A 57,671-nucleotide genomic window follows, 5' to 3' on the forward strand; every position below is an offset into this window, starting at 1 on the left:
GCAAGCCAATCAGGCTGCCTGACTGACGGCCCCGCGGTCCTCACCGGATGCTTACCCCATGTGTGGGGTCAATCGAGGAAGGGTAAGAATGTCGTCCGACATACGACGGCAAAAGAGCGTTATGCTCGCGCGCTGGCTTCCGTGATGGAATGGTGTCGGGTCAACCTGCATCGTCCATTCCGGGAACAGCACGCCCACTTGTCGCGGGTGATCCGGGGGCACTGCGCCTACTACGGCATCTCCGGAAACGGCCGACGGATCAGATGGTATCACCACCAGCTCATGCGGATATGGAAGAAATGGCTCGCACGGCGTGGCCGTCACAGCAATCTGCCGTGGTCGCGCTTCCGGGCCATGCTCGCGCGATACCCGCTGCCGTCAGCCAAGATCGTCCACCAATATGCCGTACCCTTAGTGAAGCTTACGCGTGAAAAACCGGATGCGGGAAATCCGCTCGTCCGGGTCTGCGAGGGGCGGGGATGGCGACATCCCCGCCTACTCGGCACGCCGCCTCGATGATCGGGCCGTCCTTGCGAGTGGCCTCGTAGAGCCTGCCAAAGCCGGCGTAAGCGTCGGCCTGCATCAGTCCGGCATAGCCCGCCAGATGCTGCTCCGGATGAGCACCGCCACGATCGGCGCGGCGGATCGATTGAGATCGAAGCCGTTGGACTTGGGCACTGCGCCTATCACTGTCCATAAGGACAGTACTCAACAACATGCCTCATTCGGCAAGGCGGCCTTCTCAGGCAGAAAATCCGTTTATGCCGCTGTCTGATCTTACGGAGCCTGCTTTAGATACGCAAGTCGTTCGGCGAACGATCAAAATAACTGGCTCAATGGTGCTTTCGAGCGGAGCCTCTTCAACCGTGCCTGCCGCGCTTTAGCAGAAACCCCCGCCAATTCGCCTATCGCAGATGAATGTTTTGGACGATCTCAGGGATGCGGCGTCTGTATTGCGATAGCCTTGAGGTGGATTGCGACGCCGAATGCCGGTGCCATGCAGGAAATCGTCCCAAGGGCGGTGGATACGACGCAAATGCATTCGCGAGACTCAGTATCTTGGATTCATAGGCATTCGAGCAATGACTGACTTTCAAATAGTCTTTCGAGTATTCGGCAGCCGGCGCGTCTACCTTGGTCAAGCAGAGAGCCAGCTCAGAGAAAGCTCATAAGGGCCGCGATGCAAGAAGATTTCAAGAATGATGGCCGAGGTATTGCGGTCATTCATTCCCTTTATCGAACGCTGTCCAATTCTGGTCGCCGCATACAAGCGCAAGGTGATTGGGCCGCTCACTATGATCGTAAAGCCGCAGAATTAAAATTCGCACACGAGGATCCAACTGGACTGACGGCGATCTCGAGTACGGGGCCCGATCTGTTGCTCTGAATCTTGCCAAGCGCAACTTAAACTTGACCATTAGTAAACCGGATAACTTGCCAACGGCAGAAAGGCGACCGACACATGTCCGAGAGCATAAGCTACAAACTTTTTATAAACGGAGCTTGGCGGTCGGGCGGTCACGGTACTGATCTGGCTCTTATCAATCCCGCTACCGCACAGGAATTCGGGCGCGTCGCCGTTGCCTCTGCATCGGACCTCGACGATGCTTTAACGTTTGCACAGGCCAGTCTGCATCGCTGGTCCAATACGCCGGCTCGTGAACGGGGAGCAGTTCTCGTTCGCGCCGCCCAAATTCTAAAAGGAAAGGTCGACGCTGCGGCAACCTCTCTTTCCAGAGAGCAAGGCAAGACCTTGGCCGAAGCGAAGGGGGAGTACGCGCGCGCGATCGAAACTCTCGAGTGGAATGGTCAACACGCAGAGGAATTGTCCGCACCGTTTCCGATAGATCAGAATAGGATGATTGTACCGGAAGCCATTGGTGTAGTTGCTGCGTTCACCCCTTGGAACTACCCAGCCGTGCTCAACGCGCGGAAACTTACCCCAGCTATCGCAGCTGGTTGCCCCGTAATCCTGAAAGCGGCTGAGGAGACTCCGAGCGCCGGCGTCTACATAGTTGAAGCCTTTGAGGAGGCCGGGATTCCATCTGGCGTTGTGAGCCTGGTTTTTGGGAATCCTTCAATGATCTCCGAGCATCTGCTCGGTTCGCCTATTGTCCGAGTGCTGTCCTTCACCGGTTCCACGCCGGTTGGCAAGCAGCTTGCGAGGCTTGCAGCAAGTAATCTACAGCGCTGTGTTCTAGAACTCGGCGGCCACTCTCCCGTCGTTGTCTTTGAAGACACAGACGTGTCCAAGGCTGTTTCTGCAATCTCCGAGTACAAGTTTAGATTCGCGGGTCAGAGCTGCAATGCTCCGAGCCGCATTCTAGTCGCGCGATCCATTTATCCGAATTTCCTGGCAAGACTCGTTCAGACCGCAGAAAAGATCAGGGTCGGTATGCCCGACGAGCCAGAGACGAACATGGGTCCAATGGCAAATGCCAGGCGTATTGAAGCCATGGCGCGTCTGACGAAAGATGCGGTCGCTCGCGGAGCAAGGGTCGAAACAGGTGGTAAACGCCTTGACCGACCAGGCTTCTATTGGCCGCCTACAATTTTGAGCAACGTTCACCCTGAATCGCGGGTGCTTCACGAAGAGCCGTTCGGACCGATCCTGACTGTTGCCCCCTTCGATACGATTGAACAGGCCATAGAGGCAGCCAATGCGACCGAATACGGACTGGCATCCTATGTTTTCAGCGATTCCCCCGAAATTCAGCAAAGAATGATCCGGAGCCTTTCGACGGGCGCTGTCAGCGTGAACTTGCTCAAAGGCGTGTCGGTGGATGCGCCACTCGGTGGTATCAAGCAGAGCGGGTATGGCTACGAGGGCGGCGTGGAGGGGCTGAGGACCTTCCAAAACATGAAGCTCGTTAACTCGACGGATGTTCTGAAGATCGAATAGACGCCTCAATCCGGCCTCGACGGCGAGCCCAAGCTTGTCTCTCTCGGTTCGCCGTAGGCGCAAGCGCAATCCACTGAAAATCGAGTTTGAGATCAATCGAGATGGTCCGGGATCTAAGATGATTCTCGATTGAGCGTGTAATGGGAAAGATTAAAGGACGTAATTCTGGCGCGGGGAACGGAAGTTTCTTCTATGACGATCAAACGGCAATTGGGGCTGGCGCTGCTCATGACGAGTTTCTCTATGTAGGCAGTCCTCTGTCGCCTGATTTTGTAGGCATCCGCATGCCGTCGCGCTAGCTAAGTATCGGACTTGTATTGTCGGACGACGTCGTCGTGTGGCTGACGTGATGAGCGGACAGTATTCAGCCGCAGGCGGGCGTGATCCAGTGTTTCACGTCGACGCAATCGAAGCCATTACCAGATCTATTGTCATACCGCGGCTTCTCGCTGCCGACGTGTCACATTTCTAGCGTACCTGTGAAGATGTCCTCGCGTATCATGGCAACCAGCGGGCACCCCTCTCGATCGAATATGGGGTGAGCCAGGCATCGCTTCGCGATGCAGCGCATCTTTCTCGAACTACGCTTGCAGAAGTGATCTGATCAGAATTCTCTTTGCCGCTGCCGGATAAGCCGGTCCCAACGTTACACCCAGAGTAGAGATTCAAGAGAAATCAAAGTCGACAAAATAATTCTCAAGTTCGTCGATGTGCTCCCACATGGGTTGATCAACTCGCACGAAAAGTTCGACGCTTCGGGCGAGACATTTTCGCAGGTTCGTGAAGTGGGTCGCCAAGCGCACGAGAGAAATCGGAAAGCTCGGTTATCACCCCGTCCTGCACTTCGACCTTTACGGTTGGATTGGTCTCGAGATTGCATGCAGGCGGAAAAGACTGTCGATCTTATCACGCGGATTGCAGATGACGTCTCGGGTTACCAGCTTCACATCGAATCCCCAGCAGATTTTGGCTTACGGAAGCTCAGCTTAACGCGTACGCCGAGATCGTTGCACTTCTGGACGAGCGTGGCAAAGCAGCCAGGATCGTGGTCGAGGAGCAATCTAATACGCTTGAACACATTCGGCACTTCGCCGAAGCAAAAGCGGCTCATCTCGCGTGAATCAAGATGCCCGACGATCGGCTCGATCGCCGACGGGCCAGAACCATCTTGACCGGGCCATTTGGGTCACCAGGGTTCGCATGCGTCGGGAAGACCGATTCTCCATCGTCGTGTCATCCTCTCGCAGACCTCGGCGGTTAAGGGTGTTGTTACGTCATCGATAGCTCCTCACTTCGCGCTCGCGTCCCTTAGCCATTAACGCATTGCGGGTGGGGCATCGCCGCAGCCGACGGATGCTTAGCTATTCAATCGTCCTCGCGACCGGGTGAATGCATAGCAATCGCGTCAGTTCGCTTGTCGGGTCAACGTCGACCAGAGCCGGTGATCCGATTTACCAATACTAGCCATCAGCGCGATGCAGTCAGCCATCACGACTGCAGCACCGAGTCGGATATCAGCCGGTTTTCGTTGGGGGGCGGGCGGGTCGCTGCGATCGATGCCCGCATCAATGCCCTCAGCTTAGCGCATCACTCAGGGGCTGGGCTTCGCGCGTGCTGGGCCGTACCATGTCACCCGTAGGCAACTGTGCGATGGAAGTGAGGCCAACCTGACATTGCTAACGTGGACTGAAGGCAATCAAGACGGGAACCGGCTTAGAAAGGTCGGGTCGGCCGGTTAGGAGCCGGTGTCCTCAGTTGCTGCTGTAGCTCTTTGCGAAATCGCGATATCGGCAGGCACGTCGATAGGCATGTCCAGCAAATGATAGCTAAGGGTTTTCCCATGAGAGTCGAGATTGAGTGCTTGTGTGACGCCTCCGTCCAGGATGTCGTCGATCACGAAGTTTAGCGCGTTGAGTTTAGGTAATTCGTAGCGTTTCACCTCGCTTGGCCTGCGGTGAGCGAACCAGGCAGCGACGGCCTCTTCCGTGACCCTGTCTTTGAGCAGAGGGTATACCTCAGACGAATAGGCGATCAGTGAGATGTTGAGACGATTGCCTTTATCGCCAGCGCGAGCATGCGCAAGAGCATGCAGCTTCATCTTTGCCATGAGCGTGGTTCTCTGATCTCGACCTTGGGACGGACGGCTCCGCGGGGTACGAAGCAGGAGAGGGCAGAAATGCGCGGACGTAATGCCACCCTGATGCCGCCACCGGCGGCCGGACCCGCGCAGTACAGGGCCTCGACTTCGGCCAACCCACGTTCGACCGAATCTCTGTCGGGCCCGGCGAATGCGACCCGGAGCCGCAAGTCCTGGCCAGGAGGGTTGCTGACCGAATCCCAGGCTCGACCTGAATCATCGGCTAAAACGCTTAACACGCCGATTACATCGCAGCGGATGCGGAGGGAATGTGGACTCCGGCGCTTTACGATCTCGCCAGCTAATCGCGCTCGCGCCAATGCATTGGGGCCGTAGTATGATATTTGCCCCTCGCCAAGCCAGCCGCCGTCGTAGCAGACTGTGACCTTCAGCGTCTGCGGCCGGGGGCGGCCAGTTACACCACCGACGTGCACCCTGTCGTCCGGCAATTCGGTGAGGTCGGCATTGGAGATGTCCGCGATAACGTCGGGCGTAAGATATTCGGCCGGGTCGTGGAGCTCGTAGAGCAGCTGTTCAGTGACGGTGCGTCGGTCCACCAGCCCGCCGCCGGTAGCTTTTCCGATGAAGAAATTGCCATCGCCGTCGATTTCCGCAATTGGGTAGCCGATAGAATCCGGACGAGGAACGTCCTTGAAACCAGGATCCGCGAAATAGCCGCCGCTTACCTGTGCGCCGCACTCAAGCAAATGGCCGGCCATGGTAGCGCGGCCAAGCCGCGGCCAGTCATGGAAAGACCATCCGAAAGCGTGAATGACGGGACCGAGCGTCAGGGATGGGTCCGCAACACGTCCGGTGACCACCACCTGTGCGCCCTCGTTCAGCGCCTCCACGATTGGTTCAGCGCCTAGGTAGACATTGGCGGAGACCAGCAATTTGGAATCGGGCAGGTTGTCGCAACAGGCGCGCAACACCTCCAGCCCTTCCGGAGACAGCACGTCGTCGCCCGTAACGACGCCAATCCGTGGGCGGACGCCGACCTCCATCCCAACTTCAGCAATGACATCGCTCGCCGCGATTGGATTGGCTGCGCCGAAGTTGCCCAGGACGGTAATTCCGCTGTCAACGCATTCCTTCAATACAGGCGTGAGCAGTTCCTTCAGTTTCGGCTCGTACCCCAGGCGTGGGTTTTGTTGTCGGCGAAGCTGCGCGAGCGCGAGCGTTCGCTCCCCTAGCGTTTCGAAGATGATCGCAGCACGTTCGCCCGATGCACGCAGGTCGCGGACCACCGCAATCGAAGCATCGAGCCGATCTCCAGAATAGCCCGCCCCAGCACCAACTAGAATGCGTTCCGACATCTCGCCTCTCAGATCCTTGATCCTATCTATCAGCCAACAAAAATAGGTGTCAAGAATAGATGCGGGATGATATATAGATATCAGTTATGAATGTTACCTTGAGACAGCTGCAGGTTTTTGTTGCTGCCAGCCGCGCGCAGTCGTTCAGCGAGGCCGCCAGCAAGCTCGGTATTTCGCAACCGAGCTTGAGCGCCACTATCGCCAAAATCGAAGAACAGTTTGGCTTTCGCCTTTTCGACCGCACCACACGCTCGCTGCTATTGACGGCGGATGGTCGTGATCTGGCGGCGGTGGCTGAAGATCTTGTTCGCGATTTCGAAGCGGCATTGGGAGGAATGGCGGCGCGATCGGCAGGCAAGCGAGGGCGTGTTTCGATCGCCGTCTTGCCTTCGATTGCAGCTGCCGTTTTGCCACGAGCATTAAGCGCATTCGCTCGTGAGTTCGCCGAAATTGATCTGACGGTCCATGATGTCTTGCAAGATCGGGCTGTCGGTATGCTGCGCAACGGCATCGTTGATTTCGCGGTCACTACGCAGACGGCAACGTATCCTGAACTGGAATTTAAAGAGCTCGCCGCCGATCCGTTTATCTTGGTCTGCAGACGCAATCATCCACTCGCGCAACACAAGATCGTGCGATGGCGCGCCGCCGCGGAGTACCCATTCATTGCGTTATCGCCCAATACTTCCGTTCGCCGCTTTGCTGACGGGGCGATGGCGCAGGCCCACGCGACAGTGCGAGCGCGCTACGAGGTGGAGCTGATCGCTTCCGCCGTAAATCTGGTTTCTGCGGGTCTCGGGATAACGGCCTTGCCCGGACTGACCCTGGCGATGTTCAATGCAGGCAAACTTGTCGTGCGACCGTTGGAAGAGCCGACCGTCCATCGCAAGCTCGGCATACTAACGTTGAAAGAGCGAAGTTTGTCTGCGCCGGCACGTTTCCTCCACGAGCGCGTCGCTGCTAGTCTTATAGACGCGTCGCGGGTCATGCTCCAAGTTAATCGCAAGCCGAGGAAATCCAGTTAGTCTTGCCCGGTTCGTCGTCCCGCTCTACGAACAAAGAGCTTTCGCTGGTCTGATGAGGTAACTGTTGAATTCGCCGAGGGCTTTCGGGGTAGCAAGGCATCTAGCTAGTATATCATCTCGCTGAACGCATCAGTTGGACTCGATATTTGGGGTCTGTCGTTGCAGCCATGAGCGGCTCAACCACTGTCCCTTGCAGTAAAGCCGCTCTAACGAGGCGGCTGCGCCGAAAACAGGTAATCAATCCAAAAGATCGTTGAAATCCTGCGTCGATCGGAGGTTATCTAATTCGGCGTGTTTCTATGAGCGGGGTGCAGGGGAGTAGGCACTCGGACTAGCCTGATCTGAGAAGCATGTAGCTGTCACTGTCACAGAGAAATAAAGAGGAGGGGGGGAATGCAAAGAAGGACGTTTTTGAAGGCCGCGAGTGCCACCGCAGTTGGTGCCGCATGTGCACCCTACGTCCATGCGCAAGCAAAAAAGTTCGCAGGCATCACACTGCGTGTGAATGGATTTGGCGGGGTGTTTGACGAAACGCTCAAAAAGTGTGTGGCTGAGCCCCTCAAAGAACAATATGACCTCAATGTGCAATTTACCGCGGGTCCAGAACAGGATGACGTCATTAAACTGATTGCGAACAAGAACAATCCTCCATTCGATATGTTTCTGGGCGATAGCCCTTACATGGTCCTGCTTGTCAATGCTGGTACCATTGAAGAGATCAGAGCATCAGATGTTCCGAACATCAAAAGGATCCTTCCGGGATTTCGCGAATTCGGCGATTACGGTGCGCCATTCAGTTTCGCTTCGTCCGTGCCCGTGTATAATTCGAAATACATCAAGGAGCCATTGACCTCCTATTCTGACATTGCCCGACCAGACCTGAAGGCTCGGGCTGTCATGCAGGCTCCAAGTACATTCGGTATGCTGCTTGCTGCCGTCGCGATCGCAGAGGAAAATGGCGGTTCTGTCTCGAATATGGAGCCGGCGTTCAAAGTGATGGAGGCCGCAAAACCAAACATTGTGGCACTCGCTGACACCACCGTTGCTGAACTTCAGATGCTTCAGAACGAAGAGGCCTGCGCGGGAATATTCTGGGATGGTCGTGCGCACGAATTGCGCACCAAGGGTGTTCCCATTGTCGCGGTTGCGCCCCCTAAGGGCATTTACTCGCTAACAACCTATATCAATGTCGTTAAGGGAACGAAATATCCGGAGGCCGCACGCGCCTGCGTTGACCAATTTCTTTCTGATCAGGGCGTGCTTGGTTTGACTCAGGCGCTTCGGTTTGGCGCGACGACGGATATCAATTTGCCGGAAGGGCTTCGGAAAGATCTTCTGTTCAATACTCCAGAGCGGAATGCCTCGAAAAGGACGGTCGACTGGCAAGCAATGATGGCAAATCGTAGTGCGTGGATTGAGAGGCTCAATAAGATTTTTCGAAGCTAGGTGGAGTGTGGTCGGATCCAATTAGCGTCTGTGTGGTCCACGAGAAACGTGAGATTGGCTGCACATTGGTGGTGAACGGACAATCGCTTGTGCCATATTGTCCCCACGCGATCCACTAGAAGGAGGTGGTTGTGAGCGTTGATTCAATTGTGCAGGACTTGCTCGGTCGGCACGACGAAATATTGGAGCGGCTTTGCGAGTTCCTCCGAATACCAAGCGTGAGCACCGATCCCGCATTCGCTGAAGGCATGCGGGATGCTCAGCAGTTTCTGCTGAGCTGGCTTAAGTCTATGGGTCTCAGTGACGTCCAGCTATTGGACGGAGGCGGCCATCCCGCTGTTTACGGTGCTTGGCATGGCGCGCCGGGAAAGCCTACGGTGCTCATTTACGGTCACTATGACGTTATGCCGCCGGACCCGGTCGAGGCTTGGCTGACTCCGCCCTTCGAACCTGCGATACGGGACGGGCGACTGTACGCGCGCGGCGCATCTGACGTAAAAGGCTCAACGGTCATTGCGCTCGAAGTCGTCGCGGCCTTTCTGAAAAAACAAGGCGGCTGCCCGGTCAACATCAAAATCTTTCTGGAAGGCGAGGAAGAAACCAGCAGCCCAAGCTTGCGCACAATCGTCGACCGTTTCGGGACATTGCTTCAGGCGGACGCAATGATCTCGGCAGATGGTGGACGGGCCAGTCCGGTCATCCCCACAATCAACATGGGTTCGCGCGGATTGGTGGAACTCGAGTTCTCGCTCCGAACTGCGGATAAGGATGTTCATTCCGGTCGTTACGGTGGTGCTATCCGCAACGCAACGCACGAGATGGCGCGTATTATCGCATCTCTGCACGACGAGCACGGTGCGATCACGATTCCGGCGCTAATGGCCGGGGTCCCACAGCCGTCGCACGAAATGCGAGCCCAGGCCAATGGTCTCCCGTTCGATGGGGCCCGTTTCATAAGCGAAGTCGGCGCGCAAGCCCATGGTGAGCCCGGCTTCTCCGTGCGCGAGCAACTAACCTTGCGCCCATCGTTGGACGTGAACGGAATTTGGGGTGGGTATACTGGTCCCGGAACTAAAACGATCGTCCCGAACAGCGCGTACGCTAAGCTCTCACTGCGGATTGCTCCGGGCCAGGATCCACGTCAGGCGAGTGAGGCGATTAAGGCGCATCTGCGCGCCAACTGTCCTCCAGGCGTGGATTTGTCGATCGTTGATCCGGAAACCGGTAGCTCGGCCTTCAGCCTCCCGACGAGACATCCTTTGGTCGTCTCGGCGCGGAAGGTTCTCCGTGAGGCAACTGGGCAGGAGCCGGTGTTAGTTCGGCTTGGCCCTACCGTTCCGATCACCGCCATATTCCGCGAAATGCTCGGAGTGGAGACCCTCATGTTCGGTTTCAATCTTCCCGACGAGGATATTCATGCGCCCAATGAATTCTTCCATATCGCCTCCATCGCACAGGGCCTCTCTGCATGGGCGCGGCTTCTTGGAGAGCTGGGGCAGTGCGATCGCGACAGCTTTCGTTCCGCAGCAAACGAGGCCGAGGAAGCTTCCCTGGCAGCTCAAAGTCTGACCGCTTGAGGGCCGGCAGGACAGAACTGTCGCTGCATTCGGTCAGCGCGAGTTTGAGGCGGTTCGTCAAGAGACCTCGCATTAGGCGCGTCTAGCGTCAGTGAAAAGTACGAGGATATGGCAATAACTATCACTCAGTCATTTGCCGTCACCGAGAGCGGGCACGTGCCCTTGCGCCGACAGCTCGCAAGCTGTTCATCAAATACTCGAACAGCATCTGCCAGGCAAAAATATGCATGCTGGAGCAGGCGCGTATGGGTGCTCCACAACCGAGGTTCGATCTCTCGGAGTACGAAGACCGCCTCAATTCGGAAGGCGATGGAGTGCTCACAGATCGATGTGCTTATTGCGACCGATCCAGGCAACATGGGTTGGCCGACGGGTTACGATGGATGGTCTTTCACTCAACACCAATGTGTGGTCGTGCGGCTCGAGGCGCCTCCGATCTGGTTCGGTCGGCAGGTCGACGCGAATGGCGCTCGAAGAACCGTCTGCATGACTGAGGACTGTATATGATTGTTTGCAGATCATTATGTCCAATCTGACCACCATCCGATTTCTGTGCTTGGAGGGATCCTTTTTCAATGAGGGTTTGGGTCTGCGACAATAGGCTTCGAAAAGGACAGCTAATACGTTACGCAATCCGCATTTGAGGCGCGCTCTCAGCGGCCGTGCCGAACGCGAACTACAAGGAAGTGGTGTGGCTGGTAAAGTGGCGGCGGATCGTCAAGTCGCCACGAGAAATGGGATATATGCGGGGGACTGGCAACATCCTTACGAAAATGTATCAGCGGCTTGCCAAGGTTCTTCGTCCGAGCGTCAAGCGGTGTGTACCGTTCTCGGCGCATCGCGCGACCGGGGTGCGGAAAATATTCCGATTTCTGCCATGTGTGGCATGAATTCTGCAGCTTGCGGGAGGTTCGCAGGAATGCTGCTAATACGGCAACTAAACGGGGTGTTGCTCAAGCGCCGCTCTTGACGGACGAAAAGCGGAGAGGAGGGTAGCTCTGGAATAGCAACGGCCATTCGGGAGTTAGTCTGCCGAGAAAGAGCTTTCCCTCCGTTCCTGTGCAGGGCTGTCCGCACCTCAAAGAAGGTAACCGGGAGACGCATCGGTATGATCCGATCGGACGCAAAACCACCAAGCCGGCTAATGGTGCGCCAGAGCCGCGCCACGACTGAGAGGTGAGTCACTAGAGAATTCTAATGCATGGATCGGGCGCTCAAACAGAGAGTCGAACGAAACAACTATCTTGTAAAGGGTGCCGCCAACTCTGTATTTTTCGCCGTAACGCACTAAGTAGAGTCGAGCCGCTTATGACAGGTCAACCGTGAAGCAGTCACTACTCAACCGCCGAGGCGCAAATGTAGCCATCCTACTGGCTCCAATGGTCTTGCTTCTAACTTGTTTTTTAGTCGTTCCGGTGCTCGGCCTGCTGAGATCGAGTTTCCTTCCTGGTAGCGATTTTCTCGAGGATAATGGATTCAGTCTGACGCAGTACGTGCGCTTCTTTTCCGATTCATTCTACTCGACGGTGCTAGTGGAAACGCTTGTCGACGGTTTTGTCGTTAGCCTCATCTGTTTGCTAGTCGGATTTCCAACCGGATATTCGCTTGCTCGCCTCCCGCCTTCAGCGCGTCGGTGGCGAACGATCATCGTCATTATGCCGCTGACGCTTAGTCTTGTCGTTGTCGTCTTTGGCTGGCTGATCATTCTTGGTCGCAATGGGCTCCTTAATTCGCTCTTCGTAAGGATGGGAGTTTTCTCCTCCCCGAAAACTCTGCTCTTCAATCGCGTCGCGGTAACAATTGTCCTGGTTCAGCAGTTCCTTCCGTTCATGATCCTGTCCGTCATGAGCGTCGTCACGCAGATCCAGCCGGTGCTCGAGCAGGCGGCCGCAAACCTCCGCGCCAATCGTTTCGTTACATTTCGTCGGGTCATCATTCCGCTAGCGATTCCTGGCATCTTGCTTGGTTTCAACCTTGTATTCGTTCTGTCTATCTCTGCGTTCATTACGCCCCGTCTGATCGGGGGGGCTCGGGTTGCGATGCTCGGAAGCCTTATCTATGAGCGCATCATGTCGGAACTAAACTGGCCCTCTGGCGCTGCCATGGCGTTTATTCTTTTCGTGAGCGGGCTCGGGTTCACAGCGGCGCTCAACGCTCTGGCGGGATCGCGCCTGATCACGAAAGGACGAGGCAATGCGCTCTGATCTCGTTGATCATGTTATGGCTGCGCTAAGTGCGGTCATTCGTGTCGTGGTTTACTCGATGCTCGCACTACCGGCGATTTTGGTCATTGTGTCATCGTTCGCCAGCGGCAACACCATGACCTTTCCTCCGGCGGGTTTTTCTCTCCGCTGGTACAAAACGGCGTTTGACAGCGAAGTGTTCATGAGCGCGCTTTGGACCAGCACATACCTCGCCGTGCTGGTCGCTAGCATCGCCCTCGTGATCGGCTTTGCCGCCGCATTCGCGATCAATCGGTTTTCCTTCCCGGGAAAGACGTTTTTGCAAGGCCTTGCCTTTTCGCCGCTAATTGTCCCGGCCGTCGTCCTGGGCATCGGACTATTGCAGCTCTTCGCGTGGTTCGATCTTACACAGACGATCTGCCCCTTGATCCTAGGTCATCTCGTTCTTGCGATCCCGTACGTCGTGCGCACGGTACTCGCGAGCCTTAGCCTGCACGATCAGCAGCTCGAGCAGGCGGCCATGAACCTGCGCGCGACACCCTTGCAAGTCGTTAGACGCATTACACTGCCGCTCATTCTGCCAGGCTTGCTGTCCGCCGCGATCTTCGCTTTTGTGACTTCGTTCGGAAACGTGACGGTTTCCGCATTTCTGACTTACGGCGGGCACGTGACTCTGCCGGTGCAGATCTTTACGTATGTCAATACGAGCTATGATCCACTTGCTGCCGCCGTATCGAGCCTAATGATCGCAGTAACGTTGGCAGTCATTCTGACAATTGAGCGCCTCATCGGGGCAGAAAGACTCGTGTAGGATAGGAGGATGTTGGCTTTGGTGCAGGAACGCGAAAGCATGCGAGAAGCTGGTCATTTCGTCGTCGAATTGAACTCGCTATCGAAATATTACGACGAGGTGCCCGCTGTGGCCAACGTGTCTCTCGGAGTGCGCCGCGGCGAATTGCTGTGCCTGCTGGGGCCATCCGGCTGTGGCAAGACAACAACGCTTCGTATGATTGCCGGATTCGTAGAGCCGACCTCAGGTACGGTAAGTATCAACGGTTCCGACATGACGCATCAACCGCCTTATCGGCGGGATACGGGAATGGTCTTTCAAAGCTACGCTTTGTTTCCGCACATGACCGTCGCCGAAAACATCGCGTTTGGCTTGGAAAATCTAAAGTGGCCACGTGAGAAGCGCGAGACGCGGGTTGAGGAAATGCTCAAGCTTGTCGAGTTGCCTCATTTGACTCAGCGTTTTCCAAGTCAGCTATCTGGTGGGCAACAACAGCGCATTGCGCTTGCACGGGCCTTGGCAATGCGGCCGGCAGTACTGCTTCTCGATGAACCATTCTCAAATTTGGACGCGCTGTTACGAGTGCGCATGCGCGAGGAATTGAGACAAGTCGTGCGTAGCGTGAATGTTACGACGCTGTTTGTCACGCATGACCAGGAAGAAGCGCTCACAATGTCGGATCGCATTGTCGTGATGAACGCTGGTCATGTCGAACAGGTCGGCACGCCGGGCGACATTTACGAGGCTCCTTTGACACCTTTCGTCGCAAAATTTATCGGCTGGTGTTCTCTGCTGAAAGGAACGGTGGGTCCTGACGGCGCTTTCACGTCATCCGCTGGGTTACGACTCGGAGGCAATTGGAGCGTTGGGCCGAGCACTGCGGTGATCCGGCCGGAACAAATCAAGCTGGCGGCCGATAGCGCTGCTGGACCTTGCCACCAAGCACGTGTTCTTCAGGCACATTATTATGGAGGGGCGACACGGCTCTTGCTCGACCTCAATGGGGAACAACTGACCATGCAGGAGCGGTTTCCATTTGGCTGCCACCCGAAGCCAGGTGACGTTGTCAATGTTAGGATCAATATGCACGAGATCCGCGTCATTCAAGCGGATGAACGCCCCTGATGGTCCACTCCGCCCTGTGGAAATCATAGTCGACGTTCTGTAACTTTCAGGTTGCTGTGCCCTGACAAGCAGGGCCGAGCTGTTATCCTCAGATCCAAGCGTATCCATTGGACCTCATCCATGCACAGCGTGGGATGAGTACCCGGCGAAACCGCGATGCGGGGGCAGTCTGGCGGAGGTAGTAGCCATCTTTGGCAGGTCCTCGCGCTTTCAATCTCAGAAGCTCGTCAATGTGCGTTGCGGCGCCGCCAGGACGTCGGCAACGGAATGGAAATGTGCGTGCGTGCGGATCGGTGCGTACATGGTACAGCCGACTTTTCTGGGAGCTCGTGAACGTCGTATTGTGGCGATCCACCGATGCTACATCTAACCATGGGGGTGCCTGGCTCGCATTTCCGACTGTTCTATCGGTGCACCGTAGTCGATCAATGCTTGCGCCCATCCGTCATAGCTTTGCGCGATATCAGCCACATTATCTCACATGATCTGCAGGATTTTTGACCCAGTCGACCACCACGCGCCAATATTGGTTTGATTTTGTCGAGGCTCACAGAAATGGCACGACACATTGCCGCCGACACCAACTACCTCAGGAAGTACGGATGGCGCTAAATCAGGGAAAAGTCTAGCATCAAGACTTCGAAAAGCAGCCAACCTTAGGACTACCGGGCGCTTCGATGCATGCCCGATGGCATTCGTAACATGAGCTCAATGCGAAAGATCGCCGCACACTTGAGTGCAACTCCCAGCTGAGGCTTTCTCGCCCACTAAGGCATTCAAGCTCGCTATCGCGTCACTGAAGGAAGCAAATGGGCAGGGTATTTGGCAGCGATTGTCAAATTGCCATATTGAGCGGCCTAAACTGATGGTTTGATGCAGAAGCGATGCTGTAACGGCTTCACACGCCTGAAATCCGCAAGCAACCCAAAAAAAACGTTGAAATCCTGCGCCGACCAGAAGGTATCTAGTTCGCTGTGCTTCTAAGAGCGGATATGCAGAACGATCGAAAAGGAGGACGTTTTTGAAGCTCGCGAGTGCAACCGCGTAATGCATTGCTAGGTGCAATGTGGCCGCATCCGCTCAGCCTCTAAGTGTTGAGGGACTTGAAGTTGTCTGGAGACTGAGTTCGAGGATTAGAGCGCTGCGACGGTCACGCGTCGAAGGACAATGAATTCGTGCAGTCCGCAATGGCCGGTCTTAGCAAGCGCCAACAGACAGAAAGTCAGGAGATCGGGTTCGAGCCGAAGCAAGCAAAATACGGCAGACGCGTCTCATCATGAGAACGGTCGAAAGAAGATGGCTGCGCAAGATAACATGTTAGAAATCCAATCAACAGGATGTCAAGACTATGAGTCTGAAAAAGCAACTTCATTTTGAGCGCGCTGAATTCGCGGCCCGCTTATCTGCAGTGAAGCAGGAAATGTCCAAGCGCGGGATTGATGTCCTGCTTGTGTCGGAGCCGGCCAACCAGAACTATCTCACGGGGTACTCAGCGTATTCCTTTTACACTCCTGGCATGGTGATCGTGGGCATAGACCGCGAGCAACCTATCTGGGTCGGACGCTCCATGGATAGCGTTTCTGCATCCATGACGACATATCTCGCGGAAGACAACATTAGGGCTTATCCAGATTATTACGTGGCCTCGCCAAAATTGTCGGCATATGACTTCATGGCGGACATCGTAAAAGAAGTAGCCGGCGAAAAGGCGAATGTCGGGGTAGAGTTTGGCGGCTTTTACTATTCCGCTCGCACACATGCCGATCTCATGCGCGCCCTGCCCCAAGCCAAGATCGTGGACGCAGACTTGATCATCAATTGGCTTCGAATCGTTAAGAGCCCAGCTGAGATCGAAATCATGCGGCAGGCTGGTCGCATTGCCGATGCTGTGATGTATCGCGCCATCGAGGTCATCGAGCCTGGCGTCCGAGAATGTGATGTTGCTGCCGCTGTTTATCACCAGCAAATTTCGGGCACACCTGAGTTCGGCGGTGCCTACGCTTGCACCCCCCCGTTTCTCTGCATAGGCGAGCGTCAAATCGCGCCGCATGCCGACTGGACTGATGACCCACTTCCAGCTTCCACCACGGTCAACCTTGAACTGTTCGCGAATCGACACCGCTATCAAGTCAATCTAGCTCGGACGGTCTCGGTCGGCAAACCCACGCGGGAATACCAGAAGCTCTCAGAGATCGTAGTAGAGGCTCTAAACGCAGGCTTGGAGGCCTGTCGGCCCGGTATCACTGCTGAGGAAGTCAGCGGGGCATTCTGCAAAAAACTGGCTCAACACGGAATTGAGAAAGAAGCCCGAGTTGGCTATCCGATCGGTGTAGGTTTCCCACCCTCGTTGCAAGACCGTACTGCTAGCCTCCGCAAGGGGGACACCACGATCCTGAAGCCAGGGATGTGCTTTCACATGATGTCCGGCCTTTGGTTAAAAGATACCGGAATAACGATCACGCAATCGTTCGTTGTGACTGAGACCGGATATGAGCCGCTTACGCAGATACCGCGTCAGCTTTACGTTAAGTAGGCGCGACACGGACTCGTTGGCCGAAGCAGGCTTCTCGGTGTGCGCATTTTCCAGGATGAAACTTTGCCCATGGGATTAAAAAAATGACATTGGCTTCTCCTTGCTCGCTTGGCATTCTGTTGCTTGACCGCGGACAGCAGTCGGATGCCGCACAGAAAACGCCCACCCCTCCGGCGCCCACGCTCCGAGGCGAAGCGCGAGGACCTTTGAGTTCCCAGTGATCTGGGAAACAGTCCCGGAGCGTGGGCAGGGGAAGTCCTTCGGGGCGAACAGTCACTTGAGCTAGTATACGTCGTCGGCTGCCAAGCGCCTAGTGGAGAGGGGGCAGTAGCTATCGGTTCGAAATGCGGGCTCACGATTCACTATCAGACGATTCTGCCGTACGAGCCCCGTTGCGATTTCGAGTTTGCTTCTCGTGCCAACTTTACTTCGCCAACTACCCGCATCTGAAAAATACCAATCGTCACGGCTGACTCAAGAAAACTCCCCCAAGACTGCTAAGCCTGGACGAGCCGGACGGGCTGTCGCGAATGGGGATAGGTGGAATCGAAGGCGGAACGCTATGGCGAAATGAGATGATGCGCCCACCCATTATTACGTACGCATCCGGCGTAGGCCGCAGGCTGGTTGGATCATTCCCGTTGCGCGTGAGCAGCTTGGGGTTTTCTTTGTAGAACCTGACGAGCTCGATCAGGTTTTCGATGCCAAAGTCGGTGAAGGCCTGAATACCACCTTCGCCGACGCCATAGACCCAGATCAGGCCGTCCTCGATCTCCATTTCAATGGCAATGTCGCGCAGCCAGCCTTCGTCTTCACCGAGGTCCTTTGCGACCTGGGTGATGGTGGTGACGTGATGAAACTTGTTGACGTGCGTGGTCATGCCGCTCGAGCGGAGAACTCTGATGCCGGCGTCCAATTCCAAGGCAGCACTCGCGCAGCCGATGCGCTGGATGCCCGGCGATCCGGGCGAGGACATCCGTAAGCCACGCCTGCGGGTCGACGCCGTTCATTTTCGCCGTTTATGCCGCCCGCCAAACTATGCCGAACGGGTCCGGTATGGCGCGTCGTCGTCACGGTGGCGATCGTTGATCGCGTGCACGGCAGCCCCATTCCATTCGGCATAGTTTGGTCGTTCAGAGCGCCTCCAGAAAGGCCAGCAGGCGGTCGTTCGGCTGGAAGCGGGTTCGCTTGCCTCGCTCGTACGGCTTGAGCTTCGCCAGGGCAGCTTCCTTGTCCCGATTCCGAGATGATGGTGCGCAGCGTACCGAGTTGATGGCGCGCAGGGTTCCGAAATGATCGCGCGCAGCATTCCGAGCATTGTCCGCGCAGCATTCCGATTTGATCGCGCGCAGTTTCGGATGGTGTGAGGCCCGATCGTTGGGCCATTTCTCCGGCTGGAAGCAGCTGGGAGGATTGGATGCCGACGAGGAGGGTTATCATGCGCCAGGTGCGCGAGATTATGAGGCTGAGCCTTGAGGCTGGGCTCTCGACGCGCGTGGTTGGCGAGCGCGTCGGCATCGGGCCGACGACGGTACGTGACACACTGAAGCGGTTTGCGCGCGCGGGCCTGGCATGGCCGGTCCCGGAAGCGATAAGCGACGCCGAGCTGGAGCAACTGCTGTACGGGGTTCCTGGCGTGAAGCCGGGTCGCCGCAAGGTGGCAGAGCCTGACTGGTCCGTTATTGCCCGCGAGCTCAAGCGCAAGCATGTGACCTTGCAGGTGCTGTGGGACGAGTACATTGCAGAGCATCCGGACGGGTACCGGTACAGCCGTTTCTGTGACTTGTTCCGCAACTGGGAAGGCCGGCTGCCGCTGGTGATGCGCCAGCACCACGGCGGCGGCGAGAAACTGTTCGTCGACTATGCCGGCGACACGGTGCCGGTGGTTGACCGTAAAACTGGCGAGGTGCGTGACGCGCACATCTTCGTGGCGGTCATGGGCGCATCCAGCTTGTCGTTCGCGCTGGCGACCTGGACCGAGCAGCTCGGCGACTGGATCGCGGGACATAACGCGGCCTTCAGCTTTTTTGGCGGCGCGACGCAACTGCTGGTGCCCGACAACGCCAAGGTCGCGGTGATCAAGGCCTGTCTCTATGACCCTATGGTCAACCGCAGCTACAGCGATATGGCGCAGCATTACGGCACGGCGATTTTGCCGGCACGGCCGCGTCGGCCGAGAGATAAGGCGAAAGTTGAGGCCTGCGTCGGAATCATCGAGCGCTGGCTGCTGGGGCGCCTGCGCAACCGAACCTTTTACAGCCTGGCTGAACTCAACGGTGCGATCGCTGAGTGGCTGGCCAAGCTCAATGACGGACGGGTGCTGCGCCAGTATGGTCGCACACGGCGCCAGGTGTTCGAGGAAATTGACGCGCCGAATCTTAAACCGCTTCCCGGCGAGCCGTGGGTCCATGCCGAATGGCGCCGATGCCGGGTCGGGCTCGACTATCATGTCGAGATCGAACGACACTACTACTCGGTGCCCTACCGCTTCGCCCGTCGCGAGGTAGAAGCGCGGATCTGTGCGCGAACGGTTGAGATCTTCCTGGGGGGCGAGCGTATCGCCGCGCACATGCGCGGCAGCGGCAACGGGCGGCACACGACGATCAGCGCCCACATGCCTTCGAGCCATCGGCGCTATGGCGAGTGGACGCCGGCAAAGATCCGCAGCGAGGCAAGCCGGATCGGCCCGATGCTGCGCCTGCTGATTGACCGGATCATCGAGGATCGGCCGCATCCCGAACAGGGCTATCGTTCGTGCCTGGGGATCATCCGGCTTGAGAAGCGCCTTGGCGCCGAGCGCCTCGAGGCGGCCGCGCTGCGCGCGATTGAGATCCAGGCTCGCAACTACCCGAGCGTCAAATCGATCCTCGAGAAGGGGCTCGATCGCGTTGCAACGCCCACGTCCCCCGAGCGCGAGCCGATCCTACACACCAACATCAGAGGCTCGGACTATTACCACTAATAGGGAAGAAAATGCTGACACACCCCACGCTCCACTTGCTTACCCAGCTCGGCCTTACCGGCATGGCCGAGGCCTTTAAGAGCCTCGCCGACAACGAGGAGGTCCATGGCCTCGCTCACGCCGAATGGTTGGCGTTGCTGCTGGACCAAGAAGCGACCTGGCGTAACAACCGGCGCCTGGCACTTCGCCTTCGTAAGGCAAAGCTGCGTCATCATGCCGTGCCCGAGGATATCGACTACCGCGCACCCCGTGGGCTCGACCGCCGCTTGTTCGACATGCTGCTCAAGGGAGACTGGATCAAGAACCACGAGAATTGCACCATTGTCGGGCCGACCGGCGTCGGGAAAAGCTGGCTTGGCTGTGCGCTTGGTCACAAGGCCTGCCGGGACAACCACTCTGTACTTTACACCCGGCTGCCGCGGTTGTTTGAAGAATTGGACCTTGCCCGGGGCGACGGACGACTCACCTCGCGGATGAAGAGCATCACCGCGGTCGAGCTTCTGATTTTGGACGATTGGGGCCTCCAGGCCATCGACGCCAATGCCCGGCATCATCTGCTCGAAATCCTTGAGGACCGCTACGGCCGTCGATCAACACTCGTCACCAGCCAGCTTCCAATTGCCAAATGGCATGAGCTCGTAAATGAACCGATGACTTCATGATGCCTCCTTCTTCGAACGCTTGGTGCGTCGTACCCGGTTGCGAAGCTGACCGATTTGTTTGTCTGAGAGCTCGATCTGCCATGGCTGCCCCTTGGCCAACTGATGACCTGCCAGCAATCCGCGCGCGAGATAATCGAACACCGTCTGCGGGGTTACTCCAAGCTCAGCCGCTGCGCCCTGAATCGAGAAGCTCCCGTCGGGCCAGCGCGTCGGGTTCTTGTCCACGCCGTTGATCTTGACGGTGGGAATGCCCCAGCGGGTGCGCAACAGCCAGACGTTCTCGCCTTTGAAGGCGCAGCCGCGGGCCGCGACGAAGCCTTCTTGATTGAGTATTGCCGCGATCTCGCGATCCATTTTGTGTTCAGCATTCAACTCGACGATCCGTTGCCGCAACCGATCAATGTCGATGTAATTGCGGTAGGTGTGAACGCGCCGTTGCACGTGATGCTCGCTAGTTGCGCCGGTCTGCCAAACGATCTTAAGCCACACCTGACCTCGGGTCCGCTTCTGATCAAGAACGACTTCGCGGATGACAAATCGCAGAATGCGCTTGCGATCGGCTGCCGACGTGGTGGCCGCGTTCCAAATCCGCGGCAGGTTCTCGCCGACCGCTTGTAGCGCTGCGCGTTCCGCCGGGCCAATCAGAAGCGGCTCTTGTGCGCGCCAACGCGCATGCTGCTGCTCGACCGCCTCGACGACACGCAGCTTCTCTTCCCAGGCCCGCTCAAGTGAGCGCGCCACAAGACGGTTCTCGGGTTCTACGGCGTCATACTGACGCCGAGCGCGCTCGGCCTCGTAGCGGGCGCGCTCCACGCGAAGCGCCCACTGGCGCTCGAGCTGACGGCTCTCCTGCTCCAGTTGGCCCGCCGCCGCGAGTGCGATCTCAATCTGATCCGGCATCAGGGCATCGAGGACCACCCGCTCGACCAGCGCGTCAACCGCCAAGGCCCGGACTTCCTGACACAGGGCACTGCCTTGCTGGTCCCGATCCGAGCGGCAGCAATAGACCGGATAGTCGGCATTCGGGCCCGTGTAGCGCATGCTCATGCGCCGTCCGCAGCGGCCGCAGATCGCAATTCCTTGTAACAGGGCTAACCCCTTGCGCGGTACGCCAGAATGTCCTGCTTCATAGCGGAAGACGTTATCTGCCAGTCGCCCCTGGTTGGCCATGAACTCCTCCCAGCTGATATAGCCTGGGTGAGCGGCGTGGAGGCAAACCGCCCAATCCCCGACCCTTGACCGTTCCCGTCAGCGATCGCGGCCGGCATCGGCTCGGATCCTTTTGCCGGCGGCCATAAACATACGCCCCAGCATAGGCCGGATTTTGAAGGACACTAAGGACGCGCGCACTATCTGGCGCACGCCAGACGATCTCGTGTGGAGATGGTCCAAGCAGCGGCCGAACCGGCAAGGACAGACCGTTCCTGTCCAGGTAACGCATCACACGGCGAGCGCTTTGCAGTTCCCGGAATTTGGCGAACACGAGATGAAGACGGGCCTGCACCTCCTCATCGGGATTGAGAATAATTGTGCCCGCTCGATCATAGGCGAGCCCGGCCGGCAGGGGCAGCCGCAGCTCGCCCCGCGCCGCCTTCTGGCGTTCCCCTTGGTGAAGGCGCATCCGAAGCTGATGCAGCTCCGCCTCGCTCACGATGCCGGACAAACCCAACAGCAGGCGGTCGTGGTAGGCGCGCGGATCGTAAAGCCGCTCACCATCCGCAATGAGCACGCCGAACACCGAGCACAGTTCGAGAAGCTGATGCCAGTCCCGGTTATTGCGGGCCAAGCGAGAAGCGTCGAGGCTCACCACAAGACCGGCGTTGCCAAGGCCGATCTCGGCAATGAGCTTCTGGAAACCATGACGATCCACACCGCCAGCACCGGATTTGCCCAGATCCTCGTCAATGACCTGGACGCGCTCCGGCGGCCAGCCCAGTCCGATGGCGCGATCGACGAGGCGGTACTGTAGCTCCGTGCTCTCCTGGTGCTGGCGCACCTGGTTCACGGATGACTGCCGCACGTAGACATAGGCCAACTTGGCTCGGTGCGCAGTCGTGAGCCGCTCGTCAGCGACGTTCAAGCTGATCAGCACGACCCAGTCCCCTTCCGGGCGTGCCGGGAACCGCTTGCATTCGCCGCAGCAGCGTGGCGAGGATTTGAGCGATCTGGGTTTGCGTCGCGGTCGACAGATTCGGCCACAGGCGCGGAATGTCGGCGCGTCGGACGGCCAGATGGATTTGCCAACGTCGGCAGGGGTCGATACGCAACGCGACCTGGAAGCGGTCGGTGGGTCATCGCGAATCACCTTCTCGTCGAGAAGGCTCAGACTCGCGCTCAAATGTTGCATCAATGGGATCAGCGTACGTGCACTGATGCGCGGTAGATCGGCGGCGTTCGGGCGGGAAGTGATCGGCTCGGCAAGATCCGTCGACGCGATCCGAACCGGCAGCGCGACAACGACGTAGGCGGGACCGCGCCCCGACCGCTCCTTCAGCACCTCAAGCCGGTGCCCAAACAGAAAATGATGCGGGTCCGTGATCGTGACGTGAGACACGACCCGCTCAAGAATAGGGGTACTCTGCCGTGTTCGGCGATCCCACACTTGGCGATGCGATATTGGACCGCATCATTCACAATGCGCACCGCCTCGAGCTCAAAGGCGACAGTCTACGGCGTCAGGCTGGCGAAAAGAAAAAACCATGAGCACCTCGCGCACGATCGCCCCGCCGGCCCACAGGCCCCTCCCGCGCGCGTCGCTACGTCGCTCGTGGGGACACTCCGCGCCGCGCACGGGGCCCCCCATGGACCGCCGGAACGATCTCCGAACCAACCCGCCAGCCTTGAGCAGGAGACCATTTCCAGCACACATAAACCCGTCAGTCGTGTTCGCCTCCGCACCTGATCACGATCGCTGGAATCCGTGATCACCATCGCCTGGAACACCTGATCACCATCCCTGGAATGCGCACCAGAGGATTCGACGCAAGCCGGAAGCGTGTCTTGCATGGGTGGCGGTACGTCACTCGTGAAGCCTAGCGGGTGCTGCCGCGTTGCATCACCTGATCGACCATGAATGGATGCTCGAAGCCTATCGCCTGACGCGCAAGGAGGAGGGCCCGGCGTCGTCGGCATGACGGCGACGGACTGGAGCGCCCGCTTGCGGCCACCACGGCGACGACCCCGAGCTTCTCTTCCCAATAGAGCCGAACAGCTTCTTCTGGTTGACCAGCGCTTGCGCAGAACACGGAGGCACCGATAGCCGAAGCGACGGCGCACCTCAGCGATTGCTCTCATGCGTTGGCTTAGGGTTCCGTAGCCGCGCAGCGGCCGACTTTTTTTGAAGCTCGTGAAGGTCCTGTGGTAGCGACCCACGATTTGCTTCTGGAGCAGCATTTAGAGGAAGCGCGTGGCGCTGCCAAGGGCGGACAGCGTTCGTTGCTCGCGCCAAGCGGGCTCCCTGCTGCAGAAGAATCGTTGATCTCAAGCTCGAACGACCAGCTCATCGATAACATTCGACTGTCTTGATAGCGAAACGTGGCGAGGGGGGCCGAGATAGAAGTGGGTTGCGACCAGACCCAAGTTATCGGTACCCGATGAGAGGTATTGAAGCGGGAGTCTCATCACCACCAAACGATCATGCCGTACCATTGATTTTCATTCGTGACTGATCCTGCGAAGGAAAAAACTTGCCGAACTGCCGCGCCTGAATCGCCGGGACGGCTTACCGGCTGTATTATGTACATTGGCTGCCTATGCCCCAGCATCAAAGCGTCGACGAGCGAGATTGTCTTTCTATCGCGGAAGAGATCAACTGACTTCCTTATAGTGACCGCGGAAATCCGCGCCAAGCTATCGGCGGCTGCGCGCCGCCACGAAATGCGACAGGCTCCTCCTGTAGGAGAGACGAAATTGGTTTGATTTCTGCAGGTCGCACAGCATTCCCTCGCGCCACACTGCACGCCGCGGATGCTTTCAACTTGATCAGCGCAGCATCAACATACGTCTCCATCTCCTGTGCGCCGCCGTACATAGAGTGATGACTAGTTTTGCCAAGGCAAACGAAATGTGACCCAAGCCGCAGTGTCCAAAATCCAAGAAGTCGCTCCACCGCAACTGTCGATCTGGAACCGACAACGTGGCCACACGTCAAGGCAAACACAGCCCCGCGATTAGCGTAGAAAAACCCGCCGAGTGTCCCCTGCATGTTTTGTGTTCGCGAGGCACCTTGAATTCTGGCTCCAGACTTCAAGGTACCAGTTGCTAGTCCGGATCTGCGATAGAGGACAGGAGTTTCGTTATATGAGCGGCGGTTTAGGTATTTTTCCGACCAGTGGCGAGGATCAATATCAACAACAATTTCAAGGCGGGGAGTTCATAGCTCCACATAAAGCCGCGTCGGCGTTCGCTCACCCATTCGAAAATGGTCCCTTGTGAGGCCATCCACGACGCTCGCGACGCCAATCCTTTCTTTTAATTCCTCGAAATCAGATCTCGAGCGTGTAGATCCCGGTTCAGGTCTCTGACGATTGTTTGACCGCGCCAACCTAAGCGCTCTTCGATATACTCAGGGGCAAAGCGCAAATGTTGTCCGGTGGTCGCCTCTGGCTCGACGTAGTCGAAGAGATCTCGATCGAAGAAGTCGCGCAAATGCCCGGCAACAGCGACATATCTGAGGTAATCAACTATCATGGCGAATCGGCCGATGAGAATTCAGCTCAAGCAAGCCCGCGGAAATGGTCAGGCGACGACACGAAGTGCCGGCTTGGAGTGCTCGTCCCTGACCGAAGAATCGCAGAGCATAGGAGCAAAACAGCGACGGTTGCCTCGAGCTCCATTTTTAGGTTATTTGACACGTTTACAGTACCTGCGAAACAACCAGGAGTTGAATCGGACACGGAGCTTCGACCGCTTGTCCTTTACCGCGGTGAAATAACCGCACGATATGCCAGCTTTACCCGTTCAGTGCTTTTCTGATCTCCGCGGCTTGTGTAGCGGATTTGGTGACGCCTGCTCGTCAATGGAGGACTGGCTCAATGGGAACAAGCTTTGCGTGACGCGGTATCAGAACACGTCGATGGCACACTGCCCGAAAAATGCGGCCATATCTGCCCAATGCGGTTCGAGACATCGTCATTCGACATTGCGGGGGTCTTTCATCGGGCAAAGAGGAGAGTTGGGCGAGTCCGATAGATCTCTCCAAAAACGGTTACGACTCGTTCGATCGAAGAGGCGTCGACATGACGGTGCGTAACGAATCGCAATGCGTTTTTTGAGACGGGCGCTGTCAGCACACCATAATCGGACAGGATCTTAATCCACTGCCGGACGTCATCAGTCCCAACATGGACCACGACAATGTTAGTCACAATGTCAGTGGGATTGACCAAGTGCGGATCAATTCGGTGCAGGCCATCCGCCAATCTCCGAGCGTTAAGATGATCGTCAGCCAGGCGCTCGATCGATTGCTCGAGCGCGACGAGACCACAGGCTGCCAGCAAACCGGCCTGACGCAAGTTACCGCCCAACATCTTGCGGAAGCCGCGAGCACGTTCGACGAATGGGCGCGGGCCTGTCAATACAGATCCAACCGGCGCGCTCAGTCCTTTGGACAGGCAGAACGTGACCGAATCCGCGAAGGCAGCTATGGCGGAAGCGGCGACACCGAGCGCAATGGCGGCATTGAAAATGCGAGCGCCGTCCAAGTGTACTGGAACGCCGAGCTGCCAGCTTTTTGCGCAGACGGCATGCATATGGTCAAGCGAAAGAACGGCTCCTCCCACACTGTGCGTCGTTTCCATACATACGACCGCCGTCCCAAGCGCGTGCGCGGTCATACCGGGTGTCCGCAGGCAGTCATCGAGCGCGCCAAGATCCATTGCTCCCGCTCGTCCGGGCAGGGGTCTCGAATAGAGACCGGCGAGCAAGGACAGCCCGCCCATTTCCGAACGAAAGATATGCGATGACGCTTCGCCGACCACCTCCCCTTTAAAAGAGGCATGCGACAAGATAGCTACAAGATTGCTCATCGTGCCGGACGGCAGAAACAAACCGGCTTCCTTGCCGAGCCGGGCCGCCGCTACACGTTCGAGCTCCTTAACCGTGGGTTCGTCGCCACGACCGTCATCGCCAAGCTCAGCAGTAACCATGCGGTCAAGCATGGCCGGCGTCGGCTTGGTTACGGTGTCGCTGCGCAAGTCGATCGTCGATGTCAGTGGTTGCATTGGCATTCCAGCGGCTCAGGCATTGTATCCGAGCTGCGCCCGTGACTAGCCGCCATTACTCTGGCTCCGTGTGAGCGTGTGGGGTTGTGTGCCGTGAAGTCGTCGTCAAATCCGGCCTTTTGTTTTTCTTCATGTTTGCGCGCCACTAGTAGTCTCGCCTTTGGCGGCGGCGCGCATGCCCGCACCGTTGATCTCATCTCGGGAAATTATGAGGCGCCTACTTGCTTCGTCTCAACGTACGTTGTTGCAGTTAGCTCGGCAAAAGCCTCAGGCAGCGGACGCGAACGCCATCCGGCAGAGCGTGTTGACGTCGTAGATCGGCAGCCCTGTGAGACTGCGCATTTCCGTGGCCACCGCTGGAAACCCCGTGCATTCGAACAGGAGCGACGCGATCTCCGGATGTGCAGCGCGGAGTCTCAAGATGCACTCCCTGACATCTTCCTCAATTTCGGCGGTCGTGGTCGGTACCGGCGGACGGCGCATCTCGTTTCGCCACAACGCGCCGCCTTCAATACCGCCGATCACAACTCTCGCCCTATCTTCCGGATTTTCGATCTCGAGCAGATCTTCGCCCAGGTGGGTCGAATCGGCTGTGAGGACCGCGAGTTTAGCAGGCCTCGGAAACTGGCGAAGCAATGTTGGCAGCAGCAGCAGGCTTGAAAGCACTACCGGAACTGTTACTGCCGCAGCTACGGCCGCTTGATGCCGCATAAAGAAGCCGCAGTTGGCGCTGATTGCGACAGCGCCTCGTTCAACCAATCGCTTGGCGGCTGCGATACAGGCGGGCTCGAGCGCTGCATTGCCGCGAACAACGGCATCCGCCCAGCCCCCTTCAACCGTTTCCTCGATCACCGGAAAGTCGAAAGTAGCAGGGTTCAGCATGTTGCCGAGCCTCGGCTTCGGAGGCGAAGGCCCTCGTTCGAGATTCATGATTCCGAGAGAGCGCGCCAATTGCGTTTTCATTTCTGGCTCCGAAAAGAGGTGTAATTTGATGCGGTGTGCAAGTCGCACGCCGCCCCGGGATTGTTTGGCTCAGGACTTCCGTCGTTTCAAGCGATACCCAACGCCGGAATGCGTTCTATAGTGAGCGTCAAGATACGCCGCATTCGTTCGATGATCTCGTGGACCTGGTCTTCTGTCACGATCAAAGGCGGACAGAGGGCGAGTGTATCACCAATGGCGCGCAGGACGAGACCTTGATCATGGGCGATTTGCATTGCCAATGCACCGACGCGGCCCGGTTCCGAGAACGGACGCTTCGAGGTCTTGTCAGCAACCAGCTCCAGCGCAGCAAGTAGACCCAACCCGCGTACATCTCCCACGAACGGGAGTTCCGCTAGCTGCCTCAGTCCATTCTGAAATGGCGCTTCCAGTCTCGCAGCATTGCCGATCAGATCGCGCTCCTCGATAATCTTCAGATTTTCCAACGCAACGGCCGTCACGACGGGGTGGGCCGACGCAGTGTAGCCATGACCGAACGTGCCAATCTTGTGGCTATTGTCCGCGACTGCATTGTAGATCGCTTCGCCGAACAAGACTGCACCGAGAGGCATATAACTCGATGTGATCTGCTTTGAGACAGTTATGATGTCCGGAGAAAAGCCGTATTTCTTGAACGCGAACGTCGTGCCAAGTCGGCCGAAACCGGTGATTACTTCATCAGCGACCAGCAGGATGTCATACTTGCGACAAAGAGCTTCGATGCCGCGCCAATAGCTCTGCGGGGGTGGAAAAACGCCACCGCCACCCATCACAGGCTCGCCTATGAACGCCGCAATGGTTTCCGGCCCCTCCCGCAGTATCGTATCTTCAGCTTCGACCAGCAGGCGCTGAGTGAACTCGGCTTCAGTTTCGCCGTCTCTTGCGAAACGGTAATAGTGCGGACATGTCAGATGCAGTACTGGAATGGCGGGCAGGTCGAAGTCCCTGTGGTTGGTCGGCAGGCCGGTCAGGCTTCCGGCCCCAATCGTTATGCCGTGATAGGCCTTCTGACGAGCCAGAAATTTCTTCTTTCGGTGGCGACCCAAGGCATTGTTCATGTACCAGACAAGCTTGATTACCGTGTCATTCGCTTCTGACCCGGAATTCGTGTAAAATACTCTTGTTAGCCGCGGGTCAGCCGCCATCTCGATCAGCTTGTCAGACAAGCGTATCGACGGTTCGTGTGATTTGCTGAAGAAGATATGGTAGAAGGGCAACTTCTCCATTTGTTTCATTGCGGCTTCAGCTAATCGCTTTTCGCTGAACCCGACGGCAACCGACCACAACCCGGCCAAACCCTCAATGTACTGCTTGCCATTAGTGTCGTAGACATAAATTCCCTCGCCCCGCTCCATGATGAGCGGCCCCGTCCTTTCCAGAGCGCGGGCGTCCGTGGATGGGTGAAGTGAAGTTGCTAGATCGATTTCGACCAGCGAATTTGATTTGGTCATCTCAAACCTCTGAGATCAATTGAACTACTGATGGGTGCGGCGATCTCTCGCATTCCGCCTCATGGTTCCGAATGCCATCGGGCATGCATCGAAGCGCCCCGGTAGTTCTAAGGTTGGCTGCTTTTCGAAGTTTAGATGTTAGACTTAGGAGCACGCCTTTATTGTGCTGTTTGACGTTGTTTCCGCAGATTTCATGCATCCCGACACATTAGGTGTCGAAAAACCGCGATGAGCTACGGATCTTTAGAGTTTGGGCGACGTGGACAAGTCGAATGAGGCGTGCTCGGAGGATACCACCTACGGCCTAGCCGCGCGGCAGCAGATCGTTGGCTGCCGCAGAGAGAAGATCGTCGGGCCGTGCGATAGGTCGCGGGCCGCATGTTTACGCTCTGCCTACAGCCCACCATCAAATGCCGCCTCACTGGACTTGGAGGGGGCAAGCCATGGACGTGGATCGCGACATTGAGGCGCGGCGGCGTCATCGTGCTGAAGGACCGCCAGGTGCTCCTCGAGCGCTATGGCCTCGGGCGCACAGCGAAAGACCATTCGTTATGATCTCCTAGGATGGGATTCTCGGCACATACTCTAACCGATTTGCGCTGGCCGCGGCGGACCAATTACCCGGTAGGCAAATGGGCTTGGGCGAAAAATCCCTCGTGTCCACCGGCACGCTGCTCACGTTCCGTGATCGGCAGGCGTAATTTTACATCGTAATCTCAACGACATGCGAGTTTCGTTGTCTATTCAGTATGGCGCGCCATTTCCTGGGTGGCGGCGGGCTGTGCGCGGTCTCAGCCGCGCAAATCCTGGCTCGTTCGCAAGAGGGCGCCGGCGGCGGGAGCAACTGGCGATGCAGGAGCAGTTTCCATTTGGAGGCGACCCGAAACCGGGCGATCTCCTGAGCATCTCTGTAGTCGTTGCAGCGAATGAGGCCATCCCTAAGGAGGTATTGCCCGAGATTTGCGCTAGGACGAGCCTGTGCGGCGAGACACTCTTAGCACAGCGGCGCACAAAAGGTTTAACTCCGCGGCAGCGATCAAGATCGCGTCGCCCGGCGCACCGCTACAGATCGAATGAGCCTCGCAAAACCAACGAGTCAATAGATGGCAGTTCGCGGAGCCGTAGAGCTGACCAAGGCCGAGAAATCGAGGAGCCGTTTTAGATCTGAGTCAGCGGACAACATCGAAATCGTGCTGTCTTGGAGAGACGCAACGTAAGCTGTCGTCCGTGAAGAACCTCCCAAGCGATTGAGCGGGAGTCGGTTTTTGGAGCGGAACGAGGTTTGAAATTCAAGTTTTTTAGGTTCGAAGGCCCAAATGCTTGCAATTTCATTTTTGCGATTCCTCGAATCGAGGATCGTGATTCCGTGGTCACATCGGAGGGGACGATGCGCCCCAAGGAACGAAGGGACAACGGACAAGGCGATCTTCTGCGCTCGCGGCTGGACGCGATCATCGGCATGGACTATGCCCTGGTGAAGCTTGCGCGGACGACTGGTCGTTCCTTGAGGAACGGTTCCGCGGGGTCTACGAAGACAAGCTGGGTCGGCCGCCGCTGCCGACGCGGCTGATGGCAGGGCTTGCCATCCTCAAGCACACCTACGACCTCTCCGACGAAGTGCTGTGCGAGCGCTGGGTGGAGAACCATATTACCAGTTGTTCTGCGGCGAGGAGTTCTTCCAGCACCGCCTGGTGTTCGATCGCTCCTCGCTGACCCGCTGGCGCCAGCGCATGGGCGAGGAGAAGCTGCAGGCGCTGCTGCAGGAGAGCCTTGCGGTCGCCACCAAGATCGAGGCGATCAAGCCGGCCGACCTCAACCGGATCATCGCGATACCACGGTGCAGCCCAAGAACGTGATGTTCCCGACCGACGCGCGGCTTCTGAACCGGGCGCGCGAGATCCTGGTCCGGCTTGTAAAAGCAGGGGCTGACGCTGCGGCAGTCCTATGCGCGGGTGGGCAAGTTCGCGCTGATCAACATCAGCGCTATGCCCATGCCAAGCAGTTCAAGCGCGCCAACCGAGCTTGAGGACGCTCAGAACCTATCTCGGCCGCGTCATCCGCGACATCACCCGCAAGATCGAAGGCCGCACCGGCTTGCGCTGGCGCTGGCGCGACGGGTGCTTGAGCAGAAGCGCCACCCGACTACATGGTGTTCATCTCAGGGCAGAAGCGGCGGGTGACGCCCAAGATCAAACGCGAGGTGCGCCGCCGCTAGGCCATCGAGCCGGTCATTGGCCATCTCAAATCCGAACACCGGATGGGCCGCAACTATCTCTGGCACCGTCAAGGTGATGCCGCCAATGCCGTCCCCGCCGCCGCCGGCTACAACTTCCGTCGCCTCTTCCGCTGGCTCGGGCTTTTGCTGCGCCAAATCCTCGCCCAGCTCATCCTCCGACTTCAGCGCGTCCCGAACTGAAGTCCGGGTCCTTCACGGACGACTAAGCTGGTCGGCCCCACATAGCCGAAGGCCTAGGGTGATAGCACGCTCGACGGGCCGATCGTTGGTTCGGGCGCTCGAGGCTAGCTTAGGGGCACCAACTGGCGCACATTACCGATCGGGCGCAATCTGAGAGCCTGCGCGAACGAACCGGACCATGAGGTTGTTGGCGTCGGCAGCAATGCGTCGTGCCATCTCGATCACTTGAAGACCTCGAACATCTCTTGCGTTGCTTTCAGAGGCTCGACGGGCTTTCGTACAAAAACCTCGCATGCCACTTATCTTTTGCAGAATTTCGGCATGGGTGGCGCTACATCACGGAAATCGGCTTTAGTGACTCGATAAGTTCTTGAAGCGTTACATCGCTAACAACGAAAGAAACCCAGCAAGGAGAGAAACGATGCGCGGGGTGGAGAATATGAACGCGACCGCGGCCGCGTCAGAGGACGCCGCCCTGCCGCGGGGTGGCGCGGCGATGTTGCGATGGACCCCGGATCAGCAGATCGTCGGCTGCCGCAATAGAGAAAAGATCGATCCGGTCCGTGCGATAGGTCGCGGGCCGCATGTTTACGCCCTGCCTGCAGCCCTCAATCAAATCTCGCCTCACTGGTCTTGGAGGGGGCAAGCCATGGATGTGGATCGCCACATTGAGGCGCAGCGCGTCTCCGGCGTCATCGTGCTGAGGGACCGCCAGGTGCTCCTCGAGCGTTATGGCCTCGGGCGCACAGAGAACGACCGTTGGACCTCCTACTCCGTCGGGAAGTCAGTCACTTCGATCCTGATCGGCGCGGCAATCCAGGACGGCTACATCAAAAGCATGAATGCGCCGCTCACCGACTACATCCACGAGCTCAAAAGCAGCGCCTATGACGGCGTGACCGTTCGCCAGCTCTTGACCATGACCTCGGGGGTGAAGTGGAATGAGGATTACACCGACCCGAACTCGGATGACGCCCTGCTGCTGTCGGCACCTTTCATAGACGGGGTCGATCCCGGCATCGCCTACATGCGCCGCCTGCCGAGGGCCGATCAGCCCGGGGCCAAGTTCGACTACAAGACCGGCGATTCCCATATCGCCGGGGTCTTGGTTTCCAAGGCGGTTGGCAAGTCGATGTCAGAGTACCTCTCAGTCAAGCTCTGGAGGCCCTTTGGGATGGAAACTGACGCGTTCTGGGCGGTAGATTCAGCCGGCCAAGAATTAGGTGGCGGCGGCTTCATCGCGACCCTGCGCGATTACGCCCGCATCGGCCAATTTATGCTGGGCTGTGGCAAGGCTGGCGGCGTCCAGGTGCTGCCGCGCGAGTGGCTTGCCGACGCAACCCGCCCCCATATCACCTTCTCACCCACAAATAAAGGCGCGACGGGCTATGGTTATCACTGGTGGATTTACAGGGAGGCCTACGCGGCACTGGGCCACTGCGGCCAAGCGATCTTCGTCTATCCGAAGGACAAGGTCGTGATCGCCATCAACTCTGCCTGGCCTGAGCCCAACCTTCCCGAGTACGGGCAGGCCCAGGCTGCCTTCGTCGAGGCTCTGCACGCTTCGGCTGTAGCGCAGCCTCGCGGCCCTGCGCGCATTAGCTGGTAAAGGCGGAAAGCAGGATCCTGGCGCTACGGTTATTGTCTTGCTGGTCCCCAAGGCCGATAGCCGTCTGAGGCCGCTTGGGGCTGAGAGAGCTACTTCCACCTGATGTTCGGACTGGCCGGGCGACGGCGCAACTCGCGTTTGATCTAGGGTATCACGGGCTGCTTCTGGCCAGCATTGAAGCCCGCATAGCCTTTGTCGAGGACGATAGTGCAGCGAAAGGCCGTTCACCTGCCTCTAGAACAATCGCCAAGCTGACTGCATCGAAGGGGATTCCCAAAATTAGCTGTGAGCTGATTCAAACTCTCCGCCGGGGTCGGAGGCCGGCAGGCATATCGAAGGCTCTTTCGCTGGATCTTCGGGTTAAGTCTCGGCTGGGTCAAGACAGGCGCATCGCACCGCGAGGCAGTCGAGCGCTTTGGGGTGAGCGCGGCAAGTGGCCGTGCGGTGGCCGCAAATGCGGCCAGCCTTGACCGCCCCCTGCGCGCGGCGGCTGCGCGATCGGTGGCCGGGACGGAAAAATGGCCCGCAGCGCGGCCGAACAAAAGAATGGACTTGCGGCGATCTCCGCAATCGTCATCTCGGCAATTGAAAAACTTGCTTGTCCATCTCATCTGTCGTGCGCAAGTGATCCCAATGCTCGGCAGGAAAGTCGTAGAAGGCCAGCAGCATGTCGCGATCCTCGACCAAGCACTCGACCGTCCGTCCGTATTTGGCCCCGTATTTCTCGGCGAAGACATCGATCGCCGCTTCTGCGGACGCCCGGTTCGGCGCCCAATGGACCTCGCGCAGATCCTTCTTCATGGTGGCCTGCACCGAGAGCGGGACCTTGTCCTCCAGGACGTTCACGGTCTTATGCTCCCAGCATCGCTGGTGCCGTGTGCCGGGAAAGACCGCACCTTCCAGCCGAGCGCACCATCACCGAGAATTTCCGGCGCGATCTCCAACCCGCCCTGCTTGAATCGATCAGGAGCTCACGCCAGCTTTGCGCGCTCTCCCGCACGCCGACCTGAAAGCCGATAAGTTCCTTCTTGCCTTCCGCCGTCGCGCCGATCAGCACCAGCATGCACTCGCCCTGGTCTTCCATGGGGGCCTGCAGGAGGACGCCATCGGGCCCACACGTCAGGTACCGCGCGCCGACAGATCGCGCCTCCGCCAGCGCTCGTACTCGCCTTGCCACTCACCCCCTCAGCCGGAAAAACCGCGGGCGACAGTTTGAGCGCGTCCTTGCCCAGCAAGTCCGTCAGCGCCTCCTGGACACGCTGGTCGAGATGCAGGCCGATGCCGGTCGCAATTGTTCGCACCGGGCGGTAGCCTGGGCGCGTCCCTCCTAGTCAGTGGATTGTCGATCGCGTCGGGCTGACGTAAACAGACAATGTTGCTAGTCTCGTTCATGGTGTATCGCTCTCCTTGAGAGATTCTGGCAGGCTCGATACCAGCCTCGATACGCCGCCTATCTCAGACCGTCATCACCCACTTTCCCGCATAGCTTGCCCCGACTTCAATCCGATCGAGAACGCCTTCGCTGAGCTCAAAGGCTCTTGCGCAAGGCCGCGGAAAGAACGGTCGACGGACTCTGGACCGCGATCAGCCGCAGCATCGGCCGCTTCACACCAAGCGAATGCCGCAACTACTTCATCGCCGCAGGATACGCTGCAACATGATCGGCGGACGCTCTAATTCATGGGCGACAGCACAGCGAAGGCAAACAAAAGAGGGCACGCGCCGGTCGTGTCCCGAGGAGTGGTGTAGCCGCTAGCGAAGCCGCTCGCGACGCGCGCCCCACATAGCGCCGTAGCGAGCGAGCGGCTTTGCGGGCGGTCACCGATGATTCGTCGGTAAGATTTGGATTGCGACACCAACCTGATTCGAGAACCACCGATGACCGACGACATGATGAACCTGCGTGCGCTCCCCAGATGCCGATCTGTTGCGCGAGATGATCGGTTTTGCCGCCCAGCGGCCGATGGAGCTCGAGGTCGGGCCCGACGGGGGGCCGCTTATGGCGAGAAGAGCCTGGAGCGCCTGGTCCAGCGCAACGGCTACCGCGATCGAAGCTGCGAGACCCCCGCCGCCATCGTCGAGCTTAGCATTCCCAAGCGGCGCAAAGCGTCCTAGGGCGATTGGCGCTATCTGTGGATCGACGCCATCTATGTGAAGGTGCACCCAAGCAGGCGCATCGTCTCGTCCGCGTTGATCATCGCGGTCGGGGTCAACAGCGGTGGCCGCCGCGAGGTACTCGGCATTTACATCGGCCCGTCCGAGGCGAAGACGTTCTGGACCGCGTTCCTGCGCACGCTGGCGCGGCGCTTGCGCGGCGTCAAGCTCGTCGTCTCCGACGCCCATCATGGGATCAAAGCCATGGTTGGAAAAGTTCTCAACGCCACCTGGCAGCGCTACCGCGTCCACTTCATGCGCAACGCGCTGGCGTATGCCGGCAAGAGCGGGCGGCGCGTTGTGCCCGCCTTCATCGCCCCCGGCTTTGCCCAGATGATGCGAGGCGGCGCTGGCGCAATAGCGGCGCATCGCCGATCAGCTACGCCCCAAACTGCCGAAGCTCGCGGCCTTCCTCGATCAGGCCGAGACCGACGTGCTGGCCTACATGAGCTTCCCGGCCGCGCACCGCGCCAAGCTGCACTCGACCAATCGGCTCGAAGGGGTGAACGGCGAGATCAAGCGGTGAACCGAAGTGGTCGGCATCTTCCCCAATGCCATCACTCGTCTGGTCGGTACCATCCTGCTTGAACAGAACGACGAGTGGGCGGTCCAGCGCGGCCGCTACATGACACTGGAAACGGTCGCGCCGTTGGACGATGATCCCGCCGTCAGCTTCCCGGCAATCGCCACCTGACCGATCCGGCCCATGCCGGCGAATGCGGTGTCCCGCAATCAGTTACACCACGCCACGGACACGATCCACGCGCCCACATATTGAAGATAGCGCATGCTTGCTCATGCAGTAACTCGTCGTCCGTGAAGAACCTCCCAAGCGATTGAGCGGGAGTCGGTTTTTGGAGCGGAACGAGGTTTGAAATTCAAGTTTTTTAGGTTCGAAGGCCCAAATGCTTGCAATTTCATTTTTGCGATTCCTCGAATCGAGGATCGTGATTCCGTGGTCACATCGGAGGGGACGATGCGCCCCAAGGAACGAAGGGACAACGGACAAGGCGATCTTCTGCGCTCGCGGCTGGACGCGATCATCGGCATGGACTATGCCCTGGTGAAGCTTGCGCGGACGACTGGTCGTTCCTTGAGGAACGGTTCCGCGGGGTCTACGAAGACAAGCTGGGTCGGCCGCCGCTGCCGACGCGGCTGATGGCAGGGCTTGCCATCCTCAAGCACACCTACGACCTCTCCGACGAAGTGCTGTGCGAGCGCTGGGTGGAGAACCATATTACCAGTTGTTCTGCGGCGAGGAGTTCTTCCAGCACCGCCTGGTGTTCGATCGCTCCTCGCTGACCCGCTGGCGCCAGCGCATGGGCGAGGAGAAGCTGCAGGCGCTGCTGCAGGAGAGCCTTGCGGTCGCCACCAAGATCGAGGCGATCAAGCCGGCCGACCTCAACCGGATCATCGCGATACCACGGTGCAGCCCAAGAACGTGATGTTCCCGACCGACGCGCGGCTTCTGAACCGGGCGCGCGAGATCCTGGTCCGGCTTGTAAAAGCAGGGGCTGACGCTGCGGCAGTCCTATGCGCGGGTGGGCAAGTTCGCGCTGATCAACATCAGCGCTATGCCCATGCCAAGCAGTTCAAGCGCGCCAACCGAGCTTGAGGACGCTCAGAACCTATCTCGGCCGCGTCATCCGCGACATCACCCGCAAGATCGAAGGCCGCACCGGCTTGCGCTGGCGCTGGCGCGACGGGTGCTTGAGCAGAAGCGCCACCCGACTACATGGTGTTCATCTCAGGGCAGAAGCGGCGGGTGACGCCCAAGATCAAACGCGAGGTGCGCCGCCGCTAGGCCATCGAGCCGGTCATTGGCCATCTCAAATCCGAACACCGGATGGGCCGCAACTATCTCTGGCACCGTCAAGGTGATGCCGCCAATGCCGTCCCCGCCGCCGCCGGCTACAACTTCCGTCGCCTCTTCCGCTGGCTCGGGCTTTTGCTGCGCCAAATCCTCGCCCAGCTCATCCTCCGACTTCAGCGCGTCCCGAACTGAAGTCCGGGTCCTTCACGGACGACTAGCTCACGCGTTCGACAGCATGAAAGCTTCGCACCGTGCGCGCAAGGCGCGGAATTTCGGCCTTGTAGCGTCCAAAATGAGGAAATTCTGCCTGAGCGCTCGGTAATATTACTTGAGCGCTCGGCAATATTACAAGAGTGGGAAACTTCCGGAGCGCAGTCTTTGGATGTGGAGGAAACAATGAGCCTGTTTGCTAAGCTGCAGGCGCTTCATGCAGGCGACATCGTCCGTTCGCGCAGTCGGCGCGCTGTCTTCCGTCAGTAGCCGAGTATCGGCCCAATCCTCACGCGAGCTTACGAGTGGCGTTAAGCGGCGGCAATTTTGGCAAGGCCCTCGTCGAAGATTATGTGAAGCCTTTCGAGGCCAAAACCGGGGTTACTGTAACTCAGATAACGCAGCATATGGACGCCGCCCGGATCGCGACGATGGTGCAGGCGTACAATGTTACGGCCGATTCGGTTCTTACAACCGTTACCAATTGAAACGCGAGAGGGGACAAATAATGAGCTTTTCGGTGAACCGCAGGCTATTCATGCACACCATGTCGACTGCTCTGGCTGTAGGCGCACTCTCTTCCGTGCCGAAGCGGGCGTCAGCGAAATCGGACGAGTTGAGGGTGGCGTTCGCCGGCGGCAACTTCGGCCAAGCCGTCTCCGACGCTTACGTGAAGCCTTTCGAGGCGGCGACGGGGATCAAGGTGACCCAGATCACGCAAGACCTGGATGTCGCTCCAATCGCCGCAATGGTGAAGGCTAAAAGCGTAACGGTCGACGTTGTCCTGCTCAGCCAAGTCTCGGCCTTCACGCTGGCGAAAAATGACAATCTCGAGAAGATCGATTATTCGATCTACAATTCTGGAGAACTAGGAGCGATCGAACAATACTGCAAGCAGCCCTACGGTTTCGGTTGTTGGATTTATTCCATGAATTTGTGTATCAATGGTTCCAAATTCCCCGCCGGCAAGCCGAAGCCCAATAGCTGGGCAAATTTCTGGGACGTCAAAAACTTTCCTGGCGTCCGCGCCCTCAGGACGGGCCAGTACGGTTCCCTAGGTCCGTTCGAGGAGGCCCTTATCGCGGACGGCGTCAATCCGAACGCCGTCTATCCGATGGATATCGACCGTGTGTTCGCTAGCCTAGACAAGATCAAACCTCACATCCGCAAGTGGTGGCTGAATGGCTCCGAGATCCTGCAGATCATGAGAGACAACGTTGCGGATATGGTGCAGGCCTACGACGGCCGCGCGCAGTCCCTGATCGACGCAGGACAGCAAATCGAGATCGTCAGGAATCAGGGCAAGCTGGCTTGGGACAACTGGATCATTCCCCGGGGGGCGCCCAATCTCGAGAACGCGCAGAAATTCATCGAGTTCAGCTCGCACGCCGAACGGCAGGCGGCGTTCTCCCAGCTGTTCGCGCTCGCCCCAAGCAACCGCAACGCCTACAAGCTGATCCCGGAGGAAGTAGCTCGCAAGCTTGCTACCCACCCCGATTACCTGCCGGGCAGCTATTTCATCAATGTGGACTGGTATGCCCAGGTCGGGCCGGACGGCTTGTCGAACTCCGAGCGGCTGATCCAGCGCTGGAACGAGTGGATTCTAAAGTAAGATCCAGCTCGTCAGATTGGCGGTAGGTCCGTCGATAGCCTCGCATGCGAATGCAAGCCGCCATATTCTCGGCGCCCGGACCATTGGCGGCGACATTCTTGGCAGAATCAGGACGCGTCATGAACATGCACACCAAAGATCCCGTCCTGCCGCTTGCGGAGTCGGAAAAGGGTTTCGCCTCCGCTCAAATCGAATTTCGCGACGTCACCAAAATGTATGGTGCGATCGCTGCTGTCAAAGATTTGTCCCTGACAGTGCGCAGCGGCGAATTTCTGACAATTCTCGGGCCAAGCGGCTCCGGGAAGAGTACCGCGTTGATGTTGCTCGCCGGGTTCGTCGCGCCCACCAAGGGCGATATCCTCATCGCAGGCAGATCCGTCGCCGCAGTGCCGTCCTACCGGCGCGACCAGGGCATCGTTTTCCAGAGTTATGCGCTTTTCCCGCATCTCACAGTGCGCCGGAACCTGGAATTTCCACTCGAGATGCGTGGCCTGAAGGCTGCGGAGAGGGCGGCCCGGGTCGAACGGATGCTCGATCGCGTGCATCTCAAAGAGTTCGGCGCACGCATGCCTTCGCAGCTTAGCGGCGGGCAGCAGCAACGCGTGGCGCTCGCCCGAGCGCTCATTGCCGACCCGCCGATCCTCCTGCTGGACGAACCGCTGGGCGCACTCGACCGCAATCTTCGGGAACAGATGCAGGTGGAGATTAAGGGCCTCCACAAGGAGTTCGGCAAAACCACGATCTGCGTCACGCACGATCAGGAGGAGGCGCTCACGCTATCAGATCGAATCGTCGTCATGCGCGCCGGACGGATCGAGCAGACCGACACGCCGGAAGCTCTCTACGACCGGCCAGCGACGCGGTTTGTAGCGAACTTCCTAGGAGAGGCGAACGTCTTCGAAAATCCAGAACTCATCGTTGAGGCTGATCTCGCGCAGCCTCCAGGTACGGTGGCCATGATACGACCGGAGCGCATCGGCATCGCCGATCCCTCAAGTCCCAAACGCTCCGACGCTGGCCTCCGCCAATCCGTAGCTGGCGTCGTGGACGATGTGATCTATGCCGGTCCGTACCGCAAGTATCGAGTGCGGATTGGCACCCAGTCACTCGTGGTGCGCGAACACGTGACGTCAGGGCAGCAGACCTTCTCGCCGGGCTCGCCGGTCCGTCTCGACTGGCTGGATTCCGATATCCGCTTCGTCGCAGCTTGATGAACCGAAGGCAGCGCGGATGAAGACCCTTCATAAGTGGGCGCGCATGCCGATCGGGCTCACCGTTCCGGCCCTTGCGATCCTTCTTTTCGCCTTCGGCATCCCGATGCTCCAGCTCTTTTTCACGAGCCTCAACGCGCCAAATCTATCCGTGGCGAACTACAGGGACTTCTTCCTGCATCAGTCGAACGTCACTGTCCTGCTTCAAACGATTGAGATCAGCGTTGTCGCCACGGCGATATGCCTCGTTCTCGGATATCCGATCGCCTATCTGATTGTGGCAGCGCCGAAACGCCTCAAGGTCGTTCTGACAGTTCTCGTGTTCATTCCTTGGCTGACCAGCGGGCTGGTACGCACCTATGCATGGACAATTATCCTCGGCGACCATGGCCTTATAAATAATCTGCTGCTCAACACGGGGCTGATATCTAGTCCATTGCAACTGCTCTACAACCGCTTGGCTGTCTATATCGGCATGGTGCACATCATGCTGCCGATGATGATCCTGCCGCTTCTCAGCGTGATGCAGGGCATCGATAAGTCGCTTTTGGCGGCGGCCCGAAGCATGGGGGCGCAACCCCTTGCCGCCTTCTGGCGCGTGTTCTTCCCGCTGAGTCTGCCCGGCGTTCGCAGCGGATCGTTGCTGGTCTTCGTGGTCTGTCTCGGATTCTACATCACTCCGCAGGCGCTGGGCGGGTTGCGCGATGCTATGCTGTCGACGTTCATCGTGGCCCAGGTGCAGACCTCCTTCAATATCGCACGAGCGGCGGCCTCGGCCTTCATCCTCCTCGGGATCGCAGTGGTCATCCTGTCCATTTTCGGGCTCGATCTTTCCGCCGCCCATAGAGGCGCTGCCCGGTCTGCGGAGGACACTTGGAGGCGGCGGCTTCCCTCGTTCGGGGCGCTTTCCAGGGGCATGAAGGAAGTACTGATTCCCTACCGGGCCAATCGCTGGGCCTCACAGCTCTATATGGCCGGAAGAAACGGCCGCTGGTCGGAGACTCTCGGTGCAGCGTATGCCGTCCTCTTTATGATCTTTCTGCTGTGCCCCGGCGTGATCGTGATCATCATGTCGTTCAGCGCCGGCGAGTTTCTGGAGTTTCCGCCATCGGGACTCTCGCTTCAGTGGTACCGGTCTTTCTTCGGGGATTCGTCTTGGACGGAAGCGGTTTGGAACAGCGCCCGGATCGCCTTTCTGGTCGCCCTTCTCTCGACAGTCGTGGGGACCCTTGCGGCATACGGACTCAGCCGAACGTTCCCGCGACTTCGCGCCTTCCTGACCATGGTGATCCTGTCGCCCATCACTTTCCCCGTCATCGTGGTCGGCATCGCGATCTACTTCGGGCTGGTCAAACTTGGCCTGATCGGAACATTGGCCGGCATTGTCCTGGCGCACAGCATCGGCGCGATTGGCACGGTCGTGGTAATCGTGGCGGCCACCTTGGCGCAATTCGACCGGCGCCTTGAGCAGGCCGCGCAAAGCCTCCGTGCCGGACCGCTGCAGACGTTCTTGAGAGTGACGCTCCCACTGATCAGTCCTGGAATCATCGGTGGCGCGATGTTCGCATTCATCCATTCTTTCGATGAGGTCGTCATCACCTCCCTGGTGAGTGGCTTCTCGTTGCGCACCCTCCCGTTGAAGATGTTGGAGAACATTCGGCAGCAGATCGATCCCACGATCGCCGCCGTAGGAGCGCTTTTGACGTTTCTGCCGGTCGTCTGGCTGATCGCCCTCTACTTCATGTGGTGGCGGAAGAGACCGGCTTCGCAGCACCTGGAGCCCGCAACCTGAGGGGATGATTCGGGCCGCCCTTTCGAGGAGCGGCCCGAGGCCGCTGCGGCATGATAACGCCAACGGGACTGATACGATGACGATCAGCAAAGGACAGCAGATGCAAGTCGTGCGTCTGCCTCCCAGCCGGCCATTTGCGCTGGACGCTGGAACAGCAGATCATCGGAAACCGATCGAGGGAGAAGATCCGCAAAGTGAGACGCGGGGCGCAGGTTCATCCGCTGCCCCTCGCCGTCTGGCAGATTTCGCCAACCTGGACCTGGAATGGTCAGACCTTCGGTGTGGATCAACACTGACTCACGCGGGCATTCGCCTCCAGGTGCTGAAATTCGTTCGACATGGGTCAAATTGAACGCTGGGGAGGCTTCTGTCCGAGCATTCTTGCTCAAAGGATAAGACCGGGGGTAGTCGATTCGTCGAGTGGCCAGATCGGGCGCCTGACGCGCGTGTAGGGAATTTTCCGGTAGTCACACCGCAACGGCCCGTCGCTGTCTACATAAATCACCTTCTTGGCGATCGGGCCATAGCCCGCCATGAAATGGTTATGCGACTTGACGACCACCGGTTTCTTGGCCAGCGGCTCGATGCCGACATTCCGGAAGAGCTCAAGACCCAAACCCTGCCTCCTGGTACTGCCAAGCACGACGTCGACGCCACCCATTCGCACTCCGGCGCAGTCACCGAGCGAGTACCGGGTCGGACCGAAGCTCTGCCAAGCATCGCGCTTCAGTCCGACCACGGTTACCATGGCATCGATCGGCTCGCCAGAGGTGGGGGCGACCTTGCCGCCGAAGCGCAGCGGAAACTCGGCGCCCTCGCCCGCCTCGAAGCAGAGCCTCACCGCTATCGGATCCCACACGGGCCCAAGTGCAGCGCTCTCGACCTGGCGCTCTATGAGGCGGCGCAGGATGCTCGTGTTGTCGGAGGGCGCGCCGCCGCCGGCGTTGTCAGCGGGATCCGCCATTACGATTGGCGAATCATCGAATTCGACGGCGGCGCTGATCCCGTCATCGACGGAATAATATCGCGGCTCGGTCTTGCCGCGCATCGAGACGAACTCCTCGCCGATCTTAGTGGCGAGCGTATCCGCCATAGACTTGTCCTTGTCCATGACAACGAGGATGCGGCCCGACAGCTCCGGGACGTCGCCAAGGGAAAAGCCATGACAGATCGAGATCGAAAGTACGCTCGCCTTGGCTTCCATCGCCTTTATCCGATCGACGAAGCTGCGCATCAGCGGCAGGGTCGTGGGATAGCTCCCTAGCTGCCGACAGTCATAGAGCGACATGACCGGCTTCACTTGTCCGCGCACCGTTTTCAGCACGATGTCGAGCAGCTCTTCGGCGCGCTCCACGACATCAGTGTGGGGATATTCCTTGTAGAGGACGATGACATCGGCGAGTTTGACGCGCTTAATCGTCAGATGGCAATGCGAGTCGAATTGGACGCCGACCACGCATTTCGGGCCAACGAGAGCGCGCACGCGCTCCAATATGTCGCCTTCGACATCGTCACAGCCATGCGCAACCATAGCGCCGTGAAGGCCCAGCAGAACACCATCGAGAGGCAGCGCCGCCTTGAGTTGGCCCAGGATTTCATCACGCAAGAACTCGTAGTCAAGCCGATTCATGGTGCCGCCAGGCTGAGCTTCGAAGCAGCTGCCCTCGATCAGTGTGAAGCTCTCGGCCGCCGCACTCCGGCGCGCCACCCACAGCGGCGCCGTGGATAACAGCGGCGCATCTTGGGGATGTTCGCCCGGCCGCAGAAACACGCCGTCCTTGAACGCTTCGAGGCCGGTCGGGAGAGGGGAGAATGTGTTTGATTCCGTGGAAATCGTAGCGGCGAACAAGCGCATCGACGGGACTTTCCTCGTTTTGGCTCAAGAAACGCTTTCTTAGATCCGTTCAGTGCTTAGAACGTCGGGGAGGCGCCTAATGAATGGATCACCGCACCCGACCGCAGCTCCTCTGGAATGGCATTGATCGTAATGCCGGTCGATAGCAGTCAAAAACAGCATATCTTGTTGTTGACTGATGAAATTCCGCGTACAGGCGCCTTTTTTGATGTATTTCACCGTCCCGGTCTTTCGGATCAATCACATCAAAACCGGAATAGCTGAAACCGGTGTCGTCGCACTTATCCAGGGTGAAGGCGGAGATGGCCCGACGATCGGCTTCAGGGCTGACATGGATGCTCTGCGCATGCTTGAAGGTTCGACAAGCCTTGGTCGTCTGAGGCGCCCGGCAAGAAGCACCGATGTGGACATGACGGTGACACAGCCATGCTGCTGGGCACCCCGAAATATCTTGCCAAGACACGCAAGTTCAAGGGCTCGGTTGCTTTGATCTGTCAGCCGGCGGAAGAAGTGCTCCCCTCGGGCAAGGATGGTCCAGGAAGGTGTCCTGAACCGCTTCGACATCTCTCAGGTATATGCCATACACAACACGCCTGGCTGGAAGTCGGTAAGTTCGGCATTTGCTATGGCCTGATTCTAGCCTCGCTTGACCAGTTCGACCTTATTGTGACGGGTAACCATGCAGCCAAGCCGCATTGACCATCGATCCAATAGTTGCAGCACAGATCATCGTCGGCCTGCAAACCCTTGTTTCTCGCAGTGTCGACCGCTTGAGCACTCGTGCTCTATGCGGTCGGCCTACAATGTCGTTCCAGATCACGCAGAATTGGCCGGCGACCCAAGCAGTTCGACGGGATCGAGGGTGCGGTATGTCTCGCGCAGACGCCGCTCGATCGCTCGTGCAAGTTTCGGATGTGATAGCGCACGTTCGTACCGTGTGGCCGGCGGATGATAGCGTTTGATGGCCTTGCGCCCTCGCGACGCTTCTCCTTGAGCTAAACGCTGGAAGAAGCTCACGTGCAGGCGCCCGCCGCGTAGAGACGTGCCGTCACGCGCGCTGGCTCGACCCAATCGAAGCGCCCGTAGGCGACGTCGGGCCACCGCGCCGTTCGTCTGTTCCACGAAAGCCTGATCGTTCTTCTTGTAGGCGCGGGACTGGGTTACCTCGATCTTCTGTATTCGGCACCCGGAACAACAACGTCGTTCATGAACGCACTGTCGTTATCGAAGTCGGCGCCGCGGATCAGCAATGGGAACAAACCCCGCGCTCGCTTCATCGCTTCGACGACGAGACTGCCATCGCGAGCCACCAGAGGCATGCATTCCGTCCATCCTGTCGCGATATCCACCATCGTCAGCGTCTGGATGGACGAACCGACGACATTCGTCCCGCCGTGCGCGACCATGTCGATCTCGCAAAAGCCCGGCGGCGGGTTCGCCCAGTCGTTGAAGATTCGGATCGGCACCTCGCGTCGAATCGCTGAGTAGAAATCCGATCCCGCCCGCCGGCGACCACCCGCTGCCGCAACTCTAACCTCGATTAACATCCCATCAATCGTGGCCGCGCTCACCGATACCAGCAGGGCACGCTCTGCGCTCGTCAGCTTCAGCCCGGCATGCCGCTCGAGTGCGGGCAACAGCGCCGGGATCATCGCCACGGGCGCTAGCCGCAGACGCGATCGGAGACTTCCAACAGCGCGATCAGCACGTCGCGACGCTGGCGTACTTGCGCCGCCGCTGCTTGTAAGCTCGGCCGCGCCGGTAGCTTCTCACCCAATGGCAATCCGGCCCTGTTCCTCCCAACAGTCGGTAATGCTCGCAACGCGTGCTTGCGATGCCACCCCGTCGTTGCTATCAACTCATCAAGGATGCGTCCCTTTTCAGCTCGCCTTGCCGTTCGATAGCGCTCCGCCACCGCCGACACCACCTCCCTCGCGCGCCCATGCTGATCCTTCCCGCCTTCGGCGACACCAATCGATTCGGCGAGCCGCCCCAGTCATCGGCAGGGATTGTTTAGTAACATCCCGGGTGAGGCAATGCGCCTTCTCCGAGACGCGGAGTATCGGGCCCCACCGCTTCTGGACGAGAACACGCTACAGATACTGGCCCGCCAGCTTGGCTATGATGGACCCAGAATCGTGGAGTAGCGTGGATGGGTCCCCCGAACGCGGCAAGCTCAGTTGAACTCAAGATGGCAGGAACATTCTTGCGGCATCGCGCTGGGCACGACTTTGCGCGTGCCGGTTCGATTCTTTCTAGCAGCTCACTGTTGTTTTGGTGTAGCGAGACCTGACGGAGTGCGGCGCCGAAAAACTCAGCCGTGCACCACGCACTGTTGTGCTAACGCCTGCTTTGCCCGCTGAAGACTTTGCGTGGTCCGGCCAAGTGTCATCGGCGGTACCCATTTGCCTTACTTCACTTCTTTCGATGAGGTTGTCGAAACGTCGCTGGTGAGCGGAGTCTCGATTCGCACCCTGCCTTTGAAGATGCGGGAAAACGTACGCCACGAGATCGATTCAAGAATTGCCGCAATAGCATCGATACTGATGCTTCTGCCCGTGGCTTGGCTAATCGTTCTCTACATCACTTGGTGGCGGTCAAAGTCGACAGCTCCGGGCGCGCTTCTAAAGACCGCGATTTGAGCGCCGGGCCTGAGGACGCGCGACGCCCGCCGGAACACACTAAACTCGGCTTCCAAGGCACTCGCGCTTGTGGGCATCGGGCGGGATCTGCGGGGGACCACACGGACGCTCACATCGCCTCTCGTTCGTTTTCTCTTGAACAGCCGATGGTCGATGCGCATAAGAAAATCGTGCAATCGGCTTCGAGCGCAGAATTTCGGAGGTGCAAGCCCTTCCATTGGGAAATTTCGGCGACCGATTCCTGATAACAGGAGACGAAAACGAGCCAACCCCTGAGGAGCAACCATTTAACGATAGGTTGATCTCCACACGAGCAGACAAACGACCGCATGCTGACCGAAGGGGTAGGGATCTGCACCGAGGGGAAAATCGATGGAGTTTGGTGCTTGGCCTCATGTGAGGGGCGATCTTGCGTCCGCACGGCAGGGCGCTTCGGCGTTCTTGGACAGACTATCGGCAGAGGAGGACCGCGCAGAAACGGATCGGCAGAACTGGGTCGCAACATGGACAAAGACTGGAGATGCTTATTGCCGTCTTGCTGACCTCAAAATAAACAAAAGAGCCTTCGACGAAGCCACGGAGGCTTGGCTTTGCGCGCTAACTGCCTTCGAAGTTGCCAGGAGGCTAGTTGCTGACAATGATCCACGAAGTGCAAACGTTTCAGCCAAAGTCGAAACTGGCTTTCAGAGAATCGGATCCGCCCTCGGTCATAAGGTGGAGAGCGTACAGATTGCGTGCTGCGATCGGGACGAACTTTTAGCCTACTACTTGCCTGCTAGTACTCCCAACTCACCCGCCCCTGCAGTCATTTGTATCAGCAGCGAAGAAGAAACAGGGGCGATGCTGCTCGGCAGGCTCTTACCTGTGGTGATTGGTCGGCGCATGTCCGTCCTTGTTATCTCTTACGAGGACCTCGAAAATCACTCGCGCGGCCAATCGAAAGTGTTGTTGTCTAGTTGTTTCGATTATTTGTCAGGTCGGCCTGACGTCGATAGCACTCGCATCGCCGTTTACGGAGACGGTTTATCGGCTGTTTTAGCCACTGATTTCGCCAGGTATGATCGCCGCATTGCTGCGGCGGTTTGTGATGGTGGCATTTGGAATTGGACGCGGTCTCTGAGGTCCATTGGCTGGATAACGAGCACCGCAGATGGCGCGGATAAGGACCTGACGCCAGCGTATCGCTCACGATTGGCGCGACAATTGAACTGTCCAATACTCGTCGTAGCCTGCGGACGGGGCATTGTCGGCGTATCAGAGGCCATCAATCTACAAGCTGACTGTACGGCGGCGCGGATCGATTTGGAGTTGGCCATGCCGCAGATCATGCGGGGATTCCCAGACGGAAATGTTGAGAATTTCGTGACCTCAGACGACTGCATCTTCAGATGGTTGGAGCAAAAGCTCGCACAAGATCCCGCTCCATAGCGGATCACCGCTAGGAATCCGGAAAGAATAGAGCTTGCCGCCGAGTTCAATGGCTCGTGCTTCACGTTTGATGATTTGATCCAGCTTGGGGATGCAGATTGCCTCCTTCTTCGACTGTTGTGGCGACATTCCCTCCGCTGCGATGACGGCATTTCATCCAGCGGTCACAAAAAATCGATTCCGCTCGACAATCTGGAGCTCTTCACAGACAGCTTACTATTACGACCACTGCGACGGGATAACAAGGTAGGCCTGATGCCGCTGGAGCCGCCGCTCCGGTCGTGTCCACCACGGCGTCACTCGCCAGTATCGTCCCGTCGCCAGTATCTTTCGGAGGCTTGCGAGTGGCCCAAGTGCTCGACGTGCGCCGGATGTTGTTTACAGACAGGTCCATCCTTATTCAGGTGAAATCGAGGTGGCGAGGCTGAGCCAGCACTAGCCCATTCACGCTACAATACTCCTATGCTCAGTTTTTGCGATGCCAATCGGCTATTTTTTGCGATCGCGGCTAGCCGCTTATTGAGGTAGTCAAGAGATGCCTCATCTAGCCCATCCAACAATGTGGAGTTGAGAGCTTCTCTCTTGATCGACAGCTTCGAGATTTCCGCACGCGCCTTTTGAGTGAGAGACATTTGGACGAATCTTGCATCATCGGGCGATGGTTCGCGCGCCAGAAAATTCACTGTTTCCAGCTTCTTCGTTTGGTTAGTAACAAACGCCGGATGGATGCGCAGTTTATTTGCAACCGCGATCCCAGAGACACCGCGACCGTCATCGAGTTCGTCAACGGCCATTAGGATCAACCACTGTGGCTCGGTTAATCCCAATATCTGCGCCCAGCTCTTGTGTATTTCCTCAAGTTGGGAATGGATCTCGACAATGTTCCAGATGAAGTCCCTAACCGCTCTATCGATTCTTTGTTTTTCAGCCATCTTGGTCATTCCGCCAATACCGGTGGGCTCCGATAGCCCGCTCGGTTAGGCTAGCCCAGCATGGAGAGGTATCCGTGTTGCGCCGATGGGGAAAGGCTCTCGCGTCATGTGGGCCACCGAAAAAAACAATTGACAAATACAATTAAGTTTAGTTAGTATCGACGGGCAGATCGCTGGAAAGGCTCTTCAGCGATCATGTAGGAATCTCCAAGGAAAACCCCCAGGATGCCCCCTGGGGGTTTTTTTGGTTGCCGAATGATCGCGTGCGGCCCGTTGTCTGAGAACGTTGCAAGATTGCAACGTTTGTGGCCGAACAATCGGCTGTTGAAATTAATTAATTGCAACAATTGATTTGGCGAATTAGATGTCCCATGGACGGAGAGGGGGCGCCTCGACGTCGTCCGTCAAGCACCCGTCCACCCGGCGAGGCTAGCAGCGGCGGATCTTTGAAGGACGGAAACGACGTTTCCAGCTTGGAGGTTCAGCAATGAAGTTGATGAAGAGTTTTATCCTGGGTTCCGCCGCGATGCTCGGTGGCGCTGGGGCGCAGGCTGCCGATCTTCCCGTAAAGGCCAAGGCAGTCGAATATGTGAAAATCTGCTCTCTGTATGGTGCCGGCTTCTACTACGTCCCGGGCTCCGACACTTGCATCAAGCTCGGCGGCTTCGTGCGCGCTACAACCGTGCTAGGCACGAACAGCGTCTGGGGCGCCGCCGCCAGCGGCGTCGGTGGCGCGCACAACCGCCTCAGCAACTACTACACGGGTCAGTCTCGTTTCGACTTCAACGTCGATACGCGCACCGCGACCGAGTATGGTGTCCTTCGCACATACGCTGAGTTGGCGTTCACCTGGACTGCGGGCGGCTATTCCGGTGCCGGCACCTCGGCGATTAACGGCGCAACTGCCTATAGTGGAAGCAATCCCGCCGGGAGCGGCAGCGGAATGATTTCTGGTGGCTCGCTCTCTGTCTACTACGCTTTCATGCAGTTTGCCGGGTTCACCTTCGGTAGAGCGCAGTCGCAGTTCTCCTCCCCCTGGACCAACTATCCTGGGAACGCCTTCGACGGCATGCCCGGCGGCGGCGGGTGGGAGGCTGTTAACCAGTTCGCGTATACCGCTGACTTCGGTCAAGGCATCACGGCCTCCTTCTCGGCCGAGGACCAGGTTATCCGCAATACTACTAACATCTGGAACGTGAGCGGTGCGACGGCTGCAGGTCTTGCCACTGGCGCATACGGTGTCAACAATATCGGCGGTTCGCGGTCTCCCGATCTCGTAGCCATGCTGCGTGCCGACCAGGCTTGGGGCCTTTTCCAGGCATCGGTCGCCGCGCATGACAACCACGCTGGTTATTATGGTGCCGATGAAGCGACGGGGCATCCAAAAGACAAGTGGGGCTGGGCCGGTCAGCTTGCACTATCAATCAAAAATGTCCCGACCGGCGCCGGTGACACGATAAACGTCCAGGGTGTCTACACGAACGGTGCAAGCGTTTACAACTTCCAGCAATATACGCCGTTCACTTACGCGATATATAGCGGTACGGGATTGGCGGGAGCTTATCAGAGCGTCGGCCTCGCTGGTGTCTCCGACTCGGTGTTCGTTGCCGGCTCGGACCAGCAATTGACCACGACATACGGTTTCAACGGCGCCTACACTCACAACTGGAATCCATATTGGAACACGGCCATCTTCGGTGGGTGGGGCGCTGTGCGTTACAACGACACGGCCAAGGGGTACATCTGCGGCGCATTCGTCGCAACTCTTGCGCTGTCGAGCGGCGTGGCTGGTTGCAACCCCGACTTTAACTACTCTGTTGTTGGCTTGATCACGCGCTGGAACCCCGTCAAGAATCTAACCTTCTCGACCGAGGTCGCTTACACGATGCTCGACCAGAAGTATGCGACCGGAAGCACAGTGACCTTGCCGCTGCAGTCCGGCATCGCTAAGCCGGCCGGTGTGTATGAACTGAAGGACCAGCATAGCCTCCAGTTGTTGCTCCGCGCTCAACGCAACTGGTGAGACTCTGACGAATTAGCGAGAGGAGAAAAGAAGCGGCTCCATAGGTCTAACTTAACCTCCGAGAAGGCCTCCGGCATGCCCACCGGAGGCCTTTGGCTTAGATGCAGCTGTGGCAAAGCATCGAAAGCCATGTCCGATGGCTTACAGCGTGCGTGTTGAAAGCCAATTCTCGTCAGACTACGCTGCCTTGTGCTGCTTTCGCTCAGCAAAGCGTCAAATCCGAGCTTGAGATGTCGAGTATTGATGCTCGCCGCCGAGTTTCGTTTGGGAGATTGCCGTGCTAGCCATTGCGATCGCGATCAACTGCGAGTTCTTCGAAACGGACCATTGGAGCGGACTGCTCAAACGGGTCGTTAGTTGGAAGCTGACCGCCCCTGATTACTTTCTATAACGGTGCCAGAGACTCTGGTTGGTGCTGTGGGATGTGGTCATCGCGTCAGCGTTGTCCATCATGACAGATGCGTGATATCGGCCGCCCACACCTAGTTCGGCCGGTCAAATATCACGTAACAGATAACGAAAGATCGTGTGCCCCGACGCCGACTTCGTCGTGTTTGCTCACAGCGCCGCGATGCCCATCTTGCGCATCAACCGCTTCATGCGCTTGCGATTGACCTGAAGTCCCTCAGCCTTCAGCATTGCGTTCATTCGCCGCCAGCCCAGGTGGCCAGCCGGTGAACAGCTCCTCGATTCGACACATCAGGGCAAGGTTTGATGCGCGCGCTTTTGGTAGAGATCGGCTATGGTGTAGTGTGTGTGAGGACCTACCGGGGTGCTTGCGCGGAGGAACAGTGCAGCGCGCGTCCCACCGGGCCAGCCGCGGCGCGGATAGTGTCTGAGAATACGTATGGTCGGGGAGGAAGGATCAGATCTGATCTGGTCGTGCGGTGGTTTGTCGCGCGCCATGGAAAACTGCCCCCTCGGCGTCACGAGGAATTGCCCCCTCCTCGGATAGCTGAGGAGAGAGTGAATGAAGCAGGAACGAATCACTGAAGGCTCGCCGTGGAGTGATCCACGGGGGCAGGTGATGAAGACGCCGGATGACGTGGCGGAAATGTTGCGCCTGAGGGCGTGCGGGTGGGGTGTGAAGCGGATTGCGCGGCAGCTGGGCTGCAGCCATCACACGGTGAAGGACTACGTGGCGGCGGGCGGGGTGAAGCCGTTCAAGTCGCCTGAGCGGCCGAAGCGTCTCGACGGCCTTGAGGGTTGGCTGCGCGAGAGGCTCATTCGGCATCGCGGCAATGCCGATGTGGTGCGCCAGGACCTGTTGGCCGAGAAAGGCGTGACCGTCAGCCGGCGAACGCTGCAACGCGCCGTGCAGCCCTATCGCCAGGCGCTGAAGGCGGAGGCGCTGGCGACGACGCGGTTTGAGACGCCGCCGGGCCGGCAGCTGCAGATCGACTTTGGGGAGCGCCTGGTCGAGATCGGAGGGGCGAAAGTCAAGGCATTCGTGTTCGTGGCAACGCTTGGACACTCGCGACGGCTCCATGTGCGTGCGTTCCGGGCCGAGAGGCAGGAGCATTGGTTCGCCGGGCTCGAGAGCACATTCACGACCTTCATCGGTGTGCCGGAGGAAGTGCTGATGGACAATCCTCGGGCGCTTGTCGTGCGCCACGACGCGGTGAGCCGGTCGGTTCAGTTTAACGACAAGCTGATAGCCTTCGCAAAACATTGGGGCTTCCGTCCTCGCGCTTGCGCGCCATATCGGGCGCGCACGAAGGGCAAGACGGAGAACGGCGTCGGCTACGTGAAGAAGAACGCGATCGCCGGTCATTCCTTCCCAAGCTGGGAAGCATTCGAGGCGCATCTCGACAGGTGGGAGCGTGAGGTTGCGAACGTTCGTATCCACGGCACGACCGGCGAGGCGCCGATCATCCGCTTCGCGCGTGACGAGATACATCGGTTGAAGCCGCTCGGCGGGCAACCGTCGTTCGGATCCTTGCGTGAACTCACCCGTGTCGTCGGCAATGATTGCGCCGTCGAGATCGACACGAACAGCTACTCGGTGCCGTGGCGCCTTATCGGCGAGCGCGTGGCGGTGACGATCGCGGCCGGCGAAGTGCGGATCCGCCATGGATTGCACCAGGTTGCGGTCCACAAGCAATCGGAGGGGCGCCGGCTGCGGATCGTCGACTCCGCTCATCTCGATGGTGTTGCTGGTTGCAATGGCGCGGTCCGCCGAGCGGAGATCGCGGCGGTGCTGGCGCCGTCTCCACCGCCGTCGTTGTTACGCCCTCTTGCCGAATACGAAGCCGTGGTCGGAGGAAGCTTCTGATGGCGCGGGCAAAGAAGATAATGGAAGCAACGGCCGATCCGCTCGATGCCATGCTGGCGCGATTGCAGCTCTCTGGCATCCGCGATCAGCTCGACAGCCTGCTCGACGAGGCGGCGCGCGCGAACCTGTCGGCGCGTGAGACGCTGATCCTGCTGTGCGAGCGCGAGATCGCTCGCAAGGATCATCGCCGCATCGAGATGGCGCTGAAGCTCGCACACTTCCCTGCCGTGAAGGAACTGGCGGGCTTCGACTTCGAGGCGCAGCCGTCGATCGATCCAAAGCAGATCCGTGACCTGGCCGCGTCACGTTGGATCGCCAACGGCGAGAACGTGCTGCTGCTCGGACCGCCGGGCGTCGGTAAGACGCATCTGTCGATCGCGCTCGGGCGAGAGGCGATCCTGGCCGGGTACACGGTGCAGTTCACCACCGCGACGACGCTGGTCGCGGGCCTTGCCAAGGCGCATGGCGAACGGCGTCTGGACGAGAAACTTCTCGCGCTCTCGAAGCCAAAGCTACTGATGGTCGACGAGCTCGGCTACCTGCCGCTGGAACCTGACGCGGCACATCTGTTCTTCCAACTGGTCAGCCGGCGCTACGAAACTGGCGCCATGCTGATCACCTCGAACCGCAGTGTTGCCGAATGGGGCACCGTGTTCGCCGATCCCGTGGTCGCCACCGCGATCCTCGACCGGCTCTTGCACCACAGCCACGTGCTGACGATCCGCGGCGACAGTTACCGGCTCCGCGCCAAGCGCAAGAGCGGCCTCATCCAGCCGCCGCCCGCCGGTGACGGCCCTCCGGTCGGCTCCGCCTCCCTCCGGCCCGTCACCGTCGGAAACAACCTTCAACCGAGATCATAACCCAGATGGTGGGGGCAGTTCTTCATGACGCAAAGGGGGCAGTTCCGGATGGCGTTTGACAGGTGGTTGACCGGAGCGTCCTGTTCAATGGATGGAGCAAGCGTCAATGCGATGATTCCGAGGGCCGAAGGCCGTAGTTCGCGATCAAATGGAGGATCGCATAGTCGCGCCAACCAAGCCGGTTCGATCGGTCCATGGAGCGCAGCAGCCGCTGGACGCGGCCATGCCAGGGTTCGAGGCGGCAGTTCACCTCGGTAGGCCCACGGAACGTCAATTACGTCGAGCCGCTGCAGGACCTCGCCCTGGTCGAAGCAAAACCGTAGAAAAGCACAAAGTGAGCGACGACGTGCTGGAGGGGCATCGGGGTGTTCTTACTTCGGTAACCAGCGGCTGATGCGGGGACACGGGGGCGATGCACGGTTTGTGGACACGCGCTTCGTCGCGTTCCTTAGTATCAATTTGGATGACAGTTGGAACAAGCGGGCCGAAGGATAAAGCCCAGCCAGGAGAGTGGCCGCTTCGGGCCCCTCGGACCGAGGGTAGCCGACCATTTGTCGGACAACCACTCGTTCTTCTGCTCGACAAAGGCCTGGTCGTTGCGATAGGGCGCGACAGCGCGTGAAGACGATTCCAGCCTGTTCGCTATACAACTTCAAGGTCTCCATCATGAACACAGAGTCGTTATCGGTATAGGTGCGCAAACGGTAGCCATCTACGAAGTTCGGTCGGAACCGTGCTCAACAACGTACGCATCCGGCGTAGGCCGCAGGCTGATTGATCATTCCCGTTGCCAGCGCGTGAGCAGCTTGGGGGTTTCTTTGTAGAATCTGACGAGCTCGATGAGGTTTTCGATGCCAAAGTCGGTGAACGCCTGAACACCATCTTCGCCGACGCCATAGACCCAGATCAGCCCGTCCTCGATCTCCATTTCGATGGCAATGTCGCGCAGCCAGTCTTCGTCTTCACCGAGGTCCTTTGCGACCTGGGTGATGGTGGTGACGTGATGAACCTTGTTGACGTGCGAGGTCATGCCGCTCGAGCAGACAACGCTGATGCCGGCGTCCAATTCCAAGGCAGAAGCTCGTCCAGCCGATGAGCTGGGTGGGCGGCGATGCGGGCAAGGATATCAGTCAACCACGCCTGCGGATCGACGCCGTTCATCTTGGCCGAGACGATCAGGCTGTACATGGCAGCGGCGCGCCGCCCGCCGCGATCAGAGCCGCAGAACAGCCAGGACTTCCGTCCAAGGGCGATGCCTCGCAAGCCTCTTTCGGCGGCATTGTTCGAGAGACAGACGCGGCCGTCCTCCAGGAAGAGAGTGAAGCTCGCCCAGCGCTTCAGGATGTAATTGAACGCCTTGGCCAGGTCGTGCCCCCGAGACAGCTTGGCAAGCTGCTCCCGCATATAGATCTGAAGGTCCTCGGCCACGGGCCGGCTCAGTGTCTGCCGCACCTGAAGACGCTCCTCGGCACTTTTGCCGTTGATAGACCGTTCGATCTCGAACAGCCCATCGATCCGCCGCACGACCTCGATCGCGATCGGCGATAGCGGGATTTCCTTTTTGCCGGCGGCCTTGCGCCGGGCATTCTCTTCGATGTCGGCCATGGCGAAGAACGGGCGCCGTCCATGCGACCAGCAGGCAGCCTCCCGGATTGGCCCTGGTTGGCGTCCCGCCAGATAGAGCTGGTTGTACCCATCATAGGCGTCGGCCTGCAGGATACCGGCATAGCGGGCCAAATGCGCCTGAGGATGTTCGCCCTTGCGGTCGCGTGAGTAGTAGAACATTGCAGCCGGCGGGCCTGCACCACCAAAGGGTCGGTCGTCCCGGACGTAGATCCAGCACCGTCCCGTGTCGGTCTTTCCCTTGGCCAGCACGGGCACCGTCGTATCATCGGCATGAAGCCGCTCGGCCGCCATGACATGGGCTTCCATCAGACTCAGCAGGGGCTGAAGCGCCGTACAGACTGATCCCACGGCATCGGCCATGGTCGACAGCGCGATCGGCACGCCTTCAAGGGCGTAGCGCTCGGCCTGGCGGTTCAAGGGCTGATGCTGGCCGAACTTCTCGAACATGATCATGGCCAACAGACTTGGGCCGGCCCATCCCCGTGCGACGGCATGGAACGGCGCCGGCGCCTGACTGATCTTCTCGCAGTCGCGGCAGGAGAACTTCTCCCGGACCGTCTCGATCACCTTCCACTGGCGCGGCACCACTTCCAGCGTGCGGGTCACATCGTCGCCGAGCTTGCGCAGGCGATTGCTGCCGCAGCACTCGCATGCCGTAGGCCCATCGATCACTACCCGCTCCCGGGGAAGGTGCTCAGGGAAGGTCTGGCGCTCGGCGCGCTTGCGGGTAAATCCGCGCACCGTCGTCGTCTTCGCCACGGCCCGTTTCGCCGCAAGCTCGTCCTCGGTAGCGTCGGCTTCAAGCTCTTCGAACGTCAGCGCCAACTGTTCGATCAGCCGCGAAGAACGCTCCGACCGTTGCCCATAGATCTGATGCTTCAGCCTGGCGATCTGCAGCTTCTGCTGTGCGATCAGCGCCTCGTCTTCCGACGCTTTCGCGCGGGCGACCGCGAGCTCGGCTGCGATCTCCAAACCCTTCGCGCGCTCGGCTGCCAACGCCTCTTTCAGGGCGGCAATGTCATCCGGAGCAGCGTCGCGATCAGCATTCATGCGACGCAGTGAATCACAGATTGGACGCGGTGGGACTCCCCAAAATGCAAGAAGCTACAGATTCTGCGCTCAGCCCGCGCTCTGCGGCCGCCAGCTCAGCTGCGGATTCCGCCAGTCGATGCCCTCGAGCATATAAGCCATCTGCGCAGCCGAGATCGATACCGCGCCGTCCGACGCCGAAGGCCAGATGAACTTGCCTCGCTCCAGGCGCTTGGCATAGAGCGACATGCCCAACCCATCATGCCAGAGAATCTTGACTAGATCGCCGCTGCGGCCCTGGAAGATGTAGAGATCGCCGGCATGGGGATCGCGCTTCAGGCTCTCCTGAACCGTAAGCGCCAGGCTTCGCATGCCGCGACGCATATCGGTGTGGCCGGTCGCGATCCAGACTCTGACGCCGCTCGGAATCGGAATCATTGTCGTCGCAAGAGCTCAAGAACTCGCTGCAGCGCTTCGCCGTCGACGTCACGGTCAACCCGAACGCGACACCCGGCCCCAAGTTCGATCTCGATGATTCCGACCCTTGCGCGCTGCGCAGGGGCCGAAGACGTCGGTTGCGGTGCGCTGATCGATACCGGTGCCGCCACTGGCGTGATCTCAACCGGAACGAGCGCCGGCGCGCCATCCCCGCTCAGCTTGCCTTCGCGCGCCAACCGACGCCATGTGAACAATTGGCTTGTCGACAGCCCGTTGCGTCGTGCCGTCACCGACACCAGACGTGGCCCGCCATAGCTCTCGGTGACGATCCGCTGCTTTTCTTCCAATGTCCAACGGCGTCGAGCGCCCGTCGAGACGACTTCAAGCAGGGAGACTTTCGGCATAGGCATATGGTCAGTCATACGCCTATGTCTT

Annotated in this window: 36 protein-coding genes and 11 pseudogenes; 27 read left to right on the forward strand and 20 right to left on the reverse strand. The window is 58.7% G+C overall.

Annotated features, from left to right (window positions below):
- Window positions 1-502: 502 nt before the first annotated feature.
- Window positions 503-634 (reverse strand): annotated as a pseudogene (locus AAE027_RS32200) (IS66 family transposase); the annotation flags it as partial.
- 828 nt (window positions 635-1,462) lie between these two features.
- Here AAE027_RS32200 and AAE027_RS32205 point away from each other — a divergent pair.
- The 3 genes from AAE027_RS32205 (at window position 1,463) to AAE027_RS32215 (ending at window position 3,892) form a co-directional block, all read left to right on the forward strand.
- On the forward strand, window positions 1,463-2,902 hold the full coding sequence (locus AAE027_RS32205) for an NAD-dependent succinate-semialdehyde dehydrogenase (protein ID WP_370990002.1): 1,440 nt from the start codon (window positions 1,463-1,465) through the stop codon (window positions 2,900-2,902).
- Window positions 2,903-3,042: 140 nt separating this feature from the next.
- Window positions 3,043-3,201, forward strand: coding sequence for a hypothetical protein (locus AAE027_RS32210; protein ID WP_370990001.1), 159 nt, complete (start codon window positions 3,043-3,045; stop codon window positions 3,199-3,201).
- Between the two features lie 481 nt (window positions 3,202-3,682).
- The gene (locus tag AAE027_RS32215) at window positions 3,683-3,892 is read left to right on the forward strand and encodes a hypothetical protein (RefSeq protein ID WP_370989999.1); all 210 of its coding nucleotides are present in this window, start codon (window positions 3,683-3,685) and stop codon (window positions 3,890-3,892) included.
- Window positions 3,893-4,637: 745 nt separating this feature from the next.
- Here AAE027_RS32215 and AAE027_RS32220 read toward each other — a convergent pair.
- Complete coding sequence (locus tag AAE027_RS32220) at window positions 4,638-5,009, reverse strand: AtuA-related protein (RefSeq protein ID WP_370989998.1); 372 nt, start codon at window positions 5,007-5,009, stop codon at window positions 4,638-4,640.
- A complete protein-coding gene (locus AAE027_RS32225) occupies window positions 4,997-6,355 on the reverse strand; it encodes an acyclic terpene utilization AtuA family protein (protein ID WP_370989997.1) in 1,359 nt (452 codons plus the stop codon). Before AAE027_RS32225 ends, AAE027_RS32220 begins: the two co-directional genes overlap by 13 nt.
- A gap of 86 nt (window positions 6,356-6,441) precedes the next feature.
- On the opposite strand from AAE027_RS32225, the gene AAE027_RS32230 reads away from it, so the two are divergent.
- The 7 genes from AAE027_RS32230 to AAE027_RS32260 all read left to right on the forward strand — a co-directional run bounded on the left by AAE027_RS32230 (window position 6,442) and on the right by AAE027_RS32260 (window position 17,034).
- On the forward strand, window positions 6,442-7,380 hold the full coding sequence (locus AAE027_RS32230) for a LysR family transcriptional regulator (RefSeq protein WP_370989996.1): 939 nt from the start codon (window positions 6,442-6,444) through the stop codon (window positions 7,378-7,380).
- Window positions 7,381-7,773: 393 nt separating this feature from the next.
- Window positions 7,774-8,826: an extracellular solute-binding protein gene (locus AAE027_RS32235; protein ID WP_370989995.1), complete on the forward strand. Its 1,053-nt coding sequence runs from the start codon at window positions 7,774-7,776 to the stop codon at window positions 8,824-8,826.
- Window positions 8,827-8,957: 131 nt separating this feature from the next.
- Window positions 8,958-10,403, forward strand: coding sequence for a M20/M25/M40 family metallo-hydrolase (locus tag AAE027_RS32240; RefSeq protein ID WP_370989994.1), 1,446 nt, complete (start codon window positions 8,958-8,960; stop codon window positions 10,401-10,403).
- A 1,322-nt stretch (window positions 10,404-11,725) separates the two neighbouring features.
- Window positions 11,726-12,607: an ABC transporter permease gene (locus tag AAE027_RS32245; RefSeq protein WP_370989992.1), complete on the forward strand. Its 882-nt coding sequence runs from the start codon at window positions 11,726-11,728 to the stop codon at window positions 12,605-12,607.
- Window positions 12,597-13,397, forward strand: a complete 801-nt coding sequence (locus AAE027_RS32250; protein ID WP_370989991.1) for an ABC transporter permease — start codon at window positions 12,597-12,599, stop codon at window positions 13,395-13,397. The genes AAE027_RS32245 and AAE027_RS32250 overlap by 11 nt, the downstream gene beginning before the upstream one ends.
- Before the next feature lie 9 nt (window positions 13,398-13,406).
- A complete protein-coding gene (locus AAE027_RS32255; RefSeq protein ID WP_370989990.1) occupies window positions 13,407-14,501 on the forward strand; it encodes an ABC transporter ATP-binding protein in 1,095 nt (364 codons plus the stop codon).
- A 1,348-nt stretch (window positions 14,502-15,849) separates the two neighbouring features.
- Window positions 15,850-17,034, forward strand: a complete 1,185-nt coding sequence (locus AAE027_RS32260) for a M24 family metallopeptidase (RefSeq protein WP_370989989.1) — start codon at window positions 15,850-15,852, stop codon at window positions 17,032-17,034.
- Window positions 17,035-17,677: 643 nt separating this feature from the next.
- On the opposite strand, the pseudogene AAE027_RS32265 reads toward AAE027_RS32260, so the two are convergent.
- Both AAE027_RS32265 and AAE027_RS32270 read right to left on the reverse strand, forming a co-directional pair.
- A pseudogene (locus AAE027_RS32265) lies at window positions 17,678-17,914 on the reverse strand (hypothetical protein); the annotation flags it as partial.
- Window positions 17,911-18,053, reverse strand: a pseudogene (locus AAE027_RS32270) (transposase domain-containing protein); the annotation flags it as partial. The pseudogenes AAE027_RS32265 and AAE027_RS32270, both read right to left, overlap by 4 nt.
- 419 nt (window positions 18,054-18,472) lie before the next feature.
- Here AAE027_RS32270 and istA (AAE027_RS32275) point away from each other — a divergent pair.
- Both istA (AAE027_RS32275) and istB (AAE027_RS32280) read left to right on the forward strand, forming a co-directional pair.
- Window positions 18,473-19,996, forward strand: a complete 1,524-nt coding sequence (gene istA, locus AAE027_RS32275) for an IS21 family transposase (protein WP_370989988.1) — start codon at window positions 18,473-18,475, stop codon at window positions 19,994-19,996.
- A gap of 11 nt (window positions 19,997-20,007) precedes the next feature.
- Window positions 20,008-20,646 (forward strand): annotated as a pseudogene (istB, locus tag AAE027_RS32280) (IS21-like element helper ATPase IstB); the annotation flags it as partial.
- 6 nt (window positions 20,647-20,652) lie between these two features.
- Here istB (AAE027_RS32280) and AAE027_RS32285 read toward each other — a convergent pair.
- Window positions 20,653-21,828 (reverse strand): recombinase zinc ribbon domain-containing protein, encoded by a 1,176-nt coding sequence (locus AAE027_RS32285; protein ID WP_370989987.1) that lies wholly within the window; start codon window positions 21,826-21,828, stop codon window positions 20,653-20,655.
- Entirely contained in the window at window positions 21,800-23,212 is a 1,413-nt protein-coding gene (locus AAE027_RS32290; protein WP_370989985.1) for a recombinase family protein, read from the reverse strand. The genes AAE027_RS32285 and AAE027_RS32290 overlap by 29 nt, the downstream gene beginning before the upstream one ends.
- 20 nt (window positions 23,213-23,232) lie before the next feature.
- Here AAE027_RS32290 and AAE027_RS32295 point away from each other — a divergent pair.
- Window positions 23,233-23,361: pseudogene (locus tag AAE027_RS32295) on the forward strand (ATP-binding protein); the annotation flags it as partial.
- Window positions 23,362-25,811: 2,450 nt separating this feature from the next.
- Here the strand turns inward: AAE027_RS32295 and AAE027_RS32300 are convergent.
- The 3 genes from AAE027_RS32300 to AAE027_RS32310 all read right to left on the reverse strand — a co-directional run bounded on the left by AAE027_RS32300 (window position 25,812) and on the right by AAE027_RS32310 (window position 29,311).
- Entirely contained in the window at window positions 25,812-26,879 is a 1,068-nt protein-coding gene (locus tag AAE027_RS32300) for a GntG family PLP-dependent aldolase (RefSeq protein WP_370989984.1), read from the reverse strand.
- A 267-nt stretch (window positions 26,880-27,146) separates the two neighbouring features.
- Window positions 27,147-27,842 (reverse strand): aspartate/glutamate racemase family protein, encoded by a 696-nt coding sequence (locus AAE027_RS32305; RefSeq protein WP_370989983.1) that lies wholly within the window; start codon window positions 27,840-27,842, stop codon window positions 27,147-27,149.
- An 86-nt stretch (window positions 27,843-27,928) separates the two neighbouring features.
- Window positions 27,929-29,311, reverse strand: coding sequence for an aminotransferase (locus AAE027_RS32310; protein ID WP_370989982.1), 1,383 nt, complete (start codon window positions 29,309-29,311; stop codon window positions 27,929-27,931).
- A 1,387-nt stretch (window positions 29,312-30,698) separates the two neighbouring features.
- Here AAE027_RS32310 and AAE027_RS32315 point away from each other — a divergent pair.
- A pseudogene (locus AAE027_RS32315) lies at window positions 30,699-31,727 on the forward strand (IS5 family transposase).
- Between the two features lie 370 nt (window positions 31,728-32,097).
- On the forward strand, window positions 32,098-33,336 hold the full coding sequence (locus tag AAE027_RS32320) for a serine hydrolase domain-containing protein (protein WP_370989980.1): 1,239 nt from the start codon (window positions 32,098-32,100) through the stop codon (window positions 33,334-33,336).
- Between the two features lie 600 nt (window positions 33,337-33,936).
- Here AAE027_RS32320 and AAE027_RS32325 read toward each other — a convergent pair.
- Window positions 33,937-34,728: pseudogene (locus tag AAE027_RS32325) on the reverse strand (transposase); the annotation flags it as partial.
- 99 nt (window positions 34,729-34,827) lie between these two features.
- On the opposite strand from AAE027_RS32325, the pseudogene AAE027_RS32330 reads away from it, so the two are divergent.
- From AAE027_RS32330 to AAE027_RS32360, 7 genes and pseudogenes are all read left to right on the forward strand, one after another.
- A pseudogene (locus AAE027_RS32330) lies at window positions 34,828-34,997 on the forward strand (IS630 family transposase); the annotation flags it as partial.
- Window positions 34,998-35,214: 217 nt separating this feature from the next.
- A pseudogene (locus AAE027_RS32335) lies at window positions 35,215-36,184 on the forward strand (IS256 family transposase).
- A 282-nt stretch (window positions 36,185-36,466) separates the two neighbouring features.
- A pseudogene (locus tag AAE027_RS32340) lies at window positions 36,467-37,495 on the forward strand (IS5 family transposase).
- Window positions 37,496-37,818: 323 nt separating this feature from the next.
- Complete coding sequence (locus tag AAE027_RS32345; protein ID WP_370989979.1) at window positions 37,819-38,001, forward strand: hypothetical protein; 183 nt, start codon at window positions 37,819-37,821, stop codon at window positions 37,999-38,001.
- A gap of 20 nt (window positions 38,002-38,021) precedes the next feature.
- Window positions 38,022-39,125, forward strand: a complete 1,104-nt coding sequence (locus AAE027_RS32350; RefSeq protein WP_370989978.1) for an ABC transporter substrate-binding protein — start codon at window positions 38,022-38,024, stop codon at window positions 39,123-39,125.
- A gap of 125 nt (window positions 39,126-39,250) precedes the next feature.
- Window positions 39,251-40,336 carry an ABC transporter ATP-binding protein gene (locus AAE027_RS32355; RefSeq protein ID WP_370990010.1) on the forward strand — a complete coding sequence of 362 codons (1,086 nt, stop codon included), beginning with the start codon at window positions 39,251-39,253 and terminating at the stop codon, window positions 40,334-40,336.
- A 19-nt stretch (window positions 40,337-40,355) separates the two neighbouring features.
- The gene (locus AAE027_RS32360; protein ID WP_370989976.1) at window positions 40,356-42,128 is read left to right on the forward strand and encodes an ABC transporter permease subunit; all 1,773 of its coding nucleotides are present in this window, start codon (window positions 40,356-40,358) and stop codon (window positions 42,126-42,128) included.
- A gap of 385 nt (window positions 42,129-42,513) precedes the next feature.
- On the opposite strand, the gene AAE027_RS32365 is transcribed toward AAE027_RS32360, so the two are convergent.
- The gene (locus AAE027_RS32365) at window positions 42,514-43,983 is read right to left on the reverse strand and encodes a M81 family metallopeptidase (RefSeq protein ID WP_370989975.1); all 1,470 of its coding nucleotides are present in this window, start codon (window positions 43,981-43,983) and stop codon (window positions 42,514-42,516) included.
- Window positions 43,984-44,409: 426 nt separating this feature from the next.
- On the opposite strand from AAE027_RS32365, the gene AAE027_RS32370 reads away from it, so the two are divergent.
- A complete protein-coding gene (locus AAE027_RS32370) occupies window positions 44,410-44,682 on the forward strand; it encodes a zinc-binding metallopeptidase family protein (protein WP_370989974.1) in 273 nt (90 codons plus the stop codon).
- Between the two features lie 461 nt (window positions 44,683-45,143).
- Here AAE027_RS32370 and AAE027_RS32375 read toward each other — a convergent pair whose 3' ends face one another.
- Complete coding sequence (locus AAE027_RS32375; protein WP_370989973.1) at window positions 45,144-45,641, reverse strand: hypothetical protein; 498 nt, start codon at window positions 45,639-45,641, stop codon at window positions 45,144-45,146.
- A 1,356-nt stretch (window positions 45,642-46,997) separates the two neighbouring features.
- On the opposite strand from AAE027_RS32375, the gene AAE027_RS32380 reads away from it, so the two are divergent.
- Complete coding sequence (locus AAE027_RS32380; protein WP_370989972.1) at window positions 46,998-48,053, forward strand: alpha/beta hydrolase family protein; 1,056 nt, start codon at window positions 46,998-47,000, stop codon at window positions 48,051-48,053.
- A 449-nt stretch (window positions 48,054-48,502) separates the two neighbouring features.
- Here AAE027_RS32380 and AAE027_RS32385 read toward each other — a convergent pair whose 3' ends face one another.
- Window positions 48,503-48,985 carry a MarR family winged helix-turn-helix transcriptional regulator gene (locus AAE027_RS32385; RefSeq protein ID WP_370989971.1) on the reverse strand — a complete coding sequence of 161 codons (483 nt, stop codon included), beginning with the start codon at window positions 48,983-48,985 and terminating at the stop codon, window positions 48,503-48,505.
- A 487-nt stretch (window positions 48,986-49,472) separates the two neighbouring features.
- On the opposite strand from AAE027_RS32385, the gene AAE027_RS32390 reads away from it, so the two are divergent.
- Window positions 49,473-51,008 carry a porin gene (locus AAE027_RS32390; protein WP_370989970.1) on the forward strand — a complete coding sequence of 512 codons (1,536 nt, stop codon included), beginning with the start codon at window positions 49,473-49,475 and terminating at the stop codon, window positions 51,006-51,008.
- A gap of 558 nt (window positions 51,009-51,566) precedes the next feature.
- Here the strand turns inward: AAE027_RS32390 and AAE027_RS32395 are convergent.
- Window positions 51,567-51,656 carry an IS3 family transposase gene (locus AAE027_RS32395; protein WP_370989969.1) on the reverse strand — a complete coding sequence of 30 codons (90 nt, stop codon included), beginning with the start codon at window positions 51,654-51,656 and terminating at the stop codon, window positions 51,567-51,569.
- 322 nt (window positions 51,657-51,978) lie between these two features.
- Here AAE027_RS32395 and istA (AAE027_RS32400) point away from each other — a divergent pair, with 322 nt between their 5' ends.
- Entirely contained in the window at window positions 51,979-53,283 is a 1,305-nt protein-coding gene (gene istA / locus AAE027_RS32400; RefSeq protein ID WP_370989968.1) for an IS21 family transposase, read from the forward strand.
- Window positions 53,283-54,143 carry an IS21-like element helper ATPase IstB gene (gene istB / locus AAE027_RS32405; protein ID WP_370989967.1) on the forward strand — a complete coding sequence of 287 codons (861 nt, stop codon included), beginning with the start codon at window positions 53,283-53,285 and terminating at the stop codon, window positions 54,141-54,143. The genes istA (AAE027_RS32400) and istB (AAE027_RS32405) overlap by 1 nt, the downstream gene beginning before the upstream one ends.
- Window positions 54,144-54,506: 363 nt before the next feature.
- Here istB (AAE027_RS32405) and AAE027_RS32410 read toward each other — a convergent pair.
- The 5 genes and pseudogenes from AAE027_RS32410 to tnpA form a co-directional block, all read right to left on the reverse strand.
- Window positions 54,507-54,899, reverse strand: a pseudogene (locus AAE027_RS32410) (ISNCY family transposase); the annotation flags it as partial.
- Between the two features lie 22 nt (window positions 54,900-54,921).
- A complete protein-coding gene (locus AAE027_RS32415; protein ID WP_370989966.1) occupies window positions 54,922-55,173 on the reverse strand; it encodes a hypothetical protein in 252 nt (83 codons plus the stop codon).
- On the reverse strand, window positions 55,170-56,819 hold the full coding sequence (gene tnpC, locus AAE027_RS32420) for an IS66 family transposase (RefSeq protein ID WP_370989965.1): 1,650 nt from the start codon (window positions 56,817-56,819) through the stop codon (window positions 55,170-55,172). Before tnpC ends, AAE027_RS32415 begins: the two co-directional genes overlap by 4 nt.
- 69 nt (window positions 56,820-56,888) lie before the next feature.
- Window positions 56,889-57,236, reverse strand: a complete 348-nt coding sequence (tnpB, locus tag AAE027_RS32425; RefSeq protein ID WP_370989964.1) for an IS66 family insertion sequence element accessory protein TnpB — start codon at window positions 57,234-57,236, stop codon at window positions 56,889-56,891.
- On the reverse strand, window positions 57,233-57,658 hold the full coding sequence (gene tnpA / locus AAE027_RS32430; protein WP_370989963.1) for an IS66-like element accessory protein TnpA: 426 nt from the start codon (window positions 57,656-57,658) through the stop codon (window positions 57,233-57,235). Before tnpA ends, tnpB begins: the two co-directional genes overlap by 4 nt.
- Window positions 57,659-57,671: the final 13 nt, after the last annotated feature.

The organism is Bradyrhizobium sp. DN3, from assembly GCF_041357655.1.
Taxonomy (GTDB): domain Bacteria; phylum Pseudomonadota; class Alphaproteobacteria; order Rhizobiales; family Xanthobacteraceae; genus Bradyrhizobium.

Bases quoted from the DNA above. Each gene is read 5' to 3' on its own strand.
- AAE027_RS32205 (WP_370990002.1), top strand. From the start codon at position 1,463: ATGTCCGAGAGCATAAGCTACAAACTTTTTATAAACGGAGCTTGGCGG.
- AAE027_RS32210 (WP_370990001.1), top strand. From the start codon at position 3,043: ATGGGAAAGATTAAAGGACGTAATTCTGGCGCGGGGAACGGAAGTTTC.
- AAE027_RS32220 (WP_370989998.1), bottom strand. From the start codon at position 5,009: ATGGCAAAGATGAAGCTGCATGCTCTTGCGCATGCTCGCGCTGGCGAT.
- AAE027_RS32225 (WP_370989997.1), bottom strand. From the start codon at position 6,355: ATGTCGGAACGCATTCTAGTTGGTGCTGGGGCGGGCTATTCTGGAGAT.
- AAE027_RS32230 (WP_370989996.1), top strand. From the start codon at position 6,442: ATGAATGTTACCTTGAGACAGCTGCAGGTTTTTGTTGCTGCCAGCCGC.
- AAE027_RS32235 (WP_370989995.1), top strand. From the start codon at position 7,774: ATGCAAAGAAGGACGTTTTTGAAGGCCGCGAGTGCCACCGCAGTTGGT.
- AAE027_RS32250 (WP_370989991.1), top strand. From the start codon at position 12,597: ATGCGCTCTGATCTCGTTGATCATGTTATGGCTGCGCTAAGTGCGGTC.
- AAE027_RS32255 (WP_370989990.1), top strand. From the start codon at position 13,407: ATGTTGGCTTTGGTGCAGGAACGCGAAAGCATGCGAGAAGCTGGTCAT.
- AAE027_RS32260 (WP_370989989.1), top strand. From the start codon at position 15,850: ATGAGTCTGAAAAAGCAACTTCATTTTGAGCGCGCTGAATTCGCGGCC.
- istA (WP_370989988.1), top strand. From the start codon at position 18,473: ATGCGCCAGGTGCGCGAGATTATGAGGCTGAGCCTTGAGGCTGGGCTC.
- AAE027_RS32285 (WP_370989987.1), bottom strand. From the start codon at position 21,828: ATGGCCAACCAGGGGCGACTGGCAGATAACGTCTTCCGCTATGAAGCA.
- AAE027_RS32300 (WP_370989984.1), bottom strand. From the start codon at position 26,879: ATGCAACCACTGACATCGACGATCGACTTGCGCAGCGACACCGTAACC.
- AAE027_RS32305 (WP_370989983.1), bottom strand. From the start codon at position 27,842: ATGAAAACGCAATTGGCGCGCTCTCTCGGAATCATGAATCTCGAACGA.
- AAE027_RS32310 (WP_370989982.1), bottom strand. From the start codon at position 29,311: ATGACCAAATCAAATTCGCTGGTCGAAATCGATCTAGCAACTTCACTT.
- AAE027_RS32350 (WP_370989978.1), top strand. From the start codon at position 38,022: ATGAGCTTTTCGGTGAACCGCAGGCTATTCATGCACACCATGTCGACT.
- AAE027_RS32355 (WP_370990010.1), top strand. From the start codon at position 39,251: ATGCACACCAAAGATCCCGTCCTGCCGCTTGCGGAGTCGGAAAAGGGT.
- AAE027_RS32360 (WP_370989976.1), top strand. From the start codon at position 40,356: ATGAAGACCCTTCATAAGTGGGCGCGCATGCCGATCGGGCTCACCGTT.
- AAE027_RS32365 (WP_370989975.1), bottom strand. From the start codon at position 43,983: ATGCGCTTGTTCGCCGCTACGATTTCCACGGAATCAAACACATTCTCC.
- AAE027_RS32370 (WP_370989974.1), top strand. From the start codon at position 44,410: ATGCTGCTGGGCACCCCGAAATATCTTGCCAAGACACGCAAGTTCAAG.
- AAE027_RS32380 (WP_370989972.1), top strand. From the start codon at position 46,998: ATGGAGTTTGGTGCTTGGCCTCATGTGAGGGGCGATCTTGCGTCCGCA.
- AAE027_RS32385 (WP_370989971.1), bottom strand. From the start codon at position 48,985: ATGGCTGAAAAACAAAGAATCGATAGAGCGGTTAGGGACTTCATCTGG.
- AAE027_RS32390 (WP_370989970.1), top strand. From the start codon at position 49,473: ATGAAGTTGATGAAGAGTTTTATCCTGGGTTCCGCCGCGATGCTCGGT.
- AAE027_RS32395 (WP_370989969.1), bottom strand. From the start codon at position 51,656: ATGAACGCAATGCTGAAGGCTGAGGGACTTCAGGTCAATCGCAAGCGC.
- istA (WP_370989968.1), top strand. From the start codon at position 51,979: ATGAAGCAGGAACGAATCACTGAAGGCTCGCCGTGGAGTGATCCACGG.
- istB (WP_370989967.1), top strand. From the start codon at position 53,283: ATGGCGCGGGCAAAGAAGATAATGGAAGCAACGGCCGATCCGCTCGAT.
- AAE027_RS32415 (WP_370989966.1), bottom strand. From the start codon at position 55,173: ATGACCTCGCACGTCAACAAGGTTCATCACGTCACCACCATCACCCAG.
- tnpC (WP_370989965.1), bottom strand. From the start codon at position 56,819: ATGAATGCTGATCGCGACGCTGCTCCGGATGACATTGCCGCCCTGAAA.
- tnpB (WP_370989964.1), bottom strand. From the start codon at position 57,236: ATGATTCCGATTCCGAGCGGCGTCAGAGTCTGGATCGCGACCGGCCAC.
- tnpA (WP_370989963.1), bottom strand. From the start codon at position 57,658: ATGACTGACCATATGCCTATGCCGAAAGTCTCCCTGCTTGAAGTCGTC.